General features: G+C 59.1%; 56 protein-coding genes and 1 tRNA gene (2 of these 57 running past the window's edge). 9 read left to right on the top strand and 48 right to left on the bottom strand.

The window, feature by feature from the left end; all coding sequences use genetic code 11:
• From DKW72_RS01880 to DKW72_RS01850, 7 genes are all read right to left on the bottom strand, one after another.
• Positions 1-160, bottom strand: partial view of a DsbC family protein gene (locus tag DKW72_RS01880; RefSeq protein ID WP_111640605.1) — the 5' portion only. It extends 608 nt beyond the left edge of the window; only the first 160 of its 768 coding nucleotides appear in the window; it begins with the start codon at positions 158-160; its stop codon lies beyond the left edge, outside the window.
• A gap of 38 nt (positions 161-198) precedes the next feature.
• Complete coding sequence (gene xerD, locus DKW72_RS01875; RefSeq protein ID WP_111640604.1) at positions 199-1122, bottom strand: site-specific tyrosine recombinase XerD; 924 nt, start codon at positions 1120-1122, stop codon at positions 199-201.
• Between the two features lie 128 nt (positions 1123-1250).
• Positions 1251-1607: a 50S ribosomal protein L19 gene (gene rplS / locus DKW72_RS01870; protein ID WP_111640603.1), complete on the bottom strand. Its 357-nt coding sequence runs from the start codon at positions 1605-1607 to the stop codon at positions 1251-1253.
• A 33-nt stretch (positions 1608-1640) separates the two neighbouring features.
• Positions 1641-2351, bottom strand: coding sequence for a tRNA (guanosine(37)-N1)-methyltransferase TrmD (gene trmD, locus DKW72_RS01865; RefSeq protein ID WP_111640919.1), 711 nt, complete (start codon positions 2349-2351; stop codon positions 1641-1643).
• A gap of 48 nt (positions 2352-2399) precedes the next feature.
• Entirely contained in the window at positions 2400-2939 is a 540-nt protein-coding gene (gene rimM, locus DKW72_RS01860) for a ribosome maturation factor RimM (protein WP_111640602.1), read from the bottom strand.
• Positions 2940-2954: 15 nt separating this feature from the next.
• Entirely contained in the window at positions 2955-3206 is a 252-nt protein-coding gene (gene rpsP, locus DKW72_RS01855) for a 30S ribosomal protein S16 (protein ID WP_111640601.1), read from the bottom strand.
• Between the two features lie 178 nt (positions 3207-3384).
• Positions 3385-5301, bottom strand: a complete 1917-nt coding sequence (locus tag DKW72_RS01850; protein ID WP_198411182.1) for a beta-ketoacyl synthase — start codon at positions 5299-5301, stop codon at positions 3385-3387.
• A gap of 161 nt (positions 5302-5462) precedes the next feature.
• Here DKW72_RS01850 and DKW72_RS01845 point away from each other — a divergent pair, with 161 nt between their 5' ends.
• Entirely contained in the window at positions 5463-6473 is a 1011-nt protein-coding gene (locus tag DKW72_RS01845) for a GlxA family transcriptional regulator (protein WP_111640600.1), read from the top strand.
• A 5-nt stretch (positions 6474-6478) separates the two neighbouring features.
• Here DKW72_RS01845 and DKW72_RS01840 read toward each other — a convergent pair whose 3' ends face one another.
• The 3 genes from DKW72_RS01840 to DKW72_RS01830 all read right to left on the bottom strand — a co-directional run bounded on the left by DKW72_RS01840 (position 6479) and on the right by DKW72_RS01830 (position 9738).
• A complete protein-coding gene (locus DKW72_RS01840; protein WP_111640599.1) occupies positions 6479-7936 on the bottom strand; it encodes an RICIN domain-containing protein in 1458 nt (485 codons plus the stop codon).
• A gap of 277 nt (positions 7937-8213) precedes the next feature.
• The gene (locus DKW72_RS01835; RefSeq protein ID WP_111640598.1) at positions 8214-8684 is read right to left on the bottom strand and encodes an Hsp20 family protein; all 471 of its coding nucleotides are present in this window, start codon (positions 8682-8684) and stop codon (positions 8214-8216) included.
• Positions 8685-8823: 139 nt separating this feature from the next.
• Positions 8824-9738: a TIGR01777 family oxidoreductase gene (locus DKW72_RS01830; protein ID WP_111640597.1), complete on the bottom strand. Its 915-nt coding sequence runs from the start codon at positions 9736-9738 to the stop codon at positions 8824-8826.
• A 96-nt stretch (positions 9739-9834) separates the two neighbouring features.
• Here DKW72_RS01830 and DKW72_RS01825 point away from each other — a divergent pair, with 96 nt between their 5' ends.
• Together DKW72_RS01825 and hpf are read left to right on the top strand one after the other, a co-directional pair.
• Entirely contained in the window at positions 9835-10275 is a 441-nt protein-coding gene (locus DKW72_RS01825) for a universal stress protein (protein ID WP_157960362.1), read from the top strand.
• Between the two features lie 219 nt (positions 10276-10494).
• Positions 10495-10818 (top strand): ribosome hibernation-promoting factor, HPF/YfiA family, encoded by a 324-nt coding sequence (gene hpf / locus DKW72_RS01820; RefSeq protein ID WP_111640595.1) that lies wholly within the window; start codon positions 10495-10497, stop codon positions 10816-10818.
• A 132-nt stretch (positions 10819-10950) separates the two neighbouring features.
• Here hpf and DKW72_RS01815 read toward each other — a convergent pair whose 3' ends face one another.
• The 16 genes from DKW72_RS01815 to thrS form a co-directional block, all read right to left on the bottom strand.
• Positions 10951-11706: a SapC family protein gene (locus DKW72_RS01815; RefSeq protein WP_111640594.1), complete on the bottom strand. Its 756-nt coding sequence runs from the start codon at positions 11704-11706 to the stop codon at positions 10951-10953.
• Positions 11707-11900: 194 nt separating this feature from the next.
• Positions 11901-12251 (bottom strand): Na+/H+ antiporter subunit G, encoded by a 351-nt coding sequence (locus DKW72_RS01810; RefSeq protein ID WP_198411181.1) that lies wholly within the window; start codon positions 12249-12251, stop codon positions 11901-11903.
• Positions 12248-12517, bottom strand: a complete 270-nt coding sequence (locus DKW72_RS01805) for a K+/H+ antiporter subunit F (RefSeq protein WP_111640593.1) — start codon at positions 12515-12517, stop codon at positions 12248-12250. The genes DKW72_RS01810 and DKW72_RS01805 overlap by 4 nt, the downstream gene beginning before the upstream one ends.
• Complete coding sequence (locus DKW72_RS01800) at positions 12514-13023, bottom strand: Na+/H+ antiporter subunit E (RefSeq protein ID WP_111640592.1); 510 nt, start codon at positions 13021-13023, stop codon at positions 12514-12516. Before DKW72_RS01800 ends, DKW72_RS01805 begins: the two co-directional genes overlap by 4 nt.
• Positions 13020-14537, bottom strand: coding sequence for a monovalent cation/H+ antiporter subunit D (locus tag DKW72_RS01795; RefSeq protein ID WP_111640591.1), 1518 nt, complete (start codon positions 14535-14537; stop codon positions 13020-13022). Before DKW72_RS01795 ends, DKW72_RS01800 begins: the two co-directional genes overlap by 4 nt.
• Positions 14534-14872 carry a Na+/H+ antiporter subunit C gene (locus DKW72_RS01790; protein WP_111640590.1) on the bottom strand — a complete coding sequence of 113 codons (339 nt, stop codon included), beginning with the start codon at positions 14870-14872 and terminating at the stop codon, positions 14534-14536. The genes DKW72_RS01795 and DKW72_RS01790 overlap by 4 nt, the downstream gene beginning before the upstream one ends.
• Entirely contained in the window at positions 14872-17664 is a 2793-nt protein-coding gene (locus DKW72_RS01785; RefSeq protein WP_111640589.1) for a monovalent cation/H+ antiporter subunit A, read from the bottom strand. The genes DKW72_RS01790 and DKW72_RS01785 overlap by 1 nt, the downstream gene beginning before the upstream one ends.
• Before the next feature lie 243 nt (positions 17665-17907).
• Positions 17908-17984, bottom strand: a tRNA-Pro gene (locus tag DKW72_RS01780).
• A gap of 149 nt (positions 17985-18133) precedes the next feature.
• Positions 18134-18496 (bottom strand): MerR family transcriptional regulator, encoded by a 363-nt coding sequence (locus tag DKW72_RS01775; RefSeq protein ID WP_111640588.1) that lies wholly within the window; start codon positions 18494-18496, stop codon positions 18134-18136.
• Positions 18474-18785 (bottom strand): integration host factor subunit alpha, encoded by a 312-nt coding sequence (gene ihfA, locus DKW72_RS01770; RefSeq protein ID WP_111640587.1) that lies wholly within the window; start codon positions 18783-18785, stop codon positions 18474-18476. Before ihfA ends, DKW72_RS01775 begins: the two co-directional genes overlap by 23 nt.
• A 45-nt stretch (positions 18786-18830) precedes the next feature.
• Entirely contained in the window at positions 18831-21203 is a 2373-nt protein-coding gene (pheT, locus tag DKW72_RS01765; protein WP_111640586.1) for a phenylalanine--tRNA ligase subunit beta, read from the bottom strand.
• 44 nt (positions 21204-21247) lie between these two features.
• Positions 21248-22261 (bottom strand): phenylalanine--tRNA ligase subunit alpha, encoded by a 1014-nt coding sequence (gene pheS, locus DKW72_RS01760; protein WP_111640585.1) that lies wholly within the window; start codon positions 22259-22261, stop codon positions 21248-21250.
• Positions 22262-22542: 281 nt separating this feature from the next.
• Positions 22543-22902 carry a 50S ribosomal protein L20 gene (rplT, locus tag DKW72_RS01755; RefSeq protein ID WP_111640584.1) on the bottom strand — a complete coding sequence of 120 codons (360 nt, stop codon included), beginning with the start codon at positions 22900-22902 and terminating at the stop codon, positions 22543-22545.
• Positions 22903-22941: 39 nt separating this feature from the next.
• On the bottom strand, positions 22942-23139 hold the full coding sequence (rpmI, locus tag DKW72_RS01750; protein ID WP_111640583.1) for a 50S ribosomal protein L35: 198 nt from the start codon (positions 23137-23139) through the stop codon (positions 22942-22944).
• A gap of 60 nt (positions 23140-23199) precedes the next feature.
• Positions 23200-23739: a translation initiation factor IF-3 gene (gene infC, locus DKW72_RS01745; protein WP_111640582.1), complete on the bottom strand. Its 540-nt coding sequence runs from the start codon at positions 23737-23739 to the stop codon at positions 23200-23202.
• Positions 23740-23756: 17 nt separating this feature from the next.
• Positions 23757-25676 carry a threonine--tRNA ligase gene (gene thrS / locus DKW72_RS01740; RefSeq protein ID WP_111640581.1) on the bottom strand — a complete coding sequence of 640 codons (1920 nt, stop codon included), beginning with the start codon at positions 25674-25676 and terminating at the stop codon, positions 23757-23759.
• 380 nt (positions 25677-26056) lie between these two features.
• Between thrS and DKW72_RS01735 the strand changes: the two genes are divergently transcribed.
• Positions 26057-28192 (top strand): carboxy terminal-processing peptidase, encoded by a 2136-nt coding sequence (locus DKW72_RS01735; protein WP_232522279.1) that lies wholly within the window; start codon positions 26057-26059, stop codon positions 28190-28192.
• Between the two features lie 75 nt (positions 28193-28267).
• Positions 28268-29080, top strand: coding sequence for an exodeoxyribonuclease III (gene xthA / locus DKW72_RS01730; RefSeq protein WP_111640580.1), 813 nt, complete (start codon positions 28268-28270; stop codon positions 29078-29080).
• Between the two features lie 5 nt (positions 29081-29085).
• Here xthA and DKW72_RS01725 read toward each other — a convergent pair whose 3' ends face one another.
• The 16 genes from DKW72_RS01725 to gyrA all read right to left on the bottom strand — a co-directional run bounded on the left by DKW72_RS01725 (position 29086) and on the right by gyrA (position 49157).
• A complete protein-coding gene (locus DKW72_RS01725) occupies positions 29086-31290 on the bottom strand; it encodes a response regulator (RefSeq protein ID WP_111640579.1) in 2205 nt (734 codons plus the stop codon).
• A 48-nt stretch (positions 31291-31338) separates the two neighbouring features.
• Complete coding sequence (locus DKW72_RS01720) at positions 31339-31539, bottom strand: DUF2788 domain-containing protein (RefSeq protein WP_111640578.1); 201 nt, start codon at positions 31537-31539, stop codon at positions 31339-31341.
• A 74-nt stretch (positions 31540-31613) separates the two neighbouring features.
• Positions 31614-32795, bottom strand: a complete 1182-nt coding sequence (gene lapB, locus DKW72_RS01715; RefSeq protein ID WP_111640577.1) for a lipopolysaccharide assembly protein LapB — start codon at positions 32793-32795, stop codon at positions 31614-31616.
• Between the two features lie 4 nt (positions 32796-32799).
• A complete protein-coding gene (locus tag DKW72_RS01710; RefSeq protein WP_111640576.1) occupies positions 32800-33099 on the bottom strand; it encodes a lipopolysaccharide assembly protein LapA domain-containing protein in 300 nt (99 codons plus the stop codon).
• Positions 33100-33137: 38 nt separating this feature from the next.
• Complete coding sequence (gene ihfB, locus DKW72_RS01705; protein ID WP_111640575.1) at positions 33138-33428, bottom strand: integration host factor subunit beta; 291 nt, start codon at positions 33426-33428, stop codon at positions 33138-33140.
• Positions 33429-33654: 226 nt separating this feature from the next.
• Positions 33655-35328: a 30S ribosomal protein S1 gene (gene rpsA, locus DKW72_RS01700; RefSeq protein WP_111640915.1), complete on the bottom strand. Its 1674-nt coding sequence runs from the start codon at positions 35326-35328 to the stop codon at positions 33655-33657.
• A 225-nt stretch (positions 35329-35553) separates the two neighbouring features.
• Entirely contained in the window at positions 35554-36447 is an 894-nt protein-coding gene (galU, locus tag DKW72_RS01695; RefSeq protein WP_111640574.1) for a UTP--glucose-1-phosphate uridylyltransferase GalU, read from the bottom strand.
• A 41-nt stretch (positions 36448-36488) separates the two neighbouring features.
• Complete coding sequence (locus DKW72_RS01690) at positions 36489-37841, bottom strand: phosphohexomutase domain-containing protein (RefSeq protein ID WP_111640573.1); 1353 nt, start codon at positions 37839-37841, stop codon at positions 36489-36491.
• A gap of 97 nt (positions 37842-37938) precedes the next feature.
• A complete protein-coding gene (gene cmk, locus DKW72_RS01685) occupies positions 37939-38637 on the bottom strand; it encodes a (d)CMP kinase (RefSeq protein WP_269777868.1) in 699 nt (232 codons plus the stop codon).
• A gap of 24 nt (positions 38638-38661) precedes the next feature.
• A complete protein-coding gene (pyrF, locus tag DKW72_RS01680; RefSeq protein ID WP_111640571.1) occupies positions 38662-39375 on the bottom strand; it encodes an orotidine-5'-phosphate decarboxylase in 714 nt (237 codons plus the stop codon).
• A gap of 94 nt (positions 39376-39469) precedes the next feature.
• Positions 39470-39736 carry a ComEA family DNA-binding protein gene (locus tag DKW72_RS01675; protein ID WP_232522278.1) on the bottom strand — a complete coding sequence of 89 codons (267 nt, stop codon included), beginning with the start codon at positions 39734-39736 and terminating at the stop codon, positions 39470-39472.
• Between the two features lie 571 nt (positions 39737-40307).
• The gene (gene cysN, locus DKW72_RS01670; protein WP_111640570.1) at positions 40308-41717 is read right to left on the bottom strand and encodes a sulfate adenylyltransferase subunit CysN; all 1410 of its coding nucleotides are present in this window, start codon (positions 41715-41717) and stop codon (positions 40308-40310) included.
• Between the two features lie 63 nt (positions 41718-41780).
• Entirely contained in the window at positions 41781-42692 is a 912-nt protein-coding gene (cysD, locus tag DKW72_RS01665; protein WP_111640569.1) for a sulfate adenylyltransferase subunit CysD, read from the bottom strand.
• Positions 42693-43154: 462 nt separating this feature from the next.
• A complete protein-coding gene (locus DKW72_RS01660; protein WP_111640568.1) occupies positions 43155-45401 on the bottom strand; it encodes a bifunctional prephenate dehydrogenase/3-phosphoshikimate 1-carboxyvinyltransferase in 2247 nt (748 codons plus the stop codon).
• Between the two features lie 3 nt (positions 45402-45404).
• Positions 45405-46526: a prephenate dehydratase gene (pheA, locus tag DKW72_RS01655; RefSeq protein ID WP_111640567.1), complete on the bottom strand. Its 1122-nt coding sequence runs from the start codon at positions 46524-46526 to the stop codon at positions 45405-45407.
• A gap of 48 nt (positions 46527-46574) precedes the next feature.
• The gene (gene gyrA, locus DKW72_RS01650) at positions 46575-49157 is read right to left on the bottom strand and encodes a DNA gyrase subunit A (RefSeq protein ID WP_111640566.1); all 2583 of its coding nucleotides are present in this window, start codon (positions 49155-49157) and stop codon (positions 46575-46577) included.
• Positions 49158-49423: 266 nt separating this feature from the next.
• Between gyrA and DKW72_RS01645 the strand changes: the two genes are divergently transcribed.
• The 4 genes from DKW72_RS01645 to DKW72_RS01630 are packed head-to-tail and all read left to right on the top strand — an operon-like array spanning position 49424 to position 52908.
• A complete protein-coding gene (locus tag DKW72_RS01645; protein ID WP_111640565.1) occupies positions 49424-50743 on the top strand; it encodes a TRZ/ATZ family hydrolase in 1320 nt (439 codons plus the stop codon).
• A gap of 8 nt (positions 50744-50751) precedes the next feature.
• Positions 50752-51465: a bifunctional 2-polyprenyl-6-hydroxyphenol methylase/3-demethylubiquinol 3-O-methyltransferase UbiG gene (gene ubiG / locus DKW72_RS01640; RefSeq protein WP_111640564.1), complete on the top strand. Its 714-nt coding sequence runs from the start codon at positions 50752-50754 to the stop codon at positions 51463-51465.
• Positions 51462-52157: an HAD family hydrolase gene (locus DKW72_RS01635; protein ID WP_111640563.1), complete on the top strand. Its 696-nt coding sequence runs from the start codon at positions 51462-51464 to the stop codon at positions 52155-52157. The genes ubiG and DKW72_RS01635 overlap by 4 nt, the downstream gene beginning before the upstream one ends.
• A 4-nt stretch (positions 52158-52161) precedes the next feature.
• On the top strand, positions 52162-52908 hold the full coding sequence (locus DKW72_RS01630; RefSeq protein ID WP_111640562.1) for a YciK family oxidoreductase: 747 nt from the start codon (positions 52162-52164) through the stop codon (positions 52906-52908).
• A 64-nt stretch (positions 52909-52972) separates the two neighbouring features.
• Here DKW72_RS01630 and DKW72_RS01625 read toward each other — a convergent pair whose 3' ends face one another.
• From DKW72_RS01625 to DKW72_RS01600, 6 genes are all read right to left on the bottom strand, one after another.
• Positions 52973-53362 (bottom strand): DUF2802 domain-containing protein, encoded by a 390-nt coding sequence (locus DKW72_RS01625; protein WP_111640561.1) that lies wholly within the window; start codon positions 53360-53362, stop codon positions 52973-52975.
• Positions 53363-53381: 19 nt separating this feature from the next.
• Positions 53382-53867: a chemotaxis protein CheW gene (locus tag DKW72_RS01620; protein ID WP_111640560.1), complete on the bottom strand. Its 486-nt coding sequence runs from the start codon at positions 53865-53867 to the stop codon at positions 53382-53384.
• Positions 53868-53947: 80 nt separating this feature from the next.
• Positions 53948-54799 (bottom strand): chemotaxis protein CheW, encoded by an 852-nt coding sequence (locus DKW72_RS01615; RefSeq protein WP_232522277.1) that lies wholly within the window; start codon positions 54797-54799, stop codon positions 53948-53950.
• The gene (locus DKW72_RS01610) at positions 54796-55599 is read right to left on the bottom strand and encodes a ParA family protein (RefSeq protein WP_111640558.1); all 804 of its coding nucleotides are present in this window, start codon (positions 55597-55599) and stop codon (positions 54796-54798) included. The genes DKW72_RS01615 and DKW72_RS01610 overlap by 4 nt, the downstream gene beginning before the upstream one ends.
• 122 nt (positions 55600-55721) lie before the next feature.
• Positions 55722-56678, bottom strand: coding sequence for a flagellar motor protein MotD (motD, locus tag DKW72_RS01605; RefSeq protein ID WP_111640557.1), 957 nt, complete (start codon positions 56676-56678; stop codon positions 55722-55724).
• Between the two features lie 3 nt (positions 56679-56681).
• Positions 56682-56868, bottom strand: the final stretch of a protein-coding gene (locus DKW72_RS01600; RefSeq protein ID WP_111640556.1) for a flagellar motor protein. 563 nt of this gene lie beyond the right edge of the window; only the last 187 of its 750 coding nucleotides appear in the window; its start codon lies off the right edge, out of view — the gene reads right to left on this strand; its stop codon occupies positions 56682-56684.

Raw genomic sequence — 56868 nt, 5'->3', positions numbered from 1 at the left:
CAATGGGCGACGGGCGCGGCGTGCCAAACTCAATGTCCGGCCGAGCCTGTTGCAAGCGTTCAGTAATGACCGCTTCCGGCGACGGCTCAGCGGCAACGACCAGCGGCGCCAAAATCCAAAGGCCCATGCCCAACCCACAAGTGACTAAAACTTTCAACATAACGGCTTCCTGTAACTAGCGTGTTCGCGCTGCGCGCATCAGCCTCTGGGATGATGTCGAGCGTGCTCCGATTGCATACGGCTGCGTGCCACATGCGTGTATATTTGAGTGGTAGAGAGATCACTGTGCCCCAACAACAACTGTACGACCCGCAAATCGGCGCCGTGGTTCAGCAGATGGGTAGCAAATGCGTGGCGCAGGGTGTGCGGCGACAACGGCTTGTCGATACCGGCCACCGTTGCCCAGTGCTTAATACGGTGCCAAAAGGTCTGCCGTGTCATCACCTGCCCACGCTGACTGGGGAACAATACCTCAGACGGCCTATTATGCAGCAATTCCGGTCGCGCTTCACGCCCGTAGCGAACCAGCCAGGCCAGGGCCTCCTCCCCCAGGGGCACCAGGCGCTCCTTGCTGCCCTTGCCCATCACCCGCACGACGCCCTGACGCTGGTTGACCTGGCCCGCCTCCAGGCCAACCAGCTCCGAGACGCGCAGCCCGCAAGCGTAAATCACCTCAAGCATGGTCCGATCACGCAGCCCGATGGGCGTCGAAAGATCCGGCGCAGCCAGCAGGCGTTCAACATCGTTTTCGCTCAGAGATTTGGGCAGGGGCTTGGGTAATTTGGGGTTATCGACCTGCGCGAGCGGGTCCACCGACACCCGACCCGCGGCAATCTGATGGCGATAGAAGCCGCGCGCGCACGACAAAAAGCGCGCCGTGGACCGGCTCGACAGCCCCCGGGCGTGGCGCGCTCCCAGGTAATCCAACAGTTCCAGCCCCCCGGCGCTCATCAAATCCAGGCCGCGTTCGGCCAGCCAGAACGCATAGGCCTGCAAATCCCGGCGGTAGGCACCCAGGGTATTGTCACTCAGCCCCTTTTCCATCCAGGTGGCATCCAGGTAGGACTCGATCTCGCGACTGCCTGGCGCGTCACTGGTCGGCGGTACGGGAGGTCTGGGCATGGGGGAAATCTCGCTCGCGGAACAACTCGATTATCGATCGCTTATTGTGCCACAGATACAAAAAAGCCGGGGCAGAACACTGCTCCGGCTTTTTCGTTGGTTTGCGATGCCCGCCAGGCGGGCACACATTAACCCAGCTTTTCTTTAATACGCGCTGCCCGACCGGTCAGGTCACGCAAGTAGTAGAGCTTGGCCTGACGCACGTCACCACGACGCTTGACCTGGATGCTGTCAACCAGGCGACTGTGGGTCTGGAAAGTACGCTCAACACCCACACCGTGGGAAATCTTACGCACGGTAAAGGCTGAGTTCAGGCCGCGGTTGCGCTTGGCAATCACCACACCTTCGTAAGCCTGCAGACGCTCACGGTTACCTTCGGTCACCTTGACCTGGACCACAACAGTATCGCCGGGAGAAAAGTCCGGCAGATCCTGTTTCAGTTGCTCGTTTTCCAGCTCAAGAATAATTTTGTTAGTCATCGTCAAATCTCCTGGGAGTATGTAGCTTCACAGCTAGCGTTAGTCATTTTCAAGGTCCCGACGATAGTCCGTCAGCAGCCGCTGCTGCTCCTCGGTTAAGGTTTTTGCTTGCAACAAATCTGGCCGTCTTCGCCAAGTCCGCCCCAGCGCCTGTTGTAGGCGCCAGCGCCGAATTCTTTCGTGGTCACCGGAGAGCAACACCTCCGGGACGCAGCGCCCTTCAAACACTTCTGGGCGCGTATAGTGGGGGCAATCGAGCAGCCCCTCGGTAAAGGAGTCCTGCTCCGCCGACTGGGCGTGCCCCAGTGCTCCCGGCAGCAGCCGTGTGAGCGCGTCCACCAACACCATCGCCGGCAGCTCACCGCCACTCAACACATAATCTCCTATCGACCATTCCTCGTCGATCAGGCTGTCCAGCAAACGTTCGTCGATACCCTCGTAACGGCCGGCAACCAGCACAATATTGCCGTAACCGGCCAGGGTTTCAACCCCAGCCTGATCCAGCTTTCGCCCCTGGGGCGAGAGATAGATCACCCGAGCCGATTGGCCAGCCCAGTCTTTGGCTGCGGCGATGGCGTCGCGCAGTGGCTCGACCATCATCACCATACCGGGGCCGCCTCCGTAAGGGCGATCATCCACCGTCTGGTGACGGTCCCGGGTAAATTCCCGCGGGTTCCAGCAGGCCAGATCAATCAAGCCCTGCTTGACCGCGCGCCCAGTAATGCCGTAAGCGGTAATCGCCTCCAACATTTCCGGGAACAAGGTAACCACCGCTATTCTTACGCTGGTGGTCACCGTCTAAAACTCCGGATCCCAGTCCGCATCCAGCTCACCCGCGTCCAGGTCGACCCGTACAACATAGGTCTCCGGCACGTAGGGGATCAAGCGCTCGCGCTGATCCACGCTGTCGGCATCGGGCGCCACCACGAGCACATCATTGGCGCCAGTTTCCAGCAATTTGGTCACCCTCCCCAGGCGCTGGCGGGATCCCTCGAAGACCGAGTACACACTCAGGCCTTCCAGATCGCGCCAGTAAAACTCGCCTTCGGTCAGGGCAGGCAACTGGCTTCGTTCAACCGCAATGATGTTGCCGGTAAACAATGCCGCCTGATCCCGGTCATCAACCCCTTCGATATGGGCCACGTAGCCCTTGCCGTGGGGCCGCCACTCATCAATGACGACCGGCTTCACCCCGTGTGCGGTTTTCAGCTGCCAGGGCTGGTAATCGAATATGGCTTCGGCGGTTTCGGTAAAGGGGTGAATTTTGACCCACCCCTTAACGCCGTAAACCGCCGCTACGCGCCCGACATCAACCAGACCAGAGGACTGCGTGCTCATCGAGCGCCGAACGGCTTACGCCGCCGCTTTTTTGCTTTCTTTTACCAGCTGCGCAACGCGCTCGCTCAGCTGAGCGCCCTGGGAAACCCAGTGCTCAACACGCGCTGTATCCACGCGCAGACGCTCTTCCTGACCACGGGCAACCGGGTTGAAGAAACCAACGCGCTCAATAAAGCGGCCGTTACGGGCGCTGCGGCTGTCGGATACGCTCAGGTGGTAAAACGGACGCTTCTTGGAGCCGCCACGAGACAGACGAATAGTTACCATTTAGGTCTTTCCTGTGTTTTCAAATTTAGCGCCAGCACGGGGCTGGTCACTGCTTAAATCGTTCCGGGGCACCCACCAGGCACAATCAGCGCTCAGGGCGGGTGCGAAAGGCGCGGTATTTTAAGGGATCGAAAGCCGTTTGTATAGCCCAATTGCCCGGGTTTGCACGCCGAGTGGCTCAGGTCATATCCGCAAACCGGTTGGTGAAGGCCAGATTGATAGGCTGACGGTAGCCCGGCAAGCGCACCCCCTGCCCATCCATTTCGATCTGACGCTCATCAATCAGGTTTTCGCCAAAGTGATAGAGGACCCGGAACTCGCCCCGAGAGGCCGCTTTATCATAGGCCGCCGCCTGCGCACGTACGCTCTCGCGGCGCTCGCGATAGGCGCCTATTACCTGCTCACCGTAACGCTTGGCAAGCATGCGTTCGACCACATGGGGGGCCAGGACACTGGCGGTCGCATTGTTGCCGCCAAAGCCCTTGGAGTTCAAGAAAACAACGTCCAGTGGGTCATTGCGGCGCTCCAGGTCCTTGAGCGGGATGTGCAGGCGCTCTCCAAGCACGTCATCCGCCACCCGATCGATGGTTTTTACCCCGGGAATGATACCGTACTTGAAGACCCCCAGGCTGGCGACCAGTTGCTCGCCACTGGCGGCGGACAGAGAGTGCCCGACAAACGCCTTGACCGCCGACACCGGCCACTGCTCGATACCGAAAGTACGCGCTACCTGGTCGAGAATCTCAGACTCGGTCACACGGTTCTGGGGAGTGCTTGAACCATGCGCCTGGACCATGGAGCGGGTGCGCACTGACTCTTCGCCCACAATAGCGCGCGCCGCAGCGACCGCCTTGGCCATGGTGATATAGTTGCCCGCGCCCGGCGCCGAAATCGATTTCTTGAAGCCGTCGGCGTTGATGAAGACGTCGCTGACCGCCCCGTGAATATCCGCCCCCAGTTCGACAGCCAGCGCATCGTCCATCAGCACGACATACTGACTGGCCTCGGCGATGGTAAAGCCACAATTGTCACCAAAGGGACGACTGCTGCGGCGCCAATCCACCTGCTCGGTGTCATCGAGTTTTTTCAGCTTGTCTTCGCTGGCAAGCGCGCCCATGGTGGCGTAGCCATCGATGATTTCCTGGGTGATGGGCGCCTCGGCATTGCCCACCACCGCTAAGCGCACCTTGCCGCTGGCAATATCCTCAACCGCTGCGCGCAAATTGTAGAGAAAGGAGGCACAGGCCCCGGTCAGGGCACTGGTGTGTCCGACGCTGCCGATGAGGTAGGCGTTGATAAAATCGGCGGGCATGGTGTTCAACCCCAGTGGGCACTGCTTGGCGCTCACTCGGCCGCCCTTGAGGCGAGACTGAAGCAAACCGCCCAGACCGTTCTCGTCGAGCTGGCTCATGACGCTGCTCGCGTAGACCCCGACCTGGTCGGGCTCAATAGCATCAGCGACCTGCTGCCAGGCAATACCCATAGACTGGATCGCATCCGACGCGCCGACGACCGCCAACTGCAGCGCGCGCGGGTGAAAGCGGGAATTGTAGTGTGCGCCGGGGTCAAACCCCCGGGGCAGCTGTCCGGCCGATTTGGCGGGAATGTCCCGGTAGCTATCGACCTTGGCTTCAAGCCCCTGGACCAGCGTCACTTTGACCCGGCGCTCACCCAACGGCTCAAGCTGCCAATCCGCCGGCACCGGCTCGGGCAGGTCGCGCTCGGCCATTTCGAAACTCAGGGCTTGGTCATCGGCACCCTGCAGGTTAACCGACTTCTGCCAATGGGCCGCATCGACATCGAAAAAGGTACGCTCGATGCGGCGCACCAAGGTGCCGTCGCGCACCTGACCGGCAAAGTGCTGCTCAATCTCATCGAGGCTGTAGCAGGTGCCCTCGGCATCCCGGTAACCGTCGCCGTCGGTACTGACCAGACCCATCATCACCGCGAGTGCCGCGAGGGTATCCTGACGCTCCTGTGCATCCAGGCTTTCCAGCACCATACGGCGGTAGCCGTGATGGCCAGAACTTCGGCCTGCAGCGTTAACGCCACCAAAACCGACGATAACCGGAAGACGGGACACTACGTGGGACATTCACAAAACTCCTTGCTGGACAAAGATCAGGCCGAGTCTATTCGACTGGGTAGAGTCGTCAGTGTATTAACTATTCATGACATTCGTGACCGTCATACCCGCCATACTTTATGGTAATATGGTCAAACGGCCACAAGTGCCAGTCTGCGGAGGGCAAAATCATGAGCACAAGCACAACCCGCACCCTCGATATCGTTTTTGTCCTGAGTGACAAAATGCTCGCCACCAGCGCCACCCTGCCCATGGAGATGCTGCAGACAGCCGTCAATGCCGCCCGGCGCGAGCGCAACGCCAAGCACCCCCAGTTGAACATTCGTACGGCAGCACTGACCTCAGCCCCGGTCACCACGCTGGCGCAGCTGCGGCTAGCCCCCGATACCACACTCGACACCATAGAAAAAGCCGATATCGTTTACCTGCCCGGGCTGTGGCGCAACCCGCGACCGATCGTGCGCGGTCAGCCGGCCCTACTGGACTGGCTGCGCCAACGCTACGAGCAGGGCAGCCTGCTCAGCGCCGTGGGCACCGGCTGTTGTTTTCTCGCCGAAGCAGGATTACTCCGCGGCAAGGCCGCGACTACCCACTGGCACTATTTCGATCAGTTTCAGAAGGACTACCCGGACGTACAGCTCAAGCGCCAGCACTTTATCACCCAGGCCGGCAATCTTTACACGGCTGCGAGCGTCAACTCGCTCGCGGACTTGACCGTCCACTTTATTCAGCGCCTGTACGGCAAGGCGATTGCCAGTCATGTGGAGCGTCACTTTTCCCACGAGATCCGACGATCCTATGAGAGCAGCGGCTATTTTGAACATGCCCAGAACCCGCACCCGGATGAGGATATTGTGCAAGTGCAGATCTGGCTGCAGGACAATTATTCCCGCCAGGTGAGCTTTGTTGACGTCGCCCGCCAGTTCGGGATGAGTTTGCGCACCTTCAACCGTCGCTTCAAAGCCGCCACCAATCAAGCGCCATTGCGCTATTTGCAGGAAACCCGCATCGCCGTGGCGCGAGATCTTTTGAAGACCAGCAACCTGTCGATTACCGAAATCGGCGAGCGGGTGGGTTATCAGGACACCAGTTATTTTGGTCAGCTGTTTAAAAAACTGCTGTCAGTCACTCCAAGGGAATACCGGGCGACGGTGCGCGCAAAACTGTTTCGCGCTGACTGACAGCGTCACTGCCGAATCAGCTCAAATTGTTGATTGGCACTGTCAGCCTGGCAGGCCCACTGGATGATGTTGGCGCCATCTGCCTGGCTGAGAGCATTCACATCCAGGCACTTTTCACTCTGCCGACCGATAATACGCCAGCGGCCCTCGCCCGAGCTTTGAAACCGGAACTGCTGATTGTGTCCGCCCCAATAGTCCCAAAGCATAATGTTCGCGCCATCATCTGTGGAAAGCGAGTCCACTTCCAGAGCCCTGTGGCTACCCACCAACGGGGAGATTCTATGATAGTCCCCCTCCACCGGTGTGATATTCCATTTCTGACAATCGTTGTTGAGCCACTGCCACTGCTGCACATTAGTGCCATTGGCCGCATCACAGCTGGTCGTATCGAGCGCCTTGCCGCTGTGCACTGGCACTATCCGATAGATGCCATCAACCGTGCCGTTAGTCCCCGACCCGCCACCGCCTGGCGCACTGCCGACCGGGGTGCAACCAGAGACATTGATACTTGAGCTGTCAGTGCGGACCAGCTGACAATTTGGGTTGCCATTGGCTACCGAACCACTGAGCACGTGAGTATCCGACGCGTCTTCAAGAAAAATCCCGTGCGAACCGGTGTCGGCAATATCGACACTGTTGATGGACGTTCCGCGACTGCCTGAGACACTGAAGAACCCGCGCCCGGAATTGCGCGAATAGACGCTGTTGACCATGACGTTGGGGCCATTGTTGTTGGCCACGCGGAAAGTTGCATACCCGCCAGTGGGGTTGTTGTAATGGCCCACCACATTGCCCACCGTGCCATTGCGAGAGTTGTTCAACAGCACCCCCGAACCACCATTGTGAGTCACGGTCACATCACCGATGGTAAAACCCTCAACACCGTAAGTTTCTAGCCCGTGAGTACGCGCACCGCTGATCTCAATAGTTCCAGCCACGGTCAAGTCGCTCGCCGGGCCGGTCGAGTCGTCTACTCGAATACCCAGTCCAACCGGGTTGTTGTCATCCAGATCCATGGTGATATTTTCGAGCAAGACCTGGGAGCAGCCGCGAAACCAAATACCGTAACGAGGGTTGCCCGTCACCCGGAGGTTGCGCACCGTAATCTGGTCGCGCCGGTCACAGTAAACGGGCACCACCAGATCCCCGCCATTGGCATGCAGCGTGTGACCGTGAAAGTCCAGAGTCTGCCCCGCCTGTGGGCGAATCGCATAAACATTACCACCGTCTGGACCACTCTCACCGGAATTGCGAATGTTGATGGTGACAGCACCGGCATTATCAATGGCCGCATTGATCGCGTCGAAATAACGCGCCCCCTGGTAAACGGTTTCGCCGTTGACCCTCGCCCACCACTGACCGTCGGTGCGAGTCACCTCCCCGTTAGCCCAGAGCCCGGGGGATGCGCTGATAAATCCCAGAAAAACCAGAAGCCGCAAGGGCCGTATCATTGACAGACACATACACTCTCTCCTGTTATTGTTGCCATTATTGGAGATGACCGAACGGAAGCCATCGGCCACCTTGCCGACGAGAGGTACTACGCGGGACAAGCAACCCACCTAAGCCGGAATGAAGACCCTACCTCAGCCCCGGCTCTATTTGTATGACATATAAGCCGAATTGTGACGCTCTTCACGGGTCTTACCGGGATCTGGCGTCGGACTCGCCAAAAAGCAAAAAGCCCGCCGTGTAAGGCGGGCTTCTTCACCAGGTTAATGTTGACCTGCTAACGCGCACTCAAGCCGCGTGGCTTTTGTCCTCGACGGCGCGCGTCTCGGCACGGGTATCAGTGCCAATTTCAATGGTGCGGGGTTTTAACCGCTCGGGAATTTCACGCACCAAGTCGATGTGCAGGAGCCCGTTTTCACAGCTGGCGCTCTTCACTTCAACGTGGTCGGCAAGCTGAAAACGACGTTCGAAAGTGCGTGCGGCAATACCCTGATGCAGGTACTGGCGCTCTTGTTCGTCGTCGTTTTTACTGCCGCTGACCGTGAGCGTGTTTTGATTGACCTCCAGGGTCAACTCTGAGCGATCAAAACCGGCAACCGCCATGGTAATACGGTATTTGTCTTCGCCAGTCAGCTCAATGTTGTAGGGCGGATAACTGGGTTGGCTCTGCTCGTTACGACTCAGGTTATCGAGCAGACTCGCCATACGATCGAAGCCGATGGCAGAACGGTACAGGGGAGAAAAGTCTAATGTACGCATCACTATATCCTCTTGTAGAGCAATATATTTAAAGGTGCCCGTCCGTAGACCGGGCTGGTTATCAGCACCCCTCCTATGAGCGGGTACACCTTTTATCTGGGGTTGCGCAAAAAACTTTTCAAGCTTTTTCTCAAAAAAATTATCCGTTTTTTTTCACCACATCAGCGAGCGCATCCGGCAGCCAAGGGTACCGGAACTCATAGCCATTGGACTCCGCAACTTTGGGCAGCACCCGCTGACTCGCCAGCAAAAGTTCATCCGCCAGCTCTCCCATCAGCAAGCGCAAGGCAAACGCCGGCACCGGAAAAATCGCCGGCCGGTTCACCGCCTTGCCGAGCGCACGGGTAAAGGCCCGATTGGTCACGGGATGCGGAGCCGTGCCGTTGATCGGCCCCTCCAGTTCGGCATTTTCCAGCGCCCAGAGAATCAGGCCTACCAGATCGTCCCGGTGAATCCAGGACATCCATTGTCGGCCGTTCCCCAGGCGCCCGCCCAGCCCCAAACGAAAGGGCAACAGCATGGACTTGAGGGCACCCCCATCGCGACCGAGAACGATCCCCGTACGCACCGTGCATACCCGAGTGCCCTGCTCGGCAAATGCCATGGCTTCGGCTTCCCAGTCGCGACACAGCTCGGCTGCGAAACCGGTACCCGACGGGCTCTGCTCGTCCACCGGCGCCTCGCCGGCATTGCCGTAGTAGCCAACGGCGCTGCCATTGATCAGCACCGCCGGAAATTGCCCGCGCTCGCCGCAGTGGCGCCGCAAATCCTCTGTGGTACCAATACGACTGCGGCGGAACTCCGCCTTGCGGGCACGGGTCCAGCGACGGCTGGCCAAGGGCTCCCCAGCCAGATTGATAACTGCATGAACGTCCTCTACCGGCCAATCACCGACACAGGTGACCCCCTCACCCAGAAGCGCCCGTGCCCGCTCGGGCGAGCGACTCAACACGGTCACCCGGTACCCTTGCCGGTTCAGCTCGCGGCACAAGGGCACCCCGACAAAGCCGGTGCCGCCCGTAACCAGCACGGATTTTTCCGTCTGTGATTGCATGCTGTTCCCCTCTAGTGGTCGGCACTGCCCAAACGGCAAGTGCCTATAAAAATGCTAGACTCAAATCAGTATTACAGCAACGTTATAGGAGCGCCCATGCCCGATTACACTGTTCTTTTGGTCGCGGTTGACCTGTCCGAAGAGGCCAACCAGGTGATCGAAGGCGCGCTGCGAGCCGCCAATCAGGACGCCAGCCACATCCACTTGGCCCATGTGGCTGAGCACCCTGTCACCGGTATCGGCGAGCTGATTGGCAGAAACCACCGGGCAACGGATTTTCAGGTACGTCAAAAGGTGTACCCCGGCCTCAAAGCTCTGGCCGACGCCCATGGCATTCCGGCGAACAATCTGCATATTCTTCTGGGCGAGCCCGCCGACGAACTTCACGCACTGGCGGAGAAGATGCACACCGAGCTGATTGTGTGCGGCAGTCACGGCCGCAAAGGGTTTGAGCTGCTCCTGGGGTCGACCGCAACCCGCCTGCTCCACGGCGCAAGCTGCGACGTCCTGACAGTACGTATTCAGGCCGAAGGCTAGATCAGCATGCCTGGTGAGACGCCGAAAACAACATGCGGGAACCCGGGATCTTGATCCAGGTCAGGAATGGGGCGAACCGTTGAAATTTTGGCTCGCAATCCATCGATGGCAGCTTGAATTTTTTCGGAAAAGGTCCACTATTGTAGTGAGGGCGGCATAACGGCACAGCCCGCTGGCAGCCGAAACCGCCCCTTATACTCAGTAAGGAGGTAATCCCCGATGAAATCTGCTGTCGATGTCGTGTACCGCGACTTGGACGCTTCTCCGGCGCTCAACGAAATCATCAACGAAAAAGCTGAAAAGCTGACGCGCTTTTCCGACCAGATTATTTACAGCCGGGTTGTGCTCGACGTACCGCACAACCACAAGCACAAAGGCAAACAGTATCGGGCATCCATTGAGTTGGACCTGAAGGGCCACCCGATCAAGGTTGCGCGGGACGATGAATCGATTCACACAGCCGTACGCGAAGCTTTCAGTACAGCAGAACGCAAAGTGAAAGAACTGGCGGAGCGCGAGCGCGATCAGCGCCACGCCCATTGACGCAGGGTTAAACCCAAAACGATTTCAATTCACTGTCCACTCGACAGTGCGGGCTGACAGTTTTCCTGGGGCCCATCAAAAAAGCCGGCACACGATGTGCCGGCTTTCTTTTTGGTCGGAATGTCAGAGCCTTCAGGCCGCCTGTTCGTCCGCCAAGCGCTTGGCCATGGCATCCACCAAGCGATTAAAGTTGGTCATGGATTGCAGGTGGGCGTAGATTAACTCCATGCCATCGCGCTTGAACAGATCCAGCGCCGCCTCGTCACTGATTTTCTTTAACTTCTCACGGCTGACAGCGTAGAAACCGGCCAGATTCAAGTTGGCATTTTCGTGCCCCTTGAACTGCACATTGGCTTCCATCGGCTCAAGCAGATCCAACTGATGCAGCTTGTCACAGAAAGTACGGGTCAACTCAACGCGATACTGGTAATCCTTGAGGAAGTCGACCAGCTTTTTCATCATCTCTGACTGCTCGCCTTGTTCGTCAAACAAGCGGTCGCCTTTGGCGCCAGTTTTATCCCAGCCCTTGTAGGTGTCGTCGATGCACAGGGTAAAGTTCTCCTGCTTGGAGTCAGAAGCGAACACAAACGGGTAACGACGGATAAAAGCCGGAATATAGCGCGTGGTCAGGCGGTTTTTGTCATTGAGCATCAGGTTCTGACCCTCTTTGAGACCCATGACCGCCAGGGGCGTGTACTCACCCTCATTCTTGTTACGGGCAAAGATGACCGGATACTCACCACCTGCGTGGGGGATCTCGGTCGCCACCAGGGGCACAGAGTTCATATGGCTGACAAAAGCGTGATCTTCAACACTCACGGACCAGTCGCGATGAGCCTCACTGGATACCGGAACAACATTGTCGTAAATCAGAAGTTGCTTAGACACAAGAGTACCTCTTTGTTATTTATGTGCGCGAACGCGTATTTTCATTGAAGGCTGTGATACTAGCACGATCGGCTCCCGATGCCACCCACCGAGCTACCAAACGGCCCTTCCGGCATCAAAACACGCATTGCAGCGATCAAATTTCACGCAAAATGATGTCTTTAACGCCCATAGGGGGTTAAAAGCCGCGAAACCTACTCTTCAGACCAGGGCGTCTGCCGGGTGCGCTTGACCGCATTCACCCGCCGATGCAGAGCCGCCTTGGCCATCATATGAGCACTGACCGGGGCGGTCACAAACAGGAACAGGGTGATCAGCACCTCCTGCGCAGAGATCCCTTCCTTGATGACACTGAAGTAGATCATCGAGCCCAGCAGCGTGCAGCCCACCCCCAGGGTGCTGGCTTTGGTGGGCGCATGCAGGCGCGTGTAGAAGTCCGGAAAGCGCACGAGCCCGAGTGTCCCGAGCAGCGCCACCAGGGCACCGACCAACAGGAACACGGCGATCAGCAACTCCAGGACCCAGGGTATGGCCACGTCAGTCATTCGATCACGTCCCCCCGCAGCAGGTATTTGGTCATGGCCACCGTGCCGATAAAGCCCATCAGAGCAATCAGCAGCGCGGCCTCAAAGATGATCCCCAGCGCCATCTGGATATCCGCCAGCACAATCACGGCGATGCCGTTGATCATCAGGGTATCGAGCGCCAGAACCCGGTCGATGATGTCCGGGCCAACCGCCAGACGGTAGAGACAGAACAGCATCCCCAGGCTGAACAGCCCCAGGGCAATGGGTATAACCCAGGCAATCATCCGAACATCTCCTGTAATCGGCGCTCGTAGCGCTGCTTGATCTGGCCGATAACGGCGGCTTCATCACCGGTCATATTGAGCACATGCAGCAGCAGGGTCCTGCTCTCCGGGTCATAGTGCGCCGATACCGTCCCCGGCGTCAGGGAAATGGTGCCTGACAGGATAGTGATTGCGAAATCGTCGTGCAGATCGAGCGGATAGGTGACGAACGAGGGCTTGAGGTTGCGGGTGCGCTGCAGCGTCAGGCGCGCCACCACAAAATTGGAGCAGATAATATCCCACACCAATACCAGGACATACTCGACCATCGGCCAAAAACGCTGCAGGCGCGCCCGCTCGGGCCAGAAACCCCGGGTGGCCACCGGAATCACAAACCCGAGCGCCAGCCCCACCAGAATGTTGGCGACACTGACACTGTTAACCAGCGCCAGCCAAAGCACCGCCAGGAACACGGAAAACAGCGGGCGCGGCAACCAGTAGGCGCGCAGACTCAGCTTTCCACTCATAACACACCTCCCGCAGACAGACCGCCCAGAACCGCCTCGATATAGCCGTTCGGGTCGCGCAACTGGGCAGCGGCATCAAGCAGGTAACCCATCACCGGGTTGGCCCAGATCGCCAGTGACAGGCTGAGCGCCAACATGACCGCCACAATCGAAAAACACACTTTGTCCAAAGGCCACAGGGGTGCAGCAATGGGCTCGGGCTTCCAGAACCAGCCACTGCCCGCGCGACTCACCGCCATCAGAACCAGGAAGCTGGCGCCAATCATACCGCCCCACAGCAGGACGCCACCAGGCGCTCCCGCAGCCGACTGCAACAACCAGGCCTTACTGATAAAACCACTAAAGGGCGGCAAGCCCACCATACCAATGGCGGCAATAAAGAACAGGCCGCCGAGCAACCAACGATAGCCCACGGGCGAGGTGATATAGAAGCGGTCATAACCCTCCTCACGCTGACGACCGACCAGGTCGGCAATCAGAAAGAACACGGCGGCGAGAATGGTACTGTGGATCAGGTAGAACAGCGTCGCCGCCAGTGTCTCTTCACCCGGCAGGGTAATCGCGGCGAGCAGGACCCCGACGGAGATGATCACCAGGTAAGCTGTCATGGTGCGCAGACTTGCCGACCCCAGTACGCCGATACCTCCCAGCACCAGCGTCACCAACGCCAGGGGCCACAACCAGACCCAGACCCAGGGGAAAATCGGGTCATCACCGGCACCAAATACCAGCAGAAACACCCGAATGATGGCGTAGATTCCCACCTTGGTCATAATGGCAAAGAGCGCCGCCACCGGCGCGGTCGCGGCGGAATAGGCCCGCGGCAACCAGAACAGCAAAGGCAAAACCGCCGCCTTGATGCCGAAGACCACCAGCAGCAACAGCCCCGCCGAAGTGATGAGCGGCTGCTTCTCCTCCGGGGATTCGGCGATGATCCGCGCCATATCGGCCATATTGAGCGTACCGGTCAAACCGTACAGGGTGCCCACGGCCAGAATGAACAGGGCCGAACCCACCAGGTTGATGATCACATAGTGCAACCCCGCGCGACTGCGCGCCCGACCCCCGCCGTGCAATAACAGCGCGTAGGACGCAATCAGCAGGATCTCGAAGAACACGAAGAGGTTGAACATATCGCCGGTGAGAAAAGCGCCATTGATACCCGCCAACTGAAACTGGAACAACGGGTGAAAGTGCGCGCCGCGCCGGTCCGCGGTGCGGCAGGCATAGAGCACACAACACAGGCTCAGCCCGGCGGTGACCAGAAGCATCAAGGCGCTCAGCCGATCGAGCACCAGGGTGATACCGTAGGGCGCTTCCCAGTTACCGAGGTAGTAGAGGGTATAGCCACCCTGCCCCGACTGCGCCACGGCGTAGATCCCCAGAAGCGTCAGTCCGAGGCAACTGAGAATGCTCAGCAGACGCTGTACATTCATGGACGCCTGGTACCAGGTAATCAATAAGGCCCCGCACAGCAATGGCAGCAGTACCGGCAGAATCAACCAGTGGCTCATGGGCGATCCTCATCCGGGTTTTCCCCGTCGACGTGATCGTTGCGCAGCTCAACCGCCGCCTTCAGCGCCAGCACCACGGTGAAGGCGGTCATCGCAAAACCGATGACGATGGCGGTCAGCACCAGAGCCTGGGGCAATGGGTCAGCGTGCTCACTTACCACCCCGATCAGGGCCGGCGAGTCCGTGCGCAAACGCCCCATACTGAACAGAAACAGATTCACCGCGTGGGACAGGAGGGTCAGCCCGAGAATCACCGAAAACGTACGCGCGCGCAGCAGCAGGTAGACGCCGCAGGCGGTGAGAATACCGAGGGTGATTGAGTAGAGTAACTCCATTAACCAATCTCCTTACCGGGACCGGCGACGGTCATCAGTTTGCCCAGGTTGGCCAGAATCAGCAGGGTTGAACCCACCACAGTGGCATAGACCCCCAGGTCGAACAGAAGCGCACTGGCGAGCTCAAACTTGCCCACCAGCGGCAGGCTGAAATAACCAAAGGTCGAGGTCAGGAAAGGGTAACCAAAGACCCAGGCACCCATGCCGGTAACACCGGCCAGCAGAATGCCACCGCCAATCAGGGGACGGAACTGGGTCAGCATGCGCTCCTGGGCCCAGACCAGACCGCCGGCCATATACTGGAGCGTCAGTGCCGCTGCGGTAATCAGACCGGCGATAAAGCCACCGCCGGGCATATTGTGGCCACGCAGGAAAATATAGGCCGACACCAGCAGCGCAATGGGCAGCACCAGACGCGCCACCATGCTCAGAATCACCGGGTGGGGATCGGCGACCCAGTGCTCATCCGCAATCTGGGCCACCCGCTCCTTCAGGTGCAGGTCCCGGGTGAACGCATACACCGCCACCGCCGCAATACCCAGAACGGTGATTTCTCCCAGGGTATCGAAGCCCCGGAAGTCCACCAGAATCACATTGACCACGTTGGTGCCGCCGCCCCCGGGCACCGCGTTGGCCAGAAAGAAGTCAGAAATACTGTCCACCGGTCGGGTCAGAACCGCATAGGCCAGGCCCCCGACACCGATACCGGCAATGCCCGCCACAGTCAGGTCGCGGGTCCAGCGCGGCAGGCTCGATTCGTGGGGTGAACGCTGGGGCAGGAACGACAGTGCCAGCATCATGATCACCACCGCCATCACCTCCACCGACAACTGGGTCAGGGCCAGGTCGGGCGCGGAAAAGCGGGCAAAGGCCAGGGTCACAAACAGGCCACAGACCCCGAGAGCCAGCAGCGCGGGTAATCGGGCGTGATGGAATACCACCACCCCGAGGGCGGCGAGACAAATCACACTGGCACCGAACACGGACATGGCATCCACCGGACTGAGCGCGATGGGGCCTTGCCATTGATCAAAGCGCAGCAGCGCCCAGCCACCCAGACCGACAGTGGTCACCAAAATCAAGGCCAAGTAACGCTGCAGAGAGCCGTTCTCAAGCTGGTATACCCGACGCTGGGAATAGGCAATGGCGCGATCCACGATCCACTCGAAAATGTTTTTCGCATCCACCTCCGGCAGACGACTGTGGATGGCAAAGAGCGGATTGCGTGCCAGATAAAACAGGGCCCCGCCGATCATCGCAATAATGCTCATGATCATGGGCCAGCGCGCCACACTCAACGCGGAAAAATCGTAGGCCGGCACCAGGGTGCCGCTGGCGGCGTTGACCGCCATGGCAACAACCTTGTCGTACACCAGCGCCGGCGCAAAGCCCACCACCAGGCAACCGAGGGTCAGCAAAGCCAATGGCGCCATGGCCCGACGCGAGGGCTGGCGCGGCGGATAGATAGGCAGATCCAGGGGGCGACCGTTGTAAAACACATTGTGAAAAATCCGGATCGAATAGGCCACCGAGAACAGCCCCGCCAGTGTCACCCACACCGGCACCACCGTGGTCCAGAAGGGATAGCTGACCTGCAGACTCTCCACAAAGAGCATCTTTTTACTCAAGTAGCCACTCATCAGCGGCAATCCGGCCATGGCTGCCGCCGGTACCGCCGTGAGCACCATCAACACCGGCATGTAACGCCAGAGGCCGTTGATGCGCTGCATATCCCGGCTGCCGGTGGCCTGATCGACCATGCCCGCCATCATAAACAACGGCGCCTTGAAGAGCGCGTGACAGACCAGGTGAAAGAGCGCCGCCGAGACCGCCAGAGGCGTCCCCAGCCCCAGCAGCAACGCAATCAGCCCAAGATGGGAGATGGTCGAGTAGGCCAATAGCCCCTTGATGTCATGCATAAACATGGCGACAAAAGCACCCACCATCAGGGTCAACATCCCGGTGGGCACCACCAGGTTAAACCACAGCTCAGTATCGGCGATGGCCGGATGCAGGCGCGCCATCAAGAACAGACCGGCCTTGACCATGGTGGCCGAGTGCAGATAGGCCGACACCGGCGTGGGCGCCGACATCGCGTGGGGCAACCAGAGGTGAAACGGGAACTGGGCGGACTTGGTAAAGGCCCCCAGGAGCACCAGCGACAGCATCACCGGGTAGCGCGGATCGGCCTTGATACGCTCACCGGCGAGCAGCACCTCGCTCAATTGATAGCTGCCCGCCATCTGCCCCAGCAGCAACAGGCCCGCCAACAGCAGCAGCCCGCCGCCGCCGGTAATCACCAGTGACATCCGGGCCCCGCGGCGGGCACCCTGGCTGTGCCAGTTGAACCCGATCAGCAGGAAAGACACCAGGCTGGTCAGCTCCCAGAACACCAGCATAAAGAGCAGGTTTTCCGACAGCACAATGCCGAGCATGGCAAACATGAACAACAGAATCAGACTGTAAAAGCGACCGCTGGTGGCCTTGCCCTCAAAGTAATAGCGGGCATAAGCGATGATAAGCGTGCCCATGCCGGTAATCAGGGTCGCAAACAACCAGCCCAGGCCATCCAGGCGCAGCGCGAAGGACAGGCCCAACTGACTGATCCAGTCCCACTGGTACACCAACACCTCGCCCGCGAGGACCTGGGGCAAAAGCGACAGCAACAGGGAAAAACTGAGCAGTGCCGGCAACCCGGCGAACAGCGCCAACCGCCAGACAGGATCGCGCCGTCTCAATGCGGGCGCAAACGCACCGAGCAAGGGGACCAGAATAATCAGGGCCAGCTGCATAAGCCGTATAGTCCGTTTTGTAGGAGCTAATAATAGAGTGTGAGGGCCGAACCCGACAGCAAACCAGGCAGAGAGACCCGGTGGCAGGTAAAACGCGCAGGCGGCCTTAACGGGCGGCGATTATACATGGCCCACAAAGGCGATGCATTAACCAAAAATACCTATTCCCAAAGAGTTAGAGATGATTGCGCTGGTCAATTGCAAGGCATAAAAAAACCCGCCGATTGGGCGGGTTTTTCAATATGGTCGGAACGGCAGGATTTGAACCTGCGACCCCTACACCCCCAGTGTAGTGCGCTACCAGGCTGCGCTACGCTCCGATATCTGGTATCCCATGGACGCCGTGCTGCGCGTCATGTGGGCGGGCATAATACCCGATTTTCGTGGTTTTGCAAGAGCCACAAAGAAATAATTGTGGCTTTTCCCGTCGCAAAAGGTTTTCTGGATCAAGGGCTTAGGGTTTGCCCGCTCAACGCACCTTGAGGGTGTCGCGCACCTCTTCCAGTTCGGCAATCATCTGCTTCACCAGTTGGTTAAACTGGCTCGGGCTCTGGGGTGTCAGTCCCTCCCCCTCCATCTGCTGGCGTGCGCCGCCGATGGTGAAGCCCTGCTCGTACAGCAGACTGCGAATCTGGCGAATGGTCACCACATCCTGGTGCTGATAGTAGCGGCGATTGCCCCGGCGCTTGACCGGCTTGAGCTGCGGAAACTCTTGCTCCCAGTAGCGCAGCACATGGGGCTTGACTGCGCACAGTTCGCTGACCTCTCCGATGGTAAAGTAACGCTTGCCGGGGATTACCGGCAACTCGTCATTGTGACTCGGTTCCAGCATATGCTTCTACTCGCGCCTTGAGTTTTTGTCCTGGACGGAAAGTCACCACGCGCCGGGCGCTGATGGGAATTTCCTCACCGGTTTTAGGGTTGCGACCCGGGCGCTGACTCTTATCGCGCAGGTCGAAATTGCCAAAGCCGGACAATTTGACCGGCTCATTGCTTTCCAGGGCGTGGCGGATCTCTTCAAAAAAGAGCTCCACCAACTCCTTGGCTTCTCGTTTGTTCAGGCCCAGCTCGTGGTACAACTTCTCTGCCAGGTCCGCTTTGGTCAAAGCGCCGTCGGACATAGTTGTGTCTCTGCTCGTGATGCCCCCAGGCTGGCTGTCAAAGCCCTACCGGAGGGTCGCTCCGAATGTGGCCTCCAGGTGCTGAACAACTGTCTCAATGGAGGCATTGATCTCATCTTCGGTAAGAGTGCGCGAAGGATGCTGAAAGGTCAAGCCCAGAGCGACACTTTTTCGTTGCGGATCAATACCTTTGCCGGTATAGACATCAAAGACCTTTAAGTCTGACAGCTGCTCACCCGCGTTGTTTTTAACGCCAGTGAGCAGGCTTTCGACAGGCAGGTCCCGAGCCACATTGAGGGCCAGGTCACGCCGCACACCCGGGAAACGCGAGAGCGGCTCAAAACGCGGCAGACGCGCCTCAGCCAGCAGGCGCTGCTCAACCTCGAATAGATAGAGAGACCCGGGAATATCCAGCGCCTGCTGCAACTGCGGATGCAGGGCACCCACATGACCCAGGCATTCGCCTGCGACATAGACCCCGGCACACTGGCCCGGGTGCAACGCCGGATGACTGGCAGCTGAGAAATTCGCCGGCTCGCCGGTAAGGTCGATCAGAGCTTCCAGATCCCCCTTGATATCGAAAAAATCCACCTTGTCGGCGCTGCCCGCCCAGGATTCCGGATCGCGGCCACCGTAAATCAGACCGGCCACCATCGGCTCCTGTTTCAGGCCGTCTCCGCTCGGACGAAAGCGCAGACCGCTCTCGAACAGGCGTACGCGCTCCTGCTGGCGGTTAAGGTTGTAGCGCAGGGCCTCTACCAGGCCCGGCAGCAGGCTGGTACGCATCACGCCCATATCGGCGCTGATGGGGTTGCGCAGTGCCACAGGAACCACGTCAGGGTCGAAGCGGGCACTGAGTTTCGGGTCGATAAAACTGTAGGTGATCGCCTCACGGTAGCCCAGGGCCGTCAACCGGTTGCGCACCACGGGCAGACCAACGCGGCTTTCCGGGCTGGGCTGAATGGCCATAGGCGCCGCCAAAGAGCGGGTCGGCAGGCGATCGTAACCGTAGATGCGGGCCACTTCTTCAAGCAGGTCTTCCTCAATGGCGATATCAAAGCGGTAGCTGGGGACACTGAAGGTCCAGCTGTCGCTGGCGCGGTCGATGACCACCAACCCGAGGCGCGTGAGCATATCCTCGACGTCGGCATCCGCGACCGCCAGGCTCAGGCCGCTGGCCAAGCGCGCTTTGTTCAGGGTGACCGTGCGCACCTGAGGCAGCGCCTGCTGATCGGCCTGATGGATCACCGGACCGGGTTCGCCGCCGACAATATCGAGCAGCAACGCCGTGGCGCGCTCGATAGCGGTTACCTGAAGATCAAAGTCTACACCGCGCTCAAAGCGGTGCGAGGAGTCGGTATGGAGACCATAGCTGCGCGCCCGTCCGGCAATGGCGATCGGGTTGAAAAAGGCACTTTCCAGGAAAATATCCCGGGTCTGGGCGGTCACCGAGGAGCCCAGGCCACCCATGATGCCCGCCATCGCCAAGGCTTTAGCCTGATCCGCAATCACCAGGGTATCGGCGTTCAGGGCGATCTCCTGCTCGTCCAGCAGGGTCAGTTTCTCGCCCGGCTCCGCCAGACGCACCTGGATATCGCCCTCCAGGGTGTTCAGGTCAAAGGCATGCATGGGCTGGCCCAGCTCCAGCAGGACAAAGTTGGTCACATCGACAATGGCATCAATGGGCCGCAGGCCCGCCCGGCGCAGTTTTTCCTGCAACCACAGCGGACTGGGCCGACTGACGTCGACGTTGCGAATGACCCGCCCAACATAACGGCTGCAGGCTTCCGGGGCTTTAAGGGTCACCCCGCGCACCTCGTCATTCACCGCAGGCACCGGGGCAATCACCGGGCTGGTGACCGGCACCCGGTTGAGTACACCCACCTCCCGGGCAATGCCCTTGAGGCTCAGGCAATCACTGCGGTTGGGGGTCAGGTCCACTTCAATAATCTGGTCATTCAGCTGCAGGTAGCTGCGCAGATCCTCGCCCACCGGCGCATCCACGGGCAGCTCCCAGAGGCCGTCGTCGTCATCCCCGGCCTGCAGTTCCGTCTGCGCGCACAGCATGCCAAAGGACTCAACCCCGCGCAGCTTGGCTTTTTTAATCTTGAAATCGCCCGGCAGCTTGGCGCCCACCAGGGCAAAGGGCACTTTTATGCCTGTGCGTGCGTTGGGCGCACCACAGACCACCTGCACATTCCCGTCCGGACCACCGGCCACCTGACAGACCCGCAGCTTGTCCGCATCCGGGTGCTGCTCGACGGCAACAATCTCGCCCACCACAACGCCGCTGAAGTCACCGGCCACCGGCTCAACCGCATCCACTTCCAGACCGGCCATGGTCAGCTGGCTCACCAGTTCTTGGGTAGTGACCGAGGGGTTCACCCATTCGCGCAACCAGGATTCACTCAGTTTCATAATCTGTCTCTAATCAATTCGCGTTATTCGGTTTGTGGGGCGCTTTAAAACTGCTTCAGAAAACGCAGATCGTTCTCAAAGAACAGGCGCAAGTCGTTGACGCCGTAGCGCAACATCGCCAGGCGCTCGACCCCCATACCAAAGGCAAAACCGGTGTAGACCTCCGGGTCAACGCCGCTGGCCTTGAATACTTCCGGATGCACCATGCCGCAGCCCATCACTTCAAGCCAGCCCGTGCCTTTGCACACCCGGCAACCCTTGCCACCACACTGGGTGCACTGGATGTCGACCTCGGCCGACGGCTCGGTAAACGGGAAGTAGGACGGCCGAAAACGCACCGGCACATCGACCTCAAAGAACGCCTTGAGAAACTGATCCACGGTACCCTTGAGATCCGCAAAGCTGATGCCCTTGTCCACCACCAGGCCTTCGACCTGGTGGAACATCGGGGTATGGGTCAGATCCGAGTCACACCGGTACACCCGCCCCGGACAGACAATCCGAATCGGCGGCTCTTTGTCTTCCATGGTGCGTATCTGCACCGGCGAGGTGTGGGTGCGCAACACGTGGCTGTCATCCACATAGAAAGTGTCGTGCATCGCCCGCGCCGGGTGATGAGACGGAATATTGAGGGCCTCGAAGTTGTGGTAATCGTCCTCCACCTCCGGGCCCACCTCCACGGTGTAGCCCACCGCAGCAAAAATCCCTTCGATACGCTCCAGAGTGCGCGTGACCGGATGCAGACCACCGGGCTGCTGGCCGCGCCCGGGCAAGGTCACGTCCACAGTCTCTTCGGCCAGACGGGCAGCGATTGCTGCCCCTTCCAGCTCGGTCTTGCGGGCATTGAGTGCGTCCTGCACCTGGGTCTTGGCCTTGTTGATCTCGGCTCCGGCCGCCGGCCGCTCCTCCGGCGACAACTTGCCCAGCCCTTTCATCAGGGCACTGATACTGCCCTTCTTCCCCAGGCACTCGACCCGCACTTTATCCAGCGCAGCTAGGTCCTGAGCCTCGGCAACCATTTTCAATGCGTCTTGAGTCAGCGCAACGAGATTATCCATCAGTGGTCCCAAACAATTATCAATCGTTGATTCGGTGAGGGCTGGCACAGAGGCAAGAGCCTCGGGGTATGCTTATGAAACCCTCTCTTCAAGGATGAAGAGAGGGAGCTACAGGGATGTATTCATGCGTTTTCATAAGCATACCCCGAGGCTCTTGCCGGTCTCTATCAGAACCAACCCGGGGAAACAGTACATAATAAAAAAGGGAGGGACCTCAACAGCCCCTCCCTTATCTATCGCATTCACCCCTGGTCGTTACCGACCAGGACAGTTGCCGACAATTAAGCAGCCAGAGCTGATTTAGCCTGTGCAACCACAGCTGCAAACGCAGCCTTATCGTGAACGGCCAGATCCGCCAATACACGACGGTCCAGAGCGATATTGGCCTTCTTCAGACCGGCGATCAACTGGCTGTAAGTCACGCCTTCAGCACGAGACTGGGCGTTAATACGGGTAATCCAGAGTGCGCGGAAATTACGCTTGCGGACACGACGGTCACGGTAAGCGTATTGACCGGCTTTGATCACGGCCTGCTTGGCAACCCGGAACACGCGCGAGCGCGCACCGTAATAACCTTTGGCAAGTTTCAAAATTTTCTTGTGACGACGACGCGCCTCTACACCACGCTTAACACGGGCCATAACATTCTCCTCTCAAAATTTGGGTGTGTGACTGCCAGATTAATTGGCGCGCAACATACGCTTGACCAACGGTGCATCAGCTTCGTTAAGAATGCTGGTGCCGCGCAGGTGACGCTTGCGCTTGGTGGTCATCTTGGTGAGGATGTGGCTCTTGTTGGCGTGCTTGTGCTTGAAGCCAGCGCCGGTCTTCTTGAAGCGCTTGGCGGCGCCACTGTGTACTTTAGCTTTTGATGCCATGGGAATAGTACTCCGCATTTAATGGATAATAATAAGTGAACTAGGCAGCTAAAAGCCCGATCACTTTCTCTTTTTGGGGGCAAGGACCATCATCATCTGACGGCCTTCCATCTTGGGTGCCTGTTCAACAGTCCCCAATTCCTCCAGGTCGTGCTCGATGCGTTGCATCATTTCCAAGCCCAATTCCTGGTGAGCCATCTCGCGGCCGCGAAAGCGTAGAGATACCTTGGCTTTGTCCCCATTTTCTAGGAAACGTGTAAGGTTGCGTAGCTTGACCTTATAGTCCCCATCTTCCGTCCCTGGACGAAACTTCATTTCTTTGATCTGCTGCTGCTTCTGTTTCTTCTTGGCAGCGGCCTTGGTTTTCTTGATTTCAAACAGATGCTTGCCGTAGTCCATGACCTTACAGACCGGTGGCTCCGCCTCTGACACCATCTCTACGAGGTCCAAGTCGGCCTCCTGGGCCGCCTTGAGGGCGTCTTCCAGCTTGACGATACCGATCTGGTCGCCGTTCGGGCCGATCAGTCGGACCTCGGGGACATCGATCTGATCGTTAATACGGGCTTTCTTGGACTTACCTTTGGCATTATCTCGTTTGATAGCTGTTTCTCCGAAAATTACTCTTTGCGCCCACGCCGGGCGATGTCTGCAGACAACTGCTCGGCAAAGGCATCTATCGTCATTACCCCCAGATCCTCACCCGCACGGGTGCGAACGGCCAAAGCCCCGGATTCCATCTCTTTATCGCCGACTACCAGCAAGTAGGGAATCCGCTGAAGGGTATGCTCGCGAATTTTAAAGCCGATCTTCTCGTTTCTCAAGTCCGAAATGACCCTAAAGCCTTTATTGCGCAGGGTTTTCTCGACTTTTTTCACATATTCGGCCTGATTGTCCGTAATATTGAGCACCACCGCCTGTTCGGGCGCCAGCCAGGCCGGGAAGGCACCTTCGTATTCTTCGATCAAAATACCCAGAAAACGCTCAAACGAACCCAGAATGGCCCGGTGCAACATGACCGGCACCTGGCGCGAACCGTCTTCGGCAACATACTGGGCATCCAGGCGCCCCGGCATGGAGAAGTCCACCTGAATAGTGCCACATTGCCAGATCCGGCCAATGGCATCCTTGAGTGAGAATTCGATCTTGGGACCGTAAAAGGCCCCCTCACCCGGCAACAGGTCATAATCGAGGCCCTTGGCGGCCAGGGCATCCATCAGCGCTTTCTCGGCTTTGTCCCACACCTCATCGCTGCCAACCCGCTCTTCCGGGCGCGTGGAGATACGGATGATCACCTGCTCAAAGCCGAAATCTGCGTACACCTGGTACAGCAGATCGGTGAAGGCCGACACCTCATCCTGAATCTGGCCTTCAGTACAGAAAATGTGGCCATCATCCTGGACAAAACCGCGCACCCGCATCAGTCCGGTCAGCGTGCCCGAGGCTTCATTGCGGTGACAGCTGCCAAATTCGGCCAGACGCAGGGGCAGCTCCCGGTAACTTTTCAGGCCCTGGTTGAACACCTGCACATGGCAGGGACAGTTCATGGGCTTGATGGCGTAGTCGCGCGCCTCGGACTCCACCGTGAACATATTGTCCTTGAACTTGGCCCAGTGCCCGGACTTCTCCCAGAGAGTGCGATCCACCACCTGCGGAGTGCGAATCTCCTGATAGCCATTGTTGCGCTGGACCTGGCGCATATAGTCTTCCAGCGCGCTGTAGATCGCCCAGCCGCGCGGGTGCCAGAACACCATGCCCGGGGCTTCTTCCTGCAAGTGGAAGTAATGGTGTTTCTTGCCCAGCTTGCGGTGGTCGCGCTTGGCGGCCTCCTCAAGCATGTTCAAATGGGCCGCCAGCTGCTTCTTGTCCGCAAAGGCGGTGCCGTAGATGCGTTGAAGCATCTTGTTATCGGAATCCCCACGCCAGTAGGCGCCGGATACCCGCATCAATTTGAAATGTTTGCAGAAGCGCATATTGGGCACGTGCGGCCCGCGGCACATGTCGACATATTCTTCGTGATGGTACAGACCCGGCGTGGCGTCACGGGGAATATCCCGCTCCAGAATTTCCAGCTTGTAGGGTTCGTTGCGGGTCTTGAAGGTATCGTAAGCCTCTTGCCAGGAAACCACTTTCTTGACCACATCGTATTCAGTCTTGACCAGCGCCTTCATACGTTTTTCCAGCGCTTCGATGTCCTCGTCAGTCAGGTGATGATCGAGATCCACATCGTAGTAGAAACCATTCTCAATGGTCGGACCGATGGCCATCTTCACATCCGGCCACAGCTGCTTGATGGCGTGGCCGAGCAGATGCGCGCAGGAATGGCGGATAATCTCCAGACTGTCTTCATCTTTGCCGGTAAAAAGTACCAGCTCGGCGTCGTCTTCGATCACATCACAAGCGTCCGCGCGCTGACCATTGACGCGCCCGGCAATCGTGGCCTTGGCCAACCCTGGACCAATATCGGCGGCGACATCGTAGACAGAAACCGGTTGGGAGAATTCGCGCTTGGAACCGTCGGGAAGGGAAATAACTGGCATAGCATATCCTTGGTCAGTGGTGACCCCTACCAAAGGCCACGTGCATCATAAAGCGCGCAAGTATACGGCATTGCCCCTCGCCATTGCCAGCCGAGGAGCCAACAGGCGCAAAAAAGGGGCCCAGAGGGCCCCACAAGCAGCAAACAAACACCCATGATCGAGGCAGAGCCATCAGACCCATGACTGAATATTTGCTCACAATGGTATAGATACCGCCTCAGCCCCTCAACCCGATTAACATTTGTTTACAGAAAGCCCCCTGCCCACCTGCAACCACTGGCGCGATTTGTAGTCAACGTGTGTGGGCTATAGTAGTATCAGCTATTGCCGTTCAGGGGCGGCACTGACCGCCCGACCTTACTGAAAAGACCGGAAAGACAATGAGTAGATCCCAAGTGCTGTTTCGCCCGATGTTGACCCCTTTTGTCCGCCTGTTATTGCTTGCCGGTGCCCTGCTCGTCAGCGCCGCTGGGCAAGCGTCCGCCGTTGAGCCGCTGACCTTCACCAAAGAGCAGCGCCAGGCTACGGTTGAGGTGGTGAAGCAGCTGGGGGATCGCCATTACCGCAGCCTCAGCTTTGACGATGAGCTCTCATCGCGCTATCTGGATAATTATCTGCGGGGCCTCGACCCCACCCGCAGCTTTTTGCTCGGTACCGATATCGAGCACTTCAATCAACATCGCACACGCTTTGACGATTACCTCAAGCGCGGCGACCTGAAGGCCAGTTACGAAATCTTCAATCGCTTCCGCGAGCGCTCCATCGCGCGCCTGGAGTGGGTGCTCGAGCGCCTTGAAGATGACGAAACCGAGTATGACTTCGACGCCGACGACTACCTGATTATCGACTGGGAGAAAGCTGAGTGGCCCGCCAACGCGGAGGCCGCCGATAGCCATTGGTACAAGCGGCTGAAATCCGATCTGCTCAACCTGCAACTGGCCGGGCGCGGCCTGGATGACGCCCGTGAAGTGTTGGTCCGCCGCTACCAGAGCCAGCTGCGCCGGATCAACCAGCAAACCGCCGACGACGCCTTTGAGCGCATGATCAACGCCCTGGCGACGCTCTACGATCCGCACACCAGCTATATGACGCCGAGCACGATGGAGAACTTCAACATCAATATGTCGCTTTCGCTCGAAGGCATCGGCGCGGTACTGCAAAGCGAAGACGAGTACACCAAGGTGTTGCGCGTGGTGCCCTCTGGCCCGGCTGACCGTCAGGGCGATCTGCGCCCCGCCGATCGAATTGTCGCCATTGGCCAAGGCGCCGAAGGCGAGATGGTCGACGTCGTTGGCTGGCGCCTGGACGAGGTCGTGCAAAAGATCCGCGGCCCCAAAGATACTCTCGTACGGCTCGAGGTACTCCCTGCCAATGCTTCGCCGGGCAGCCCCACGCGCACGTTCAGCATCAAACGCGAAACCGTCAAACTGGAAGATCAGGCTGCCAAAAGTGCCGTCTTTGAACTCGGCAGCGGCGAAGACGTGTATCGCCTCGGGGTCATCAACATCCCGACCTTCTATATGGACTTTGAGGCCTATCGCAATCGCGACCCCAACTACAAAAGCACCACCCGCGACGTCTATCGTCTGCTGGGCGAGCTCGATGAAAAAGGTGTCGATGGCGTGATCATTGACTTGCGCAACAACGGCGGCGGTTCGCTTCAGGAAGCGACCACCCTCACTGACCTGTTTATCGATCAGGGGCCGGTGGTGCAGATTCGTCACTCGAACGAGCAGATCTCGCGCAACTTCCGCTCCCACTCGCGCGCCGCCTATCGCGGCCCGGTGGTGGTACTGATCAACCGCCTGAGCGCGTCCGCTTCGGAGATTTTTGCCGGCGCCCTGCAGGACTACGGCCGCGGCGTCATCGTCGGCACTCAGTCGTTCGGCAAAGGCTCTGTGCAGTCCATGATTCCCCTGGATGAGGGACAACTGAAAATCACCGAATCCAAGTTTTACCGGATCTCCGGGGAGAGCACCCAACACCGCGGCGTTGTTCCGGATATCGCGTTCCCGAGCATGGTCAGCCTCGAAGACGTGGGTGAGAGCGCCTACGATCACGCTCTGCCCTGGGACAAAATTCACGCCGTGCCCCATGCCCGCTATTTTGATATCAACCGGGTACTGCCTGAGATGCAGCAGGCGCACGAGCAGCGCGCCGCGCGCGACCCGGACTTCACCTATCTGGTCGGTCAAGCCGGATTGATGGAAGAGAATCGCAACCGCGAGCGCATTTCCCTGCGCAAAGCGACGCGCCAGGCTGAGCAGGAAGCTATTGAGGCGCGCTCGCTGGCCCTTGAGAATATCCGCCGGCAGGCCAAAGGCCTGGAGCCGCTGGAGAACTTCGCCGACCTGGATGACGAAGACGTCGAGGGTGAATCACCACTCGCGGCCGGACGCCACTCTCAGGAAATCGACCCGGATGGTGATGCCTTGCTGTTCGAAGCGGGCAATATTCTGCTCGACTTTATTCGCGAACTAGAACGCCAGGACAACGCCCGACTGGCAAACTTTTAAGCCTATTCAAATCTGCACAAGGCCCCCGCGTGGGGCCTTTTTTATGAACCCACTGTAACCAAAAGGATTGCCGGGATGAAAGCCCTGTCATTCAACATCAACAGCGTGCGCGCCCGTTTGCACCAGCTCGAAGCGGTGATTGACGCTCACCAACCAGACTTTATCGGCTTACAGGAAACCAAAGCAACGGATGAAGACTTCCCCCAGGCCGCGATCGAGGCCTTGGGGTATGAGGTGGCCTTCCACGGCCAGAAGACGCATTATGGTGTCGCCCTACTTTCTCGCCACCCGTTCAAGACGGTCATCAAAGGCTTTCCTGAGGATTCGCCTGACGCCCAGCGCCGCTTTATTGGTGGCCGCTTTGCCTCGCCTCTGGGAGGAGAAGTGACTGTCCTGAACGGCTATTTCCCCCAGGGAGAGAACCGCGACCACCCGATCAAGTTTCCCGCCAAACGTCGCTTCTACCAGGGTTTGATGGATTATTTGCGCCGCGAGCACAGTCCACAAGAACAGCTGCTGGTCATGGGCGACATGAACATTTCTCACCGGGATATCGACATTGGTATTGGCGAGCAGAACCGCAAGCGCTGGTTGCGTACCGGCAAATGCAGTTTCTTGCCCGAAGAGCGGGAGTGGCTGGACGAACTGCTGGATTGGGGACTGGAAGATACGTATCGGGCCTTGCACACCGAAGTTGACGACCGTTTTAGCTGGTTTGACTACCGCAGCCGCGGGTTTGAAGATGACCCCAAGCGCGGCCTGCGCATCGACCTGATTCTGGCGAGCGAGGCACTGGCCGGCCGCTGTGCCGATGCCGGCATTGACTATACGATTCGCGCTATGGAAAAGCCCTCAGATCACTGCCCGATCTGGGCCAACTTCAGCTGAGTGTCCTAGCGCGCCGCCAACCAACGATTGAGGCGCGACGACAGCTCATCCAGGCGCACAGGCTTGGCCAACAGGTCATCCATGCCCGCATCCAGGCAGCGGGACTTCTCGTCACTCCCGCCCTGGCCACTGAGTGCAATCACCGGTAGGCGTTGCTTGTTCCCGCTGCCCGCTTCCAGGGCGCGAATGGCCCGTGCGGAGGAAAGCCCTTCGTCTTCGGGCAAGTCGCAATCCATCAACACCAGGTCGAACTTGTCTTTTTCCACAATGGATACCGCTTCACTACCGCTGGCGCTGACCTGAACATAGCAACCCAGCTTTTTCAGCATTCCCGAGAGCACCATCTGGCTGACCCGCTGCTCCTCGACCAACAGCACCCGCCGCCCACCACTGGTCGGTTTGGGTGTCTCAGCCTCTTCCGATTCCGGCTCCGGAGGGGCGCCCACCGCATCCTGGAGCAGTCGGTGTACGATGACATCGTGCAAGCGCTTGCGCATAATGGGCTTTTCAATACAGGTCACCTGCGGGTAATCCCGCAGGTGCGCATGCACTTCATCGGCATCCCGCTGAAGCACGCTCATGGCAATAACTTGACGCAACCCCCCAAAACTATCGTGGGTCGCCAGTTCTTTGGACAACACCAGCGCATTGAGGCTATTGAGCCTGTTGTAAATGAGCACCAGATCGATGGCTTCCTGGGCTTTCTCACTGGCCTGCAAGTGCTCCAGCGCCTGATCAAAACCTTCCACCAGCGCACTCTGCATACCCCAATTCCCGATTTCATCGGCAATATCCTGGGCAATGGTGTCTGGCAGGTCCACCAACAACACACGCTTGCCTCGCAGCCTGGCGTCCTCGGCGAAGGTTTTCAACTCGTGCGCCACCACTTCCAGCGCCAGGGTGATGACGATACGATTCCCGGTGTCACGCCGCTCCTGAATGTGAACACGCCCCCCCATACACTCGGCCAATCCCTTGCAGATCGCCAGGCCGATACCGGTCAGAGTTTCATCCGGACTGTCATCACGGCCATCGTCCGCGGCATGCCGGCCCTGACGCGAGTCGCTGATAACCACCTGCAGCTCACCGCTGTCGCTCTGATCCTGATTGAAGTTGGCTTCGACCAGCACCGTACCGCTACTGGCAAATTTCAGGCTGTGGCTGAGCAGTGTGCCCAATACCTGCCCCATACGCGCCGCGTCGCCGCGTACACGCTGGGGTAATTCGGGATCAAACAGGTAGTTGAGCTCGATACCCTGCTGATGTGCCTCCAGTGAAAACTCCTGAACCAGTTTCTCCAACTGGCGACGCAAATCAAATACCGTTTCATCGAGGTCGAGAGACTTGGTCGTGATCTTGGAAAAATCGACCACGTTATTGACCAGATCCAACTGACGCTCGCTGGCCTTGCTGGCCATCGCCAGCAGCTCGCGCTCGCGCTCGGAAAGCTTACTCTCATCCACCAGAGCCAGGGTACCGAGAATATCATTGAGCGAAGAGCGAAACTCATGCCCAAGGTTGACCAGGAACTCATTCTTCAGCTCGATCGCCGCAAGGGAGCTGCGCTGTTGATTCTCCAACCCTTTGGCCCGCTCACGCAAGGCGTAGTTGGCCTCGAGGCGTTCCCAGTAGGTTTGTGAGGTGGTCTTGGCTTGATGCGCCAGCATAAAATAGAACACCAGCATGATGCTGCCGTAAAGGTAACCATCAACATAGCCAAGCATGATCGCGGTAACCGCCGCAGGCACCTGACCGATAAACAGGTAAATGGTCAGAAATCGCCGGTAAGGCGCAAAGACGTTGGCCACGCTGGAGTAAAACACCACCGTGTACAGCCACATGATCAGTGTCTCGTCACGCATTCCCTCGGACCACGTGAGGCTGACCAGAATAAAGCTCCACCAGGCGGCTCCCAGGCAGGAGGCGATGAAATACTGGTTGCGCCAGCGCCCGGGGGCTCGAGCGTAGAGCGTATCGAACCGGAACAGAAAATAACCGCGCAGCAGCGTCAGCAAGAGCAAGCCTGTCACCAGAACAATCGCGAGGGTAGGCTGCTTCTGATAGAAATCGCCAAACGCCAGGGCAAGAATAAAAACCAGGAAATTGACAATCAGCCCACGACGGCTGTATTTGGCAACCCGGGCGTCGGTATCGCGCATAATCTGGCGATCTTTCTGCACCTTGGAACCGGGAATAAAGAGTTGAAACATAGCGGCCACTCTATTGCCGTTCTGCACCCGGACAAAGGCGCTATACGGTTATTTGTTAATCACTTCCACCAGAACTGTCTTGATGACGAAACCCAGCAAACCCAGCCCGAGGGCGGTAAAGAGGATAAACGTCCCAAACCGGCCCGCCTTGGACTCGCGCGCCAGGTCCCACATGATAAACGCCATAAAGGCGATGAGGCCACCGATTCCAAGAATCAGCGACCAGGTCTCAAACTGTTCAATCGTCATGATAGTCGGGGTATTTGTTTGTTGGCTTCGAGCCAGTGTATCGAAACTGCCCTGCCCCTGCCACGGAGAAGTCGCTATTCGCCTTCCACTCCGCGAATCGCTTTGATAGTACCCCAGCTTTTGCAGCTCGGACACAACCAATGCAACTGATTGCCGGTAAAGCCACACTGCGAGCAGCAATACCCGGGCTTGGCCGCAAGGACCTGATCGAGCAGGCTCTTGAGCAACAAAAGGTTCTCCCGGGCACGCCCCTCGGAAAACTGCAAATGCGATTCCACCAAGCGCGCCAGCACCTTGAGCGAAGGTCGTCGCCGAAGCTGCTCGGTAATGTACGCTTGAGCAGCCATCTCGCCTTCACGCTGCTGCAGGCCATCCGCCAGCTCAATCACCAGCGAAGCACTAGGGTGCTGCTCCTGCAGCTCGCTCAGGTAACGGAACAACCCGATCTGGTCGCCTTGATGCCAATAGAGCTCACGCAGCAACGGCAAGAGTTCCGGAATGGTATCGGGATCCTGAGAAGGCACCCGCTGGAGCAGACGCCGAGCCTCCCGGTATTCCTGCTGTTGCAACTCCAACGCTGCCCAGTCCATCAGGGCACGGACCGAGCTGCGGTCATACTGCAACGCCTGCTTGAGTAAACGCCTGGCGTTGAGAATATCGTTGTTGTCGCGGTAGGCCTGAGCCATTTCACAACAAAAGTGGCCGGCCGCCACCGACAACCACTGGTAGTTCTTATTCTGCCGTCGTCCCAGCAACTGCTCCGCCGCCTTCACGGCCTTGTCCCACTCGCGCTCATCCTGGTAAATCTCGATCAGATGCTCCAGGGCGTCGGCCCGGTACTCGGCAGAGGACTCGGTCAACTCGTGCAGTAGGCCTTCAGCGCGATCGAGCAGACCCGCTTTGATAAAGTCGCGCGCGAGTTCCAGCTGGGCCTGATGCATATGCTCCAGACCCAGACTAGGACGTGACAACAAATTCTGATGGATCTTGATGGCTTTGGCCACCTCGCCTTTGCGACGCAGCAGGTTACCGAGTGCCAGGTGGGTATCGAGGGTTTCCGGCGAGACTTCCAGGGAATCGATAAAGGCATCGACAGAGGCGTCGACCTGTTCATTGAGAAGATAGTTCAGTCCTTGAAAATAGCTACTGGCAAAGGGCTGGAAGCCGCGCCGAAACCGCTCGCGGGCACGCCAGCCCAGAAACAGGCCTGCCGCCAGCGTCGCAATCAGCAGTACCAGCAGCCCGAGGCCGTCCATACCCTCAATCCCTCAGCGAGCGGTTGCCCAGCTTTTCCAGCTGGCGCTCGCAAAAAGCCAATTGCCGCTCTCGGGCCTTGAGTCTACGGTGCACGCGCCAGGCCGCCCAGCTTCCCAGCAGCAAACCCACGAGGGTACCCAGGAACAAAAAGGCCAAAAGCCAGAAGCCCAGACGAAACTCGGGCAGCGCGCTGCCAAACAGCCATACCTGAGCGGGCTGGTTGTTTTCGAAGGCAAACCAGGCGCCGAGGATCAAGGCGAGCGCGGCCACGACCAGTTTGCCCCAGAATAAGAATTGCTTCATGAAGTACACACCTGCTGGCCCGTCAGAGCCGTCAGTGATCAGGATTTCAGGCTTTCATTCACCCGGTCGCGCATTTCCTTGCCAGGCTTGAAATGAGGAACGTGCTTACCCGGAAGCTCCACCGTGGCACCGGTCTTTGGGTTGCGCCCCATACGCGGTGCCCGGTAATGCAGCGAGAAGCTGCCAAAACCGCGAATTTCGATGCGTCCCCCGGTGGCCAGTACATCTGACATATGCTCAAGAATCAACTTGACCGCCAGCTCAATGTCCTTGACGGGAAGATGATCCTGCTTTTCCGCGATGTACTCAATCAGTTCCGATTTGGTCATGGCCTGCACTCTAGTTGTTAGAAAATTTCAGCCATCGGCGTACTTCCTCAAGCGCCAATTTACGTCCAGTTTCAAGGACTTAGGTTAGCTTATAACGTCATCCCCCGAGGTGCAAGGGGCGCGGAAATGAAAACTGAGACAAAATCAACCGCCAGACAACAAAAAACGCGCCCGAAGGCGCGTTTTTTGTGTCATTCCCCGCCTAGGCGGGGTTTGGCGGTAGAACTTAGTCCTGGCTTTCCATCTGGGCCTTGATCAGGTCACCCAGAGTGGTCGGCGAAGGCTGATCAGACTGCTTGTGATCTTTCACAGCAACCTTCTCGTCTTCCACGTCTTTGGACTTGACCGACAGGCTGATGTTGCGGTTCTTGCGATCCACAGCCACGATCTTGGCTTCCACTTCATCGCCTTCTTTGAGCACGTTGCGGGCGTCTTCCACCTTCTCGCGGCTCAGCTCAGAGGCCTTCAGGGTCGCTTCAACGTCGTCAGCCAAAGTGATGATCGCGGCTTTCGCCTCTACTTCCTTGACCACACCTTTGACGATGGTGCCTTTGTCGTTAACGGCAACATACTCAGAGAACGGATCGGTTTCCAGCTGCTTGATGCCCAGAGAGATACGCTCGCGCTCGGGGTCAATCGCCAGAACAACGGTTTCCAGCTCGTCGCCTTTCTTGTACTTGCGTACGGCTTCTTCGCCAGCTTCCTGCCAGGAGATGTCGGACAAGTGAACCAGACCGTCGATGCCGCCTTCCAGACCGATAAAGATACCGAAATCGGTGATGGACTTGATCTTACCGGAGATCTTGTCGCCCTTGGCCCAGGTACGCGCGAAGGCATCCCAGGGATTTTCCTGGCACTGTTTCATGCCCAGGGAAATACGACGACGCTCTTCGTCGATATCCAGGATCATCACTTCCACTTCGTCGCCCACTTGAACAACCTTGGACGGGTGGATGTTCTTGTTGGTCCAATCCATTTCAGAAACGTGCACCAGACCTTCAACACCCTCTTCCAGCTCGGCAAAGCAGCCGTAGTCGGTCAGATTGGTGACGGTAGCCTTGACGCGGGCACCTTCCGGGTAACGGGTAGTGATTTGTACCCAGGGATCTTCGCCCAGTTGCTTCAGACCCAGAGACACACGGTTGCGCTCGCGATCGAATTTCAGAACCTTGACGTCGATCTCGTCGCCGACATTGACGATTTCGCTCGGATGCTTAATGCGCTTCCAGGCCATATCGGTAATGTGCAGCAGGCCATCTACGCCGCCCAGGTCAACGAAGGCACCGTAATCGGTGAGGTTCTTGACGATACCTTTAACTGCCATACCTTCTTGCAGGGTAGCCAGCAACTCTTCGCGTTCGGCCGAGTTGGCTTGCTCCAGAACAGCGCGACGCGATACCACCACGTTGTTGCGCTTCTGGTCGAGCTTGATGACTTTGAACTCCAGGTCTTTGCCTTCGAGGTGAGCCGTTTCGCGAACCGGGCGCACATCCACCAGAGAGCCGGGCAGGAAAGCGCGAATGCCGGAAACGTCCACAGTAAAGCCGCCTTTGACCTTACCGTTGATAACACCTTTAACAACTTCGTCAGCAGTGTGTGCTGCTTCCAGAACCTTCCAGGCCTCCAGACGACGAGCTTTTTCACGGGACAGGCGGGTCTCACCGAAACCGTCTTCCACGGTTTCCAGGGCCACTTGAACCTCATCACCCACCTGCAGTGTGACTTCGCCATTTTCATCGCGGAACTGCTCGGCAGGGATAACGCCTTCAGACTTGAGGCCAGCGTGTACGGTGACCCAGTCTTTATCAACGTCAATAACTACACCGGTAACGATAGTGCCGGGCACCATCTCAACGGTCTTTAAACTCTCTTCAAATAACTCAGCAAAACTTTCGCTCATGCTCATCAAGGCTACCTTCAGTCGTGCGGGGCCGCGGCGGTTAGGGTTGAGTGCGCGACACCCGACATCCGTACTGCCAGTCGTACGGGTCAGTGAACTATCGGCGAGAGGTACCACAAATGCTGGCTCTGGTGACCGCCGCCGCCGCTAAACCCCTGAATCGGCTGAACCGATAGAGGTTTAAGCAAGCGCGGCAGGCTACCAGATATTCAGGCGGGAATCAAGCTAATTGCGGGTCTTCAGGAAGGACTGAAACGCGTCGCCCAGCTCCGGGTGACGACAGGCGTAATCGACGTTGGCCTCCATATAGCCCAGCTTGGAGCCACAGTCGTGACTGCGGCCAACCAAGCGGTACGCATCCACGGTTTCATCCAGCAACAGAGCGTCCAGAGCGTCGGTCAACTGGATCTCATCGCCGGCACCGGGCTGGGTCTTGGCAAGCAGATCCCAGGTATGCCGGGAGAGTACGTAGCGACCCACAATGGCCATATCGGAGGGTGCATCCTCGACCGGGGGCTTCTCCACCATGGCCGCAATCGGGGCGGCCTGCCCTGGCTCGACACTGGCGCCGGAGCAGTCCACGACGCCGTATTTGTCGACCTGATCTTCGGGCACCCGCTCCACCAGAATCTGACTGTGACCGGTCTCTTCAAAGCGCCGGGTCATCCCCGCCAGATTGTCTTCACGCATGTTGCACTCGTACTTGTCCACCAGTACATCCGGCAACAGGACCGCAAAGGGCTCATCGCCTACAACTGATTTGGCACACAGAATCGCGTGCCCCAGCCCCTTGGCCTCGGACTGGCGCACGGAGATCACCGTCAGACCCCTGGGGGTAATGGAGCGCACCTCTTCCAGCAGCGAGCGCTTCAGGCGCGACTCCAGTTGGGCTTCGAGTTCGAAACTGGTGTCGAAGTGGTTCTCAATGGAGTTCTTACTGGCGTGGGTGACCAGTACGATTTCCTTGATACCCGCCGCCGCCGCTTCTTCAATCACGTATTGAATCAGCGGGCGGTCGACCACCGGGAGCATTTCCTTGGGGATGGCCTTGGTCGCCGGCAGCATCCGGGTACCCAGACCCGCCACCGGTATGACGGCTTTTTTGACCTTCGTTGTCATAATTCCTCTCTATCGCTCTCTGCCTAGGGTTGCGTGTTCGGTTACTGGCGCAGCAGTGCCAGCACCTCGTCAGTTTTAGCGTTGACCAGGGCCTTATCGCCCCGGCTCTCCAGGTTCAGACGCACCACCGGCTCGGTGTTGGACATGCGCAGATTGAAGCGCCAGTCGTCAAATTCCATGCTGATGCCATCGGTTTTATCCACCGCCTTGGCGTCGTCCTTGTAGTGCTCGAAGACCCGCTCAATAGCCACGGCGGCATCGTCGACCTTACTGTTGATTTCACCGGGCGACGGATAGCGGGCAATGCGCGCTTCCAGCAGTTCGGACAGCGGCTGGCCTTTGCGGCAGATCAGCTCCGCCACCAGCAGCCAGGGAATCATGCCGCTATCGCAGTAGTAAAAATCACGGAAGTAGTGGTGGGCGCTCATCTCGCCCCCGTAAACAGCGTCTTCCTGGCGCATCCGCTCCTTGATGAAGGCGTGCCCGGTTTTCGACTGGATGGCCTTGCCGCCGCCGGCCTCCACGATGTCCTGGGTATTCCAGAGCAGGCGCGGATCGTGAATGATGTTGCTGCCCGGGTGCTTGAGCAGGAAGGCTTCGGCGAGCAAACCGACGATGTAGTAGCCTTCAGTGAAATCGCCTTTTTCATCGAACAGGAAACAGCGGTCAAAATCGCCGTCCCAGGCAATGCCCATATCGGCGCCGTGCTCAATCACCGCATCGCGGGTCACGGCCTGATTTTCCTTGAGGATCGGATTGGGAATACCGTTGGGGAAATTGCCGTCGGGTTCGTGCTGGATCTTAATAAACTCGAACGGAAGAAATTCTTCCAGCGCGTCAATCACGTGACCCGCCGCACCGTTACCCGCATTGACCACCAATTTCAGGGGCTTGAGCTGATCATGCTCTACGTAGCCGAGCAAGTGCTCGATATACGCCGCCAGCGTGCTCTGCTGGCTATAACCGCCGCGCAGTTTGGGGTCGACTTTGGGAAAGTCGTTGGCCTCAGCCAGCTTCTGGATATCATTCAAGCCCGTATCACTGCTGATGGGCTTGGAGTTCTCACGCACGGGCTTCATGCCGTTGTAGTCAATCGGGTTGTGACTGGCGGTAACCACAATGCCACCGTCGGTATTGAGGTAACTGGTGGCAAAGTAGATCTCTTCAGTACCGCACATGCCGATGTCGATCACATCGGCGCCCTCGTCGCGGATGCCGTTGGCGAGTGCCAGCTTCAACGACTCACTGGTCAGACGCACGTCGCCGCCAAGGACGACTTTGTGGGGCTTCAGGAAGCGGGCATAGGCACGCCCGATACGGTAAGCGATTTCCTCATCCAGCTCTTCGCCCAACTTGCCGCGAATATCGTAAGCCTTAAAGCAGGTAAGCTTCATGGTCTGTCCCTCTCAATGGAATGCTAGTGTTGATTGTGCCGGTCAAGGGCTGCGCATCCAGACGTTGTCATCAGTGTATGCAGACTTCGTACCGGAATTATGACAAAGGCGTTGCCGCCTCGATACCCGCCTGCGTCACCAGGCCCATCATGGTCTTGAGCACCTCGTCGATACTCAAACGGGTGCTGTCGATCAATACTGCGTCATCCGCGGGCTTAAGCGGTGACAGGGCGCGTTGGCTGTCGCGCTCGTCACGGGCCCGGATATCTTCCACCAGCGCCGCCATGTCCACGGTTTCACCCTTTTCGGTCAGCTGCTTGTAGCGCCGCTCGGCGCGCGCCTCCGGGCTCGCGGTCAAAAAGAATTTCACCGGCGCATCCGGGAACACGGTGGTGCCCATATCCCGTCCGTCAGCCACTAGTCCCGGGGGCTGGCAGAAATCACGCTGGCGCTGAAGGAGTCCCTCGCGCACCGCGCCGAGCGCCGCCACGGTTGAAGCAGCCATGCTGACCTGCTCCTGACGAATCGCCTGGGTGACATCCTCACCGGCCAGCTCCATAACCACCCCTTCGGCGCCAGTGACGAAATGCACGTCGAGGGAGCGCGACGCCGCAGCCAGTGCGGCTTCGTCATTCAGATCAATGCCCTGCTTTAGGGCGGAGAGTGCAACCAGACGGTAGAGCGCACCACTATCGAGCAGCCGAAAGCCCAGGCGCCGCGCGAGCAGCAGGCTCAGGGTTCCTTTACCGGAGCCGCTCGGGCCATCAATGGTGATCACGGTTGCTGAATCAGTCACTGTCATATCCTTGGTCTGGCAAATTTAGGCGGGCAACGAGGCGATAATCTCGCGGCATCGGGCAATAGGGTCTGGGGCTCGTGTAATGGGCCGACCGATGACCAGGTAGTGGCTACCGGCGCGCAGCGCCTCAGCCGGTGTCAGGGTGCGACGCTGGTCGTCGGCGGCGGCATCCACCGGACGAATGCCCGGCGTTACCAGGGCAAAGCCGGCGCCCAATTCAGCGCTCAGCCGAGGAGCCTCTTGGGCGGAGCAGACCACGCCATCAAGGCCGGCGCTCTTTGCCAGACTCCCTAAGTGTAGTACCTGCTCTTCCGGGCTGCGACTGATACCGACAGCGCGCAGGTCCTGGCTGTCCATGCTGGTCAGTACGGTAACCCCGATCAACAGCGGGCGGCGGCCCTTGGCGATCTCCAGGGCATCCCGGGCGGCCAGCATCATGCGCTCACCGCCACTGGCGTGGACATTGACCATCCACACGCCCAGGCGCGCGGCGGCCGCCACGGCCTTGGCCGTGGTGTTGGGAATATCGTGAAATTTCAGATCGAGGAAGACGTCAAAGCCCAAATCCGCCAGTTGGCGCACGATATCGGGCCCGCAGGTGGTGAACAGCTCTTTGCCGACTTTGAGACGGCAGTCGCCCGGGGACAGGCGCCTGGCCATGGTAAGGCAGTCTTCGGCATTGTCGTAGTCCATGGCCACGATAATGCGCGGTCCGTCCGGCTGGTGATGATGCATAACTGCCCTCCTGAACAAAAAAAGCCCGAGCTTCTCAGCCCGGGCTGCAATTAAAACAAAATTTGGAGGGTTCTGCAGCTATTCTCGACCGCGATCACTCCAAAGTCAGACGCTCACGGTTGGCGCTCAACGTTGCCTCGCCAATCCCCTGCACTTCGGTCAGCTCCTCAACGTCGCTGAAGCCACCGTTGGCATCGCGCCAGGCGATGATGTCTTCGGCTTTTTTCTGGCCGATCCCTTGCAGACTGGTGAGTGCTTCAACGTCGGCAGTATTGAGATTGACCGGCTCGCTTTCGACGGCAAATGCGCTCAGGGCGAAGACGGCGGTAAGGGTTAGCAAAAAGGTTTTGATCATGGTCATAGTGACCTCCATGTAGTCCATAATTTTAGGGTTGTTGCCGCCCCCTCCTGGGGGCAGTGCGGGGAAAATATAGCGTGTCATCGGCGTGGCGCGTAGACGTTTTTGCTGTGATTTTCTGTGGGATTTGGCTTACAGACGGGGTTCACATTTTGGCTGTGAATTGGATCGCATTTTTATTCTGAAAGGGGCTTCTTCGTAGGCTTTTTTAAGTGCTCCGTAGAACGCTTGGGGCGCAGCATGGGGGATAGCGGTAGGGGACACGCCGTGAATACTTCCCTGTAGGCTCGACTGCCGCCGGCCCCTGCGCGCTCCCGGCGCTTCGGGGCACTTCCCACATCCCTGTGGGTCGTCCAGGCCTCCTACAGTCCCCTACCGCTATCCCCCACGCTGCTTAATTCCAACTCTCTCACTCCGAGCCAGAATAGAACCACGTCTGTCGCCGAGAAGCCGGTCAGGGAGGGGTATGTAAGACCGTCACCCGCGGGATGCGGGTGTCGAGCCCCAGGGATGGGTTCACGCGTGTCTTACATACCCCTCCCTGACCGGCGCTCCGAGCAAGACGACAAGGGTTCTATTTGGAAATATCGATCGCGCCCCAGTGGGGGAAGTGTTTGCGGACCAGGGCATTGAGCTCCCGCTCAAACTCGCTGTAGTCGGCGCTCTTACCGTGCGTCGACACCAGCCCCTGAATCACCATACCCGCACCTACCGTCAGGTTGGTCAGGCGATCGATCACAATAAACGAACCGGTGTAGCGGTGACTCTGGTACTCGTCCACCACCACCGGCTGATCCAGCGCCACATCCACAACCGCGATATCGTTCAAGCCCAGATTCTCAGTCGGGCCGTGGGCCTGGGTGTTGACGTCAATACGGTAATCGATGGCGCTCACCTGCCCGCTCACCTGTTTACTCGCAAACTTGAACAGGTACTGGCCGCCGGGCTTGCAGACACTGTCGTTCATCCACACCATGTGTGCCTTCAGATTGTTGGTCTGGGCCACCTGCGCATCGGCGTGCACCACCATATCGCCGCGGCTGATATCAATCTCATCGTTGAGCGTCAGAGTGATGGCCTGGTCGGTGAAGGCTTCCGGCAAATCACCGTCAAAGGTGACCAGAGACTTGACCGTGCTGGTTTTTCCCGAGGGCAACACCTTGATCTTGTCGCCCACTTTGACCACACCCGAGGCAACCGTGCCACAGAAGCCACGGAAGTTCAGGTTCGGGCGGTTGACGTACTGCACCGGGAAGCGGAAGTCGGTAAAGTTTTTGTCCGCCGCCACCGGCACCGATTCCAGAATTTCCATCAGGGTCGCGCCGGTGTACCAGGGCGAGTGCTCGCTGCGGTTGACGACGTTGTCGCCGTCGAGCGCGGAAATCGGCACGAACTGCACGTCTTTCATACCCAGCTTTTCGGAAAACTGCAGGTAGTCAGCTTTGATCTTTTCAAAGGCCTGCTGATCAAAATCGAGCAGGTCCATTTTGTTGACCGCCACCACGATATGCTTGATACCCAGCAGTGACGCGATATAGCTGTGGCGCCGGGTCTGGGTGACGACGCCGTAACGGGCATCGATCAGAATCACCGCCAGGTGGCAGGTGGAGGCACCGGTAGCCATATTGCGGGTGTACTGCTCATGCCCGGGGGTGTCGGCAATGATGAATTTGCGTTTCGCGGTGGAGAAGTAGCGATAGGCCACGTCGATGGTGATGCCCTGCTCGCGCTCCGCCTGCAGACCATCCACCAACAGTGCCAGGTCCAGCTTCTCGCCGGTGGTGCCGTGGCGGGCGCTGTCCGAGCGCACCGCTTCGAGCTGGTCTTCGTAGATCATTTTTGAGTCGTGCAGCAGGCGCCCGATCAGGGTGCTCTTGCCGTCGTCGACGCTGCCGCAGGTCAAAAAGCGCAGCAGCTCTTTCTGTTCGTGTTGCGCCAGATAGGCGTCAATATCGGTGGCGATCAGTTCTGATTGATGGCTCATGGTCCGTCTCAAATAGTCGTGTTTCAGGCATTGACAAATGGGCTGACAAAAAAGGAACGGGGCTTAGAAATACCCTTCCTGTTTCTTCTTTTCCATCGAGCCGGCACTGTCGTGGTCAATCACACGACCCTGGCGCTCGGAGGTGGTGGTCAGCAGCATTTCCTGGATAATTTCAGGCAGCGTGGTCGCATCAGACTCTACCGCGCCGGTAAGCGGGTAGCAGCCCAAGGTGCGGAAGCGCACCATTTTTTCCTCGACCTTGTCATCCGGGCCGATGGGCATGCGCTCGTCGTCCACCATGATCAGGGTGCCGTCGCGCTCCACCACCGGGCGCTTGGCCGCGAAATACAGGGGCACAATCGGAATACTCTCCAGATGGATGTACTGCCAGATGTCCAGCTCGGTCCAGTTCGAGAGCGGGAACACGCGAATGCTCTCGCCTTTGTCGACCCGACCGTTGTAGATATTCCACAACTCGGGACGCTGGTTTTTCGGATCCCAACGGTGGTTTTTATCGCGGAACGAATACACCCGCTCCTTGGCCCGGGACTTCTCTTCATCCCGGCGCGCACCGCCAAAGGCCGCATCAAAACCGTACTTGTTCAGCGCCTGCTTGAGCGACTGGGTTTTCATGATGTCGGTGTGCTTGGCACTGCCGTGGGTAAAGGGACCAACGCCCATCTCCACACCTTCCTGGTTGATATGCACAATCAGGTCCCAACCCAGCTCTTTGACGCGCTGGTCGCGGAACGAGATCATTTCCTGGAATTTCCAGGTGGTGTCCACGTGCATCAACGGGAACGGCGGTTTGCCAGGGTAGAAGGCTTTCTGGGTGAGGTGCATCATCACGGCGGAGTCTTTGCCTACGGAGTAGAGCATGACCGGGTTTTCGAACTCGGCGGCGACTTCACGAATGATGTGGATGCTCTCGGCTTCCAGCTGTTTTAGATGTGTGAGGTTGTATTGCTCGGACATTCCGTTCTCTGTCAGTTGGGAGTTTAGGTCGCGACTTCACGCACAAATTCGCGGATGTTCAGTTTTCTCATCACGCTACAAAGCCGATATCTTCCAGCATACGACTGAGGGAGCCAGGGTGGGCATTTCCGAAACCCTCTCTTCATGGATGAAGAGAGGGAGCTACAGGGATGTATTCATCGCGTTTTCGGAAATGCCCACCCTGGCTCCCGACTCTCTCTACGAAGCACCTGGAGAATGCTCCAGAGAGTCCGCGTCGATTGGGGGGTTGAACCTCCGTGACACGCCGTGAACCCATCCCTGGGGGCTCGGCACCCGCTGTCCCGCGGGTGACGGTCACGGAGGTTCAACCCCCCAATCGCCGCTCTGTGCTAGTCATTCTACTGTGGGAGGCTAAACCAGCCCATTAAGGGCGCGGCCCCACCAAAGCCGCGCCATTATAGGGGATTGGGGCTGCAATCGCTAACTATCGATTACTTCTAAGGATATGCCGGTTTGTTTGGCCAGTTCCACGAAGGTCGGGAAGGAGGTGGCCACGTTGGTGGCATCCTTTACCCGGATCGGGCCGGAGGCGCGCAGGGCGGCGATCGCGAAGGACATGGCGATGCGGTGGTCGTGGTGGGTTTCCACTTCGCCGCTGCCCAGTTGGCCGCCCTGAATGACGATACCGTCCGGGGTGGGCTCGGCGTCGATGCCCAGGATCTGGAGGCCATCGGCCATAGCCTGGATTCGGTCACTTTCTTTGACCCGCAGTTCTTCAGCGCCGGTGAGTACGGTTTTGCCCTCGGCGCAGGCGGCGGCCACGAACAGCGCCGGGAATTCGTCGATGGCGAGGGGGACCTGGTCCTCCGGGATGTCGATGCCTTTGAGGGGCGCGTAGCGGACACGAATGTCAGCCACCGGTTCGCCGCCCACGACCCGCTCGTTGCTCAGGGTCAGGTCGGCGCCCATCAGTTTCAGGATGTTGATGACCCCGATGCGCGTGGGGTTGATGCCCACGTGGGTCAGGGTCAGGTCTGAGCCGGGGGCGATGCTGGCGGCGACCATATAAAAGGTCGCGGAGGAGATGTCCGCCGGCACTTCGATTTTGGTGGCGGTGAGTTTACCGCCACCGGTCAACTCGGCCACCGGGCCGTCTTTTTTGACGCTGTAGCCAAAACCGGTGAGCATGCGCTCGGTGTGATCGCGAGTCGGCGCCGGTTCGGTGACCCGGGTGGTACCCTGGGCGTAGAGGCCCGCCAGCAGGACGCAGGATTTTACCTGGGCGCTGGCCATGGGCATCACATAGTCGATCGCCTTGAGAGTCTGACCGCCTTTGATCTTCAGGGGTGGGCGGCCGCCTTCGGCAGTTTCCACTACCGCGCCCATCGCCCGCAAGGGGTCGGCGACGCGGCCCATGGGGCGCTTGGCCAGGGACTCGTCGCCACTCATCTCGCTGTCAAACGCCTGACCGGCAAGCAGCCCGGACATCAGGCGGATGGTGGTGCCGGAGTTGCCCACGTAGAGCGGCTTTTTGGGGGCTTTCAGGCCGTGCAGGCCGACGCCATGAATCTTTACCCGGCCACTGTCCGGACCTTCGATTACCACGCCCATGTCGCGGAACGCCTGCAGGGTCGCCAGGGCGTCTTCACCTTCGAGGAAGCCCTCGACCTCGGTCACGCCCTCGGCGAGTGAGCCGAGCATGATGGAACGGTGAGACATGGATTTGTCGCCCGGCACGCGAATGCTACCGGTGACGGAACCGCCCGGCTGGAGCAGGTAATCAATTTTGTGTGTACTCATGGATTCGACCAAAGCCCTCTTGGCTAACAGTTTGGTAAAGTGATCGCGCGCGGTTTTGGCGCGGGTAAAGACCCCCAACAGGTATTCGCTGTCTTCGGTCTCGATCCCCCGGCGCAGGCGCGTGAGATTATCGATAAACAGATCCAGGGCCGTAATCACCGCGTCTTTGTTGGCGCGCATGATGTCGTGCCACATGACCGGGTCGCTGGAAGCGATCCGGGTAAAATCGCGAAAGCCGCCTGCGGCGTAACGAAAAATATTGGGGTTGCCGATATCGTGAGCCAAGGTATCCACCAACGAATACGCTATAGCGTGAGGCAGATGGCTGGTGGCGCCGAGCACTTCGTCGTGCTCAGCCACGGACATGCTCAGGACTTCGGCGCCCACCCCTTGCCAGAGCGCTGTAACCCGCTTCAGGTGCTCGGCGTCGGTATTCTCCAGGGGCGTAAGAATGACACGGTGCTTTTCGTAGAGATCGGGGTTGGCCGCAGTGACGCCGCTTTTTTCCGAGCCGGCAATAGGGTGTCCGGGCACAAATTGCGGGGGCACGTCACCGTAGACGGTGCGCGCAGCGTCAATCACACTGCCCTTGACGCTGGCACCGTCAGTAATGGTCACCGCCGGATCGACCTGGGCGGCAATAGCGCGCAAGACGCTTTCCACCGCCAGGGTCGGCACTGAGATAAAGATGACGTCGTCGGGCCCCAGCTCAGAGGCAATGTCAGACACATCAGTCACAGCCCGATCCACCACACCGAGGGCGACCGCCTGCTCAGCAGTCGCGGCCCGACGCACGACACCGACGGTTTCCCGGCACAGGTGTCGGGCCTTCAGGCCCGCTGCCAGACTGCCGCCGATCAACCCCAGGCCGATCACCACCAGCCTGCCGATCAAAGGTTCCTGTGTCCCCGGTTCCTTCACAGCCATTCTCTAGAGCACTGCCTTGGGGTAGGACCCCAGGATTTTCAGATCCGCTGCGCGACTGGCCACTTCCTTCAGCACTTCCGCAACCGCCGCATCCTGGGCATGACCGGTAAAATCGATAAAGAACACATAAGTCCAGGCGCCGGTGCGCGAAGGGCGCGACTCGACCCGGGTCAGATCAACATTGTGACGATGGAAGGGTTCGAGCAGGTTATGCAGCGCGCCCGGCTCATTGCGCATCGCCACCAACAGCGAGGTCTTGTCGACGCCACTGGGTGGCACCTCCTGGGAGCTGATGATCAAAAAGCGGGTCGAGTTATCCGGTTCATCCTCGATTTTTTCTGCCAGGATTCTCAGGTCGTAAAGCTCTGCCGCCATGCTGCCGGCAATCGCCGCCGCGTTCCATTCACCCTTGAGGCGCTTCGCCGCTTCGGCGTTGCTGCTCACCGCCACGCGTTCAGCATTGGGGTAATGCGCGTCCAGCCACTTGCGGCACTGGGCCAGTGACTGAGCATGCGAATAAATCCGGGAAATACTTTTGGTATCGGTGACCGAGGACACCAGCAGGTTGTGGTGAATACGCAGCTCCACCTCACCGCAGATTTTGAGATTCGACGACATAAAATTGTCGAGGGTATGGTTAACGACACCCTCAGACGAATTCTCCACCGGCACCACGCCGTAGTTGACCGCACCGGCCTCCACTTCGCGAAAGACCTCATCGATCGCCGAGAACGGTAGCGCCATCGCCGAGTGGCCGAAATGCTTGAGTGCCGCCTGCTGGGTAAAGGTCCCTTCGGGCCCCAGATAGGCCACCTTGACCGGCTGCTCCAGGGCCAGGCATGCGGACATGATTTCCCGAAACAGGCGCGCCATTTCCTCGTTGCTGAGCGGCCCCGGATTGCGCTCCATGGCCTTGCGCAGCACCTGGGCTTCACGCTCGGGGCGGTAATAGAGCACCGCCTGGTCGGGATTTTCGGCTTTCTTCACCTCGGCCACGCTTTGGGCGCACCGGGCGCGCTCGGAGATCAGCCGGGCAATCTGCTCGTCGATACTGTCGATGCGCTCGCGCAACGCCAGCAGCTTGTCATTGGCAGCGGTGTTGTTTGCAGGGGTATCGTTGGCCATACAGGGTCCCAAAGCCCGGGCAGCGCTGACGCGCCGCCCGGATGCCGGTTAGTCGTCGGATGCGTCGCTGGTGTCGTCGTCAACAACGGCATCGCTGTCCGCATCGTTCTCTTCAATACGCTCGACACCCATCAGGTGCTCGTTCGGGCGCAGTTTGATCAGGCGCACACCCTGGGTATTGCGACTGAGCAGCGACACTTCACTGACACGGGTACGCACCAGTGTACCTTGATCCGAAATCAACATGATCTCATCGGTTTCAAACACTTGCACCGCACCTACCAACTGACCATTGCGGTCGTTGGTTTGCATGGCGATAACACCCTGACCGCCGCGCCCCTTGGTGGGGAACTCGTCAACATCAGTACGCTTGCCGTAGCCCTGCTCGCTCACCGTGAGCACCTGCCCACCCGGATGCGGAATGACCATGCGCACCAGCGTCTGATCTTCGGCCAGACGGATGCCACGCACCCCGCGCGAGGTCCGGCCCATAGCGCGCACGTTGGTTTCGTTAAAACGCGTTGCCTTGCCGTTGCTGGCAAACAGGATCACATCGTACTCGCCATTGGTGATCGCGGTATCCACCAAGTGATCGCCCTCTTCCAGATCGATGGCGCGCAAGCCGACACTGCGCGGGCGCGAGAACTGGGTAAGCGCGGTTTTCTTCACGGTCCCCTTGGCGGTGGCGAAGAAAATAAAGTGATCGTCATCGTAGGTCTTCACGGGCAGGATCGAGGTGATCCGCTCGCCGTTTTCCAGGGGCATCAGGTTCACCACCGGGCGCCCGCGGGACTGGCGTCCGGCGACCGGAATCATATACACCTTGAGCCAGTAAACCTTACCGGCGCTGGTAAAGCACAGAATGGTGTCGTGGGTGCTGGCCACCAACAGGTGCTCGACAAAGTCTTCATCTTTAACCGACGTCGCGCTCTTGCCCATGCCGCCCCGGCGCTGGGCCTGATAGTCGGCCAGGGGTTGGCTCTTGGCGTAGCCACCGTGGGAGATGGTTACCACCCGATCTTCCTCGGCGATCAAGTCCTCGGTGGTCAGATCCAGGGTCGATTCCATGATCTCGGTGCGACGGGCATCGCCGTAGTCGGCCACCACCTGCTCGAGCTCTTCACGAATCACCTGCATCAGACGCTCGGGGTTGCCCAAAATCTCCAGGAACTCGGCGATCTGGGTCAGCTTTTCATCGTACTCGGCAAGCAGCTTGTCGTGCTCCATACCGGTCAAGCGGTGCAGACGCAGTTCCAGAATCGCCTGGGCCTGGGCCGGTGACAGGTAGTATTTACCGTCGCGAATCCCAAACTCATCGGACAGATCCTCCGGGCGACAGGCGTGCTCACCGGCGCGTTCCAGGAAGGGCACCATGGCGCTCGCATCCCAGCCCCGGGTCAGCAGTCCGTCTTTGGCTTCGGCCGGACTCGGCGAGGCCTTGATCAGCTCGATCACCGGGTCGATATTGGCAATCGCAACCGCGAGACCTTCGAGAATATGGCCGCGCTCGCGCGCCTTGCGCAGTAGATACACGGTGCGCCGGGTCACCACTTCGCGGCGGTGACGGACAAAGGCCTCGAGCAGCTCTTTAAGGTTGAGCACTTTGGGCTGGCCGTCAATGAGGGCCACGATATTGATGCCGAAAACCGTTTGCAGTTGAGTCTGGGAATAGAGGTTATTGAGCAGCACCTCACCCGACTCGCCGCGCTTGGTCTCGATAACCACGCGCAGACCGTCTTTATCAGACTCGTCGCGCAGCTCGCTGATACCCTCGATTTTCTTTTCTTTCACCAGCTCCGCGATGCGCTCAATCAGACGCGCCTTGTTCAGCTGGTAGGGAATTTCGTGGATGATGATGGTTTCCCGATTGGTTTTGGGATCAATCTCCACTTCGGCCTTGGCGCGCACGTAAATTCGCCCGCGACCGGTCCGGTAAGCCTGCAGAATGCCAGCGCGACCGTTGATAATCGCACCCGTGGGGAAATCCGGGCCCGGGATGTATTCCATCAACTCTTCGGTGGTGATGTCTTCGTTATCGATCAGCGCCAGACACCCTTTCACCACTTCACTGAGGTTGTGGGGCGGGATATTGGTGGCCATACCCACAGCGATACCCGAAGAGCCATTGACCAGCAGGTTGGGAATACGGGTGGGCAAGACCGCGGGAATACGCTCGGTACCGTCGTAGTTGTCGACGAAATCGACGGTTTCCTTCTCGAGATCCGCAAGCAGATCGTGAGCGATCTTGGCCATGCGGATTTCGGTATAACGCATGGCCGCCGCGCTGTCGCCGTCGATGGAGCCGAAGTTACCCTGACCATCCACGAGCATATAGCGCAGTGAAAACGACTGCGCCATCCGCACGATGGTGTCATAGACCGCCGAGTCGCCGTGCGGGTGATATTTACCGATCACGTCACCGACCACGCGGGCGGATTTCTTGTAAGGTTTGTTCCAGTCGTTGTTGAGTTCGCTCATGGCGAACAGGACCCGACGATGCACCGGCTTGAGGCCGTCGCGCACATCCGGCAACGCCCGCCCGACAATTACGCTCATGGCGTAATCCAGGTAGGATTGCTTGAGTTCGTCTTCGATATTGACTGGCAGGATTTCTTTCGCTAAATCGCCCATGGACTGCAGCATTCCTTATTGTGGTAAGGCCGTGGTAAAGCGGCGCCAGCCGGGACCACCGCCCGGGTTGCGCCTCACCCGCAGGCACTGCTGAAACCGCCTGCATAAAAGCGGCAATACTACCACAAAATCAGCCGTATAGGGCGACTGGCGATGAGCCGATCCAAGGCCACCAGGGATCTGGGTCAGCACCCCCGCTTTCGGGTATACTGGCGACCCGAGAAGCCGGCGCACGGACGCCACCATTCACCCGTCGAGGAGCCAGTATGCCGAGCCCCGAGCCCACCAGCCTGCTTATCAAGGCGCGCTGGATCATCCCTGTGGAGCCTGCCCAGCGCGTGTTTGAGAACTGCGCCCTGGCCATTTCCGATGGCGTCATCCAGGCGGTGGTCCCACAGCGCGAAGCGGAAAAGCGCTTTCAGGCCGACACCACGATTAATCTGGGGCACCATGTGCTCCTGCCAGGACTGGTCAACGCTCACAGCCACGCTGCCATGAGCCTGCTGCGAGGCTATGCTGATGACCTGCCCCTGAAAACCTGGCTGGAGCAGCACATCTGGCCCGCCGAGAGCCGCTGGCTGAGCGAGGACTTTGTGCGCGACGGCACCGGCCTGGCCATGGCGGAGATGGTGAAAACCGGCACCACCTGTTTTGCCGACATGTATTATTTCGGCGAACAGGTCGCCCAGGCCGCCCAACAGGCCCGGATGCGCTGCCATGTCGCGTTCTCGGTGCTGGACTTTGCCACGCCCGGCGGCAGCGGGCCGGACGACTACATCCGCAAAGGTCTGGCACTGCGCGACGAGTACAGAAACAATGACCTGATTCAGGTGGGCTTTGGCCCTCATGCACCCTACACCCTGTCGGACGAGCCGCTACGCAAAATCGCGATGCTCGCCAATGAGACCGATACCGCCATCCATATCCACCTGCATGAGACCGCCCAGGAAGTGGCCGATTCGATCGCGAAATACGGCATGCGTCCCCTTGAGCGCTTGCACAAACTCGGACTGCTCACACCCAGCACCCAGTGTGTGCATATGACCCAGATTAACGACAGCGATACCCAATTGCTCAGGGACAGTGGCGCCCACGTGGTCCACTGCCCGACCGCCAACCTCAAACTCGCCAGCGGCTTCTGCCCGGTGCACGCGCTGCAGAGCGCGGGCATCAACGTCGCCCTGGGTACCGGTGGCGCCGCCAGCAACAACGCTCTGGACATGTTCAGCGAGCTGCGCCTGGCCGCACTCCTGGCCAAAGGTGTGAGTGGCGACGCCACCGCTCTGGACGCCCATGCCGCGCTGCGCATGGCCACTCTGGACGGCGCTCGCGCGCTGGGGCTGGATAACACCATTGGCAGCCTGGAGGTGGGCAAGTCCGCTGACCTGATTGCAGTCGATTTGAGCCATACGGGCGCCCAGCCGGTGCACCAGCCCGCCTCCCAGCTCGTATACACAGCCAGCGGCCAGCATGTGAGCCACGCCTGGGTCGCCGGACGCGCCCTGATGCTCAGCGGCCAATTACAGACACTGAACGAGCGGGAACTGACCGGTAAAGCCCGCTGGTGGCAGGAACAGATGAAATAGTGGAGCCTATGAACAACAACGTCGACAACGCCGAAATTGCCAAGTTTGAAGCCCTCGCCAGTCGTTGGTGGGACAAAGACAGTGAATTTAAACCCCTGCACGAGATCAATCCGCTGCGGGCCAACTATATCGACGAGCGCTCGCCGGTGGCCGAGCAGGCCCTGGTGGACGTGGGTTGCGGCGGTGGCATCCTGGCGGAGGCCATGGCACAGCGCGGCGCCCGGGTCACCGGCATCGATATGGGGGAAGCCCCGCTCGCGGTGGCACGCCTGCACGCGGAACAAAGCGGCGTGCCGGTCGACTATCGACAGTGCACCGCCGAGCAACTGGCCGGGGAGCAACCCGGTCACTACCAGGTGGTCACCTGCCTGGAAATGCTCGAGCACGTGCCCGACCCGGCCTCGGTAATCCAGGCCTGCGCCGATCTGGCCAAGCCCGGTGCGGACCTCTACTTTTCCACCATCAATCGCAATCCGAAATCCTACGCCTTCGCCATCATCGGCGCCGAGTACGTACTGCGCCTGCTGCCCAGGGGCACCCACGAATACCGCAAGTTCATCCGCCCTTCGGAGCTGGCTGGCTGGCTGCGCGCCGCCGGACTGGAGTTGGTACACACCACGGGCATGACCTACAACCCGCTGACCCAGAAATACAAACTCACGGAGCGCGACGTGAGTGTCAACTACCTGATGCACGCGCGCAAACGGAGTGCCACTTTATGAGTGAGACGCGAATCCGGGCGGTGATGTTTGACCTGGACGGTACCCTGTTGGACACCGCCCCGGACTTTGTCGCCGTACTCAACCGCCTGCTCGACGAGGAGGGCCGCCCTGCCCCGCCACCCGAACGCATTCGACGCTCTGTGTCCAACGGCGCTCGGGCACTGGTGCAGCTGGGCTTTGGTGTCGCCGAGGCCGATGCTGACTACGAACGCCTGCGCGCGCGCCTGCTGGCAATCTATGCTGACCATATTGCGGTCCATACCCGCCCCTTCCCGGGCATCCAGGCACTGCTGGAGCAGCTGCAGGCGGCCGGCATCCCCTGGGGCATCGCCACCAACAAACCGGCGCTTTACACCGGGTTGCTGCTCGACGCACTCCAGCTCGACCCAGCGCCGGCGAGCGTCATCTGCCCGGACCACGTCAAGGCCCGCAAGCCGGACCCCGAGTCGCTCTACCTGGCTGCCCAACAACTGGGATGCGAGCCTGGAGAGATTGCCTACGTCGGCGATCACGAGCGCGACATCGCCTGTGGCCGTCGCGCCGGCGCCCTGACGATTGCCGTCGGCTACGGCTATATCGAGGACGATGACGACATCAACCGCTGGCAGGCAGACCATCAGGTCGAGCACGCCGAGCAAATCTGGCCGCTGCTCGCCACCCGTATTCACCCACCGTTGAAGGAGCCCTGCTAGGCTTATGAGTTTTCCGGACAATTACCAACCGGCCACCGATCTGCTGAACGACAAAGCAATCTTGGTGACCGGCGCGGGCGACGGCATCGGCCGCGTAGCCGCCAAGACCTTCGCCGCCCACGGCGCCACCGTAATCCTGCTGGGACGCACGCTGGGAAAATTGGAAAAGGTATACGACGAGATTGAGGCCGCCGGCGGCCCGCAACCGGCCATCTACCCGATGAACCTCGAAGGCGCCGCCGAGAAAGACTACAACGACATGTGCGACACGCTCGAACAGGAATTCGGGAAGCTCGATGGCATTCTGCACAATGCCAGTATCCTGGGGCCGCGCACGCCCATCGGCAACTACCCGGCCGACTCCTGGCTGCAGGTTATGCAGATCAACGTCAATGCACCCTTCATGCTGACCCGTGCGCTCTTGCCGCTGCTGGAGCGCAGCAACAATGCATCGTTGCTTTTTACCGGCTCATCCGTTGGCCTTGAGGGGCGTGCACACTGGGGCGCCTACGCGGCCTCCAAGGCTGCCTTGGAAAACCTGATGCAAACCCTGGCCGACGAACTTGCCGATGCCACCCGGATTCGTGCCAACAGCGTCAATCCGGGTGCCACCCGCACCCGCATGCGCGCGGCGGCCTACCCAGCCGAAGATCCGGGTTCGATCAAACCGCCAGAGGCGCTGATGCCGCTGTATCTGTATTTGATGGGGGATGATTCGCTGGAGGAGACGGGGCGGCAGTTTAAGGGTTAGTTGAATGGGGGCCGATTGTCGGATTGCGCGCTTTGCGCCAATCCGACCGGCGGAAGGCAGGGTGTTAGCCGGGTTTGCGGGCTCGGTGCATCATGGCCATCAGAGAGGCTTCTCCGCGCGATAGACCGCAACGCCGGGCGACCTCTTCCGGCTCGACTCCCGCTTCAAACAGCCCGGCGGCTTGTGAGTAAGGCATATCGTAATCGCCGTGGGCACTGTCCTCGCCCGCCTGCTGAGCCGCCTCCTGTAGCTTGCGCTCCAGTGAAAGCAAACGCTGCCCCATGCCCATGGCACCGCTATTCGCCAGGGCCAGCTCCCGCCCCAGACGATCATAGACCCGCTGGGTAGCCTGGGCCTGGCGGCGCGCCTGCGCCAAAGCCAGCACTGCCAAAATCAGCGCTACCCCACTTACCAGCAGACACAGGGCCAAGACCCATTCACCGCCCGTCAACATACACTCGCCCCGGTGTTGATCAGATATCTTCCAGCTCGACCCACTCGTCCGAACTCAGCAGCTTGTTAAGGTCGATCAGAATCAACAGTTCGTCATTTTTGTGGCACACACCCTGAATAAACTTGGCGCTCTCATCATTGCCGACGTTGGGAGCCGTTTCAATTTCGGACTGATTCAGGTAAACCACTTCCGAGACACTGTCCACAAGAATGCCTATCACGTGCCGGTCAGTTTCGATGATCACGATACGGGTCGAGTCGGTAATCTCGCCCGGCGGCAAGGCAAAACGGTGTCGGGTGTCGATCACGGTCACCACGTTGCCCCGTAGATTGATAATACCCAAAACATAAGAAGGCGCACCGGGCACCGGGGCGATTTCGCTATAGCGCAAGACTTCCTGCACCTGCATCACGTTAATGCCGTAAGTTTCACCGTCCAGACGGAAGGTAACCCACTGTAAGACCGGATCGTCTGCGCTCACCTGTTGGGGGGTATGACTTGCCATTGACTCTTCCTCAATTGCCGATGCCTCTCAGGGGCACCCTGATATGTCGGGACGTTTTTACACCTGACTGCTGTTGGCACTCAGGCCCGCTTCGTATTGCGATCGGCCTGGGTCAGCAGGTGGCCGATACGCGGAATATCCAGGAGCGCACACATGTGGGCTTTGACCGTACCGGCCAGCCATGGGCGCTTACTGCGCTCGCTGCGCCACTTCACATCCTCGGGCGCCAGGCGGATAGGCTGTTTCACAGAGTCTACCGCTAATCCCCAGGGGACGCCATTGATGGACACCACGTATTTGGCGGTTTCCTCAAAGCGTTCATCATAGCGCTCGGGCATCACGAAACGCGCGGTATTGACCGTGCGCACCTTGCCTGCCGGGGTTGGCTGCAAACCCATAAACCATTCCGCCTGTCCGAACAAAGGGGTCAGCTCGTCGGTGATCGGCTGAATTTGCCCGAGCGCCACCAGGGGCACGGCCAGTGTCAACCCACTGACGTCGAACAGGAGCACATCGAAATCCCGTTGCGCCCATGGGGGGCGACCGTTTTCGAGCCAATCCACTCCCTCGACCGCCACTTCGGCCAGGGCCTCTGAGCGCTCGAGGATCGGCTCCTGCGCTGCCGCCACCTCGGGCGGAGCGGGCACGGAAACCGGTGCTCGCGGCACAGATTTCGGCGCTACCGGCGGCACATAAACCGTTGTCGGCTCAGGAACGATTTCCTTGACCTTCGGGATCACCTCAGGCGGTGCCTCCGGCGCCGGGGAGAGCTCCGGTGCAGGCACCCGCAGGCCCGGGCGAGCGCTAAACAGAAGCTTCTGGAGTTGCTCCCGCTGCGCCAGGAGCGGCTCGCTCTCGTCCGGCGGCGCGTCGGTGAGCAATTCGTCCAGGTAGGTCTGCAGCAGGGGCTCGGAATAGCGGTTGTCGCTCAACGGATGCCTCCCGCTGCCTGACTTGTCGCCTTGGCGGGCTGTTGCAGCCATTTATACAATGATCGGTAAGCCTCGACACCTCGACTGCCCGGCTCATAAAGATGGGGCGGCACGCCCGCTTTGCTGGCATCTCGAAACCGGGTATCCACAGGCACCTTGCCCGGCCAGACATTGTCCGGGTGAGCGTTGCGAATCGCCAGCAGACTGCTCACCGAGGCTTGGGTACGCCGGTCGTACATCACCGGGACGATGGTGTAGGCAATACCCTGCTTCCGGGATTTACTCATCATCTGCAGGGTTGCCACCATACGCTCAAGGCCCTTGATGGCCAAAAATTCCGTCTGAACGGGAATAATCAGCTGCCGCGAGGCCGCCAGGGCATTGATCATCAACACGCCCAGCAACGGCGGCGTATCGATCACCACCTGGTCATAGTCGTCATAAATCTGCGCCAGGGCTCGGGCCACCACCAGCCCCATACCGTCCTGCCCCACCGCACGTCGCTCCAGCGTCGCCAACGCCGACGACGATGGCAATAAATCCAGATTGTCGAAACCTGTCGGCCGGATCAACGAACGGATACGCGCCGGGGTCAGGCTTGCACGCTCTTCAAACAAGGTATACACGCTCTGTTCGACAGCGTCGGGATCTTGACGAAAATAGCTGCTCAGGGAACCATGGGGGTCGAGATCCAACATCAATACCCGCTGTCCTCGCTCGGCTGCCAAGCCCGCGAGGGATACGGTGCTGGTGGTTTTACCCACCCCGCCCTTCTGATTTGCTATCGCCCACACCTGCATGGTGTCTCTCCCGGGTTTAAAGGCCCCGCTACCGGGGTAATCACAGTGTTCATCGCCAGCGTCAGATTTCTGCTGTCGGAATCAGCACTCTACGAACTAAAGCAACTCCTGTGCCTGGACACTCAATCCCCGGCCTGATCACGTTCACCGTTATCACCGGATTCGCCCGCCGCGGGCGGACGAATCCGGGGCAAATCCGGGTCACTGGAAAACAGCAGGCCGCCGCCTTCTAGCGGCACCGGCGCTATGACAGCATCACCGCCGGGGCCCAAAACCTCCGACGGAGTGGGCGCGGGCTCAACCGAGCCCTCCTGGCCGGCATCATCCGCGCCTTCCGGATCGAGTGCTGTGCGCGGACGCTCGATCTTTTGTCGAGCCACCATCAGGGCAACCCGGCGATTCTGGGCACGCCCCTCGGCAGTGGCATTGCTGGCAACCGGCTGATATTCCCCGTAACCCACCGCGGCCAAACGCTCGGGAGCGATCGCATTGTCCGCCAATAGCTTGACTACCGCACTCGCGCGCGCCGCCGACAACTCCCAGTTGCTGGGGAACTGCGCGGTACGAATCGGGACATTATCGGTAAAACCCTCCACTTGCACCGGGTTATCGACAGCTTTAAGGATATCGGCCAAATCCGCAAAAATATTAATCGCCCGCTCGCTCGGCGCAGCGCTGCCGGAGCCGAACAGGATGCTGTCACGCAATTCAATCTGCAGCCAGTGCTCATTGGCGTACACCGACAGCAGTTCCTGATCCATCAGATCGCCAAAACGCTGGTGAAGCGCATCCACCAGTCCCTGTAGATCCCCCAGGTCGCGGCTACCCAGAACCTCGGGCACGGCCGCTGGCGGCTCAAAAGGCGATGCGGGGATATCCTCGATACTCAGGCGCGCCGCCCGTGCCGGGTTGAACGCTTCCACCAGCGTCGTCGACAGCTCACGATACTTATGCTCATTGACTTGAGAGATGGAATACATCACCACAAAAAAACCGAACAGCAACGTGATAAAGTCAGCGTAGGACACCATCCAGCGCTCGTGGTTATCGTGCTCTTGCGGACGGCGGCGACGCGGCATAGGCTACCCCTGTTTGTGCAAGTAACCGTTTAGTTTCATTTCGATGGCGCGCGGATTTTCCCCATCGGCGATGGCGATAATGCCCTCAATCATCAACTCCCGGTACTGGGAACGCTCGTTGATACACATTTTCAGTTTATTGGCGATGGGCAACAACAACAGGTTGGCCAGCCCGACGCCGTAGATGGTA

The sequence above is a fragment of the Marinimicrobium alkaliphilum genome, from assembly GCF_003259155.1.
GTDB classification, from domain to species: Bacteria; Pseudomonadota; Gammaproteobacteria; order Pseudomonadales; family Cellvibrionaceae; genus Marinimicrobium_A; species Marinimicrobium_A alkaliphilum.
The sequence above is the reverse complement of the archived record's forward strand: the minus strand, read 5'-3'. Positions and strand labels throughout refer to the sequence as shown.

Bases quoted from the DNA above. Each gene is read 5' to 3' on its own strand.
- xerD (WP_111640604.1), bottom strand. From the start codon at position 1,122: ATGCCCAGACCTCCCGTACCGCCGACCAGTGACGCGCCAGGCAGTCGC.
- trmD (WP_111640919.1), bottom strand. From the start codon at position 2,351: ATGTTGGAGGCGATTACCGCTTACGGCATTACTGGGCGCGCGGTCAAG.
- rimM (WP_111640602.1), bottom strand. From the start codon at position 2,939: ATGAGCACGCAGTCCTCTGGTCTGGTTGATGTCGGGCGCGTAGCGGCG.
- rpsP (WP_111640601.1), bottom strand. From the start codon at position 3,206: ATGGTAACTATTCGTCTGTCTCGTGGCGGCTCCAAGAAGCGTCCGTTT.
- DKW72_RS01850 (WP_198411182.1), bottom strand. From the start codon at position 5,301: ATGTCCCACGTAGTGTCCCGTCTTCCGGTTATCGTCGGTTTTGGTGGC.
- DKW72_RS01845 (WP_111640600.1), top strand. From the start codon at position 5,463: ATGAGCACAAGCACAACCCGCACCCTCGATATCGTTTTTGTCCTGAGT.
- DKW72_RS01840 (WP_111640599.1), bottom strand. From the start codon at position 7,936: ATGTGTCTGTCAATGATACGGCCCTTGCGGCTTCTGGTTTTTCTGGGA.
- DKW72_RS01835 (WP_111640598.1), bottom strand. From the start codon at position 8,684: ATGCGTACATTAGACTTTTCTCCCCTGTACCGTTCTGCCATCGGCTTC.
- DKW72_RS01830 (WP_111640597.1), bottom strand. From the start codon at position 9,738: ATGCAATCACAGACGGAAAAATCCGTGCTGGTTACGGGCGGCACCGGC.
- DKW72_RS01825 (WP_157960362.1), top strand. From the start codon at position 9,835: ATGCCCGATTACACTGTTCTTTTGGTCGCGGTTGACCTGTCCGAAGAG.
- hpf (WP_111640595.1), top strand. From the start codon at position 10,495: ATGAAATCTGCTGTCGATGTCGTGTACCGCGACTTGGACGCTTCTCCG.
- DKW72_RS01810 (WP_198411181.1), bottom strand. From the start codon at position 12,251: ATGACTGACGTGGCCATACCCTGGGTCCTGGAGTTGCTGATCGCCGTG.
- DKW72_RS01805 (WP_111640593.1), bottom strand. From the start codon at position 12,517: ATGATTGCCTGGGTTATACCCATTGCCCTGGGGCTGTTCAGCCTGGGG.
- DKW72_RS01800 (WP_111640592.1), bottom strand. From the start codon at position 13,023: ATGAGTGGAAAGCTGAGTCTGCGCGCCTACTGGTTGCCGCGCCCGCTG.
- DKW72_RS01795 (WP_111640591.1), bottom strand. From the start codon at position 14,537: ATGAGCCACTGGTTGATTCTGCCGGTACTGCTGCCATTGCTGTGCGGG.
- DKW72_RS01790 (WP_111640590.1), bottom strand. From the start codon at position 14,872: ATGGAGTTACTCTACTCAATCACCCTCGGTATTCTCACCGCCTGCGGC.
- DKW72_RS01785 (WP_111640589.1), bottom strand. From the start codon at position 17,664: ATGCAGCTGGCCCTGATTATTCTGGTCCCCTTGCTCGGTGCGTTTGCG.
- DKW72_RS01775 (WP_111640588.1), bottom strand. From the start codon at position 18,496: ATGCTGGAACCGAGTCACAATGACGAGTTGCCGGTAATCCCCGGCAAG.
- ihfA (WP_111640587.1), bottom strand. From the start codon at position 18,785: ATGTCCGACGGCGCTTTGACCAAAGCGGACCTGGCAGAGAAGTTGTAC.
- pheT (WP_111640586.1), bottom strand. From the start codon at position 21,203: ATGAAACTGAGTGAATCCTGGTTGCGCGAATGGGTGAACCCCTCGGTC.
- pheS (WP_111640585.1), bottom strand. From the start codon at position 22,261: ATGGATAATCTCGTTGCGCTGACTCAAGACGCATTGAAAATGGTTGCC.
- rplT (WP_111640584.1), bottom strand. From the start codon at position 22,902: ATGGCCCGTGTTAAGCGTGGTGTAGAGGCGCGTCGTCGTCACAAGAAA.
- rpmI (WP_111640583.1), bottom strand. From the start codon at position 23,139: ATGGCATCAAAAGCTAAAGTACACAGTGGCGCCGCCAAGCGCTTCAAG.
- thrS (WP_111640581.1), bottom strand. From the start codon at position 25,676: ATGCCAGTTATTTCCCTTCCCGACGGTTCCAAGCGCGAATTCTCCCAA.
- DKW72_RS01735 (WP_232522279.1), top strand. From the start codon at position 26,057: ATGAGTAGATCCCAAGTGCTGTTTCGCCCGATGTTGACCCCTTTTGTC.
- xthA (WP_111640580.1), top strand. From the start codon at position 28,268: ATGAAAGCCCTGTCATTCAACATCAACAGCGTGCGCGCCCGTTTGCAC.
- DKW72_RS01725 (WP_111640579.1), bottom strand. From the start codon at position 31,290: ATGTTTCAACTCTTTATTCCCGGTTCCAAGGTGCAGAAAGATCGCCAG.
- DKW72_RS01720 (WP_111640578.1), bottom strand. From the start codon at position 31,539: ATGACGATTGAACAGTTTGAGACCTGGTCGCTGATTCTTGGAATCGGT.
- lapB (WP_111640577.1), bottom strand. From the start codon at position 32,795: ATGGACGGCCTCGGGCTGCTGGTACTGCTGATTGCGACGCTGGCGGCA.
- DKW72_RS01710 (WP_111640576.1), bottom strand. From the start codon at position 33,099: ATGAAGCAATTCTTATTCTGGGGCAAACTGGTCGTGGCCGCGCTCGCC.
- ihfB (WP_111640575.1), bottom strand. From the start codon at position 33,428: ATGACCAAATCGGAACTGATTGAGTACATCGCGGAAAAGCAGGATCAT.
- rpsA (WP_111640915.1), bottom strand. From the start codon at position 35,328: ATGAGCGAAAGTTTTGCTGAGTTATTTGAAGAGAGTTTAAAGACCGTT.
- galU (WP_111640574.1), bottom strand. From the start codon at position 36,447: ATGACAACGAAGGTCAAAAAAGCCGTCATACCGGTGGCGGGTCTGGGT.
- DKW72_RS01690 (WP_111640573.1), bottom strand. From the start codon at position 37,841: ATGAAGCTTACCTGCTTTAAGGCTTACGATATTCGCGGCAAGTTGGGC.
- pyrF (WP_111640571.1), bottom strand. From the start codon at position 39,375: ATGCATCATCACCAGCCGGACGGACCGCGCATTATCGTGGCCATGGAC.
- DKW72_RS01675 (WP_232522278.1), bottom strand. From the start codon at position 39,736: ATGACCATGATCAAAACCTTTTTGCTAACCCTTACCGCCGTCTTCGCC.
- cysN (WP_111640570.1), bottom strand. From the start codon at position 41,717: ATGAGCCATCAATCAGAACTGATCGCCACCGATATTGACGCCTATCTG.
- cysD (WP_111640569.1), bottom strand. From the start codon at position 42,692: ATGTCCGAGCAATACAACCTCACACATCTAAAACAGCTGGAAGCCGAG.
- DKW72_RS01660 (WP_111640568.1), bottom strand. From the start codon at position 45,401: ATGGCTGTGAAGGAACCGGGGACACAGGAACCTTTGATCGGCAGGCTG.
- pheA (WP_111640567.1), bottom strand. From the start codon at position 46,526: ATGGCCAACGATACCCCTGCAAACAACACCGCTGCCAATGACAAGCTG.
- gyrA (WP_111640566.1), bottom strand. From the start codon at position 49,157: ATGGGCGATTTAGCGAAAGAAATCCTGCCAGTCAATATCGAAGACGAA.
- DKW72_RS01645 (WP_111640565.1), top strand. From the start codon at position 49,424: ATGCCGAGCCCCGAGCCCACCAGCCTGCTTATCAAGGCGCGCTGGATC.
- ubiG (WP_111640564.1), top strand. From the start codon at position 50,752: ATGAACAACAACGTCGACAACGCCGAAATTGCCAAGTTTGAAGCCCTC.
- DKW72_RS01635 (WP_111640563.1), top strand. From the start codon at position 51,462: ATGAGTGAGACGCGAATCCGGGCGGTGATGTTTGACCTGGACGGTACC.
- DKW72_RS01630 (WP_111640562.1), top strand. From the start codon at position 52,162: ATGAGTTTTCCGGACAATTACCAACCGGCCACCGATCTGCTGAACGAC.
- DKW72_RS01625 (WP_111640561.1), bottom strand. From the start codon at position 53,362: ATGTTGACGGGCGGTGAATGGGTCTTGGCCCTGTGTCTGCTGGTAAGT.
- DKW72_RS01620 (WP_111640560.1), bottom strand. From the start codon at position 53,867: ATGGCAAGTCATACCCCCCAACAGGTGAGCGCAGACGATCCGGTCTTA.
- DKW72_RS01610 (WP_111640558.1), bottom strand. From the start codon at position 55,599: ATGCAGGTGTGGGCGATAGCAAATCAGAAGGGCGGGGTGGGTAAAACC.
- motD (WP_111640557.1), bottom strand. From the start codon at position 56,678: ATGCCGCGTCGCCGCCGTCCGCAAGAGCACGATAACCACGAGCGCTGG.